This window comes from Paenibacillus mellifer (assembly GCF_023195895.1).
GTDB lineage: Bacteria > Bacillota > Bacilli > Paenibacillales > Paenibacillaceae > Fontibacillus > Fontibacillus mellifer.
On sequence record NZ_JALPRK010000014.1, the window covers coordinates 57,672 to 115,342 of the forward strand.

Here is a 57,671-nt window from a genome sequence, read left to right on the forward strand (position 1 = left end):
TGTCGTAAGCGTCGCCAAAGGCGGTGAAGGTGCCGTCCTTATAGTTGCCTTGTGTTTTCGAAGCGTTGCTCAACAAGTCTGCGAACGCGGCTCTGGCAGCAAGGGACAAGTCTTCTTGGCCTACGATCGGCGTCATGTTCGCGCCTTTTTGAGTCAAACCTTCATTCAATTGAGCGACAAGAGCTTTTTGCTCTTCCGTCAGCTTGTCGGCGGCGATCAGTTTACCATCGGCGCCAAATAAGAGTACATTTACGTTCGAAACTTTGTCTGCCTTGATGTCAGCCAGAACCAGTACTTTGGACAGGTTGTCGACACCAGCGAAGGTGCCTTCAAAATACTTCGCTTTGCCCGGAGCCTTCAGCGCCTTCTCGAAAGCTCTTTCTACCGCGAGGTTCCAGCTGTGGCTGCTTTCAGTTGCGCCAGCAATCGCGTCGACGTCATCACTGTAGTTCGCGATGTACGAGCCGTTAGCGAGCAGTTTAGCCGTCATCGGCGCGTTGGCTTTCACCACTTCGGCATAAGCCGTGTCGCCGCGGTCAATCAGGTTGGAGCCCAGTCTGTACAACTTCACGTCAACCAGCTTGCCGTTACGAATGTAGACATCGACTCTCTCTACGCCTTTATCACGGGCTGCGCCGTAAGCGGAGTAGAAACCGTCGATGTATTTCGAATCATTACTTACCTTCGCATTTTGCTCCGCATCCCAATAAGCGCTCACAGCCGCTTTGAATTCGGCTTCCAGCCCTTTAGGACTAACAGCGCCTGTGCCTTTGGCCAGCAGCTCGGCAGCAATGACTTTCACCGATGCAGCTTGCTCTTCGGTCAGGTTCGCTTCTTCGATGGCATTGCCATTGGCATCAAGCGGATAAACCTTGACCGCCGTACGTTTCGTGGCATCGAAGGTAACGAAGATCATGTATTTGCCTTCCGGATCAACCCCCATATGGTCACCGGCAAAATAGGTTACGCCTTTCGCCTTCTCTTTCAAGGCTCTTTGAAAAGCGCGGTCGACGGAAAGCTTCCAACCCTCGCTGGAACGAGTTGCGCCGGACACAACATCCACTTTGGCGGCTTGCTCCTGCGTTTTGCCCAGCAGGTTGGTTTTCATCGTTTCATAAGCATTCCAGAGACCGCTGTAATTGTTGCGCACATCTCTGTCAATCAGCTTAGGGCTCGTTCTAAGCAGTTCGATCGCAGCGACCTTGCCGCCTTTGATCGTTACCTTAGCTCCTTCAGTCCCTTTGGAATAAGCGTTGCCGTAAGTAACGTACACGCCGTCGGCATACGGATTCTCAACTTGCTTCACAACTGGAGTCGTTGTTTTAGCCGGAGTTGCCGGTTTTGGAGTCGTTTTGGCAGGCGTTGCCGGTTTCGTGGTCGTCTTTGCCGGCGTCGTTGTCTTGCTAGGCGTCTTCGTTGTTGTTTTACTTGGTGTTGTTGACTTGCTTGGCGTTGTTGTCTTGCTTGGCGTGGTCGTCTTGCTAGGCGTCGATTCTTTAACTGGCGTTTCCGACTCCGATGCGGCGGATACCACGTCAATGCCGGTCAATTGGTTACCGGACATACCAACGGTAAGCGACAAGGATGATAACACCAGCGTCGCGCTTACGGTAAGGCTAATCAGCTTTTTCAAATGCGATCCTCTCCCTTGTGAATTTCACCAAGCTATGTAAATTACATAACCTGCTACTTCCTAATGTGTGTTCTCTTTTGTTATTCGACTGCGCTCAGAAGCGGTGATCCGCTATCCAAGCAATCGCGCCCCTCCCTCTTGCACGATGTCCAACCCAGAAACCGCCCCCTGCAAACGTGAATCAATTCACATATCGGAGGAAAAAAATAGATAAAGCGGTTTCCATTAAATACTAGGTAATTTGGCGCAGAAATGCTGTACGCAAAATCACACAGCCTGAAAGATATGTCACTTTATCCGCTTTGCGGAACAAAGACAGCCGCCGGAATGATCCGGCGGCTTAATGTCATTGCGAACTTCCTACAGTGTGCTGCCGATCGCGATCCACGTCACAAATCCATAATTCACGTTGCTCTCCTTCAGCTTGGAGATCGTAATCACGGCCGATTGGTCCGACTGCTCTTTCAGCGAAGCGGAATAGGCGGCATGGTTGGTCATTGCCACGACAACGTAATTGGACGATGTAAACGGCGTATCGAAACGGATAGTTACCGTCGTCTCCACCTCATGATGTTTCAGCAGAAACGCGGCCATCCCAAATTGCAGTTCCGCCGGCTGGCCCGACAGCGTTTGAACGGGAGCAAAACTTAATTGACCCGTCCCTACCGAACCCGGTTGAAGGTGGCGAGTACCGACGGATTCGTCAGCCAGTTGGTCACTGCCGACCGCACCTGGCGCCAGGTGAATGTTCCCGACGGCCCCCTGCTGCAGATGATCCGCCCCGACCGAGTCCTTGGCCAATGTTCCAGTGTCCACCGCACCCGGCTGCAGATGCAATCGGCCGATGGCTGACGGCTGGATGTCTTCGCCGCCGAGGCCATCCTCAGGCAACAAACCCTTTTGCTGAATCTCAGCGGATAAATGCCAGACATTGACGGCTTCAAGCGAGATATGGTGGGCATTCACCGCCGCATCGCTAAGATGCCGGGATTCCACGCTTTCGGCGGCCAAATTTGCCCCTTGAACAACTTCTTCGCCCAAGTGCCGGTTTTGCACGGCCAAGTTTGCTAAATGGTCGCCTTGGACGGTTCCATTAGCCAAATGTACGCTTTGGACAGAACCAGCTTGCAGATGATTACTGCCGACCGCTTGCTCGCCCAGTGCCGCGTCAGTAACCGCCCCGCCTTGCAGATGCCGGCTTGTTATCGACGCCGGCTGCAGATCCTCCCCGCTGATACCGTCTGCAGGCAATAAGCCGTGTTGCTGGAGTTCGGCGGACAAGTGCGAGGCATTCACGGCTTCAGGAGCAAGATGGTAGGCATCGACTACGGCTTCCCCAAGGTGCCGGGACCCAACACTGCCTTCAGCCAAATGCCCGCTTTGCACAGCCCCCTCGCCCAGATTCCGGCCTTGGACGGAAGCATCCGCCAGATGGCGATTCTGCACAGAACCGGCCTTTAGGTGCCCGCTTCCGACGGCTTGCTCGCCCAGCGCTATAGCGTTTACCGCGCCGGCTTGCAGATGCCGGCTTGTGATGGACGCCGCCTGCAGATCCTCCCCGCTGATACCTTCTGCGGGCAACAGGCCGTGTAGCTGGAGTTCGGCCGATAAGTGCGAGGCATTCACGGCTTCAGGAGCAAGATGGTTCCCATCCACCACCGCCTCCCCAAGGTGCCGTGACCCAACACTGCCTTCGGCCAAATGTTCGCCTTCAACAGCGCCTTCGGACAAATTCCGGCTCTGAATAGACTCATCCGCCAGATGGCGATTATACACGGAGCCGCTCTGCAAATGGCCGCTGCTGACCGCCTGCTCACCGAGAGCTATGGCGTTAACCGCTCCGACTTGTAAATGCCGATTGGTAATGGATGCCGGCTGCAGGGCTTCCCCACTGATACCGTTTGCCGGCAGCAGACCGCGTTGTTGCAGCTCCGTAGACAGGTGTCGGACATTAACAGCTTCAGGAGCAAGATGATGAGCGTCCACCACCGCCTCCCCAAGGTGCCGGGCTTCAATGCTGCCTTCGGTTAAATGCCCGCCTTGCACTGCACCCTCGGCCAGGTGCTGACCGCGTACGGACGCATCCGCCAGATGGTCGCTTTGTACGGAACCAGCCTGTAAATGAGTACTGCCGACCACCTTCTCACCCAGCGCTTCAGCGCCAACCGCACCGGACTGCAGATGCCGGCTTGTGATGGAGGCGGGTTGCAGAGCCTCCCCATCGACACCGGCGGCAGGGAGCAAGCCGCTTTGCCGCAGCGCGGGGGTCATATGTGCGGCGCTGATCGTTTCAGCGGCGATATGATAGGAGCCAATCACCGCAACTCCAAGGTGGCGGTCAGTCACGCTGCCCTTGGCCAAATGCTCGCTTTGTACTGCATCTTCCGCCAGATGCCGGCTTTGAACCGCTTCATTCGCCAGATGGCTGCTCTGCACCGCATCGGCCCGGAGATGCGTGCCGTCGATCACCTGCTCGCCCAGCGCTTCAGCGCCGACTGCACCGGCCTGCAAATGCTGGTTCGTGATGGAAGCGAGCTGCAGGTCCTCCCCGCTGACACCGGCGGCAGGCAGCAGTCCGCTTTGCCGCAGCTCAGCAGACAAATGACCCGCATCGATCGACTCGGCGGCGATATGGCGAGAGTGGATGACGGCTTCTCCGAGGTGGTGTTCCGTCACGCCACCTTTAGCCAGATGCACACTCTGCACCGCATCCTTGACCAAATGCTGGCTTTGGATCGCCCCATTCGCCAGATGGCCGCCGTGCACCGCGCCGGCTTGCAGATGCGTGCTGCCGACCACCTGCTCGCCCAGCGCCTCAGCACCGACCGCACCGGGTTGAAGATGTTGGCTTGTGATGGAGGCGGGCTGCAGATTCTCGCCGCTGATGCCCTCCTCGGGCAATACCCCGTTTTGCCGTAGCGCAGCCGACAAATGCCCGGCATCAATCGACTCGGCGGCGATATGACGTGAACTTATCTCTGCCTGGCCAAGATGTCGTCCTGTCACACTGCCTTCGGCCAAATGTGCGTTCTGCACCGCCCCTTCAGCCAGATGGCCCGCAGTGACGGCGCCGGCAGCCAATGCCTCAGGCCCAACGGCGCCTGGGGCCAAGTGCCCGGCGTCCACCGCTTGCGCCGCCAGCTTCGGTCCGGTCACACTGCTCACCGCCAGCTTCGCGGCCGTCACCGCCAGATCGCCGAGCTTATCTGTCGTTACGCTTTCCGGCGAGAGCTTCAAGCTCGTGACCGCATGATCCTGGAGATGCGGCGAGAAGACAACGCCAACGCCCAGGTGCTCCTCCCGTACTGCGCCAGCCCCGATCTGGCTGCGGGTGACGGAGCCCGGCGCCAAATGCCGGCTCTGCACGATGCCCGTTCCCAAATGTTCGGCCGAAATTTGCTCAGCGCCAATAGCTGCCTCCGTCACCGCGCCTGGCGCGATGGCCCGGGATGTCACGCTGCCCTTAGCCAGTTTGTCGGCCGTGACACTCCCCGGCTGCAGATGATCCGCTGAAACCGCCTCCTCCGCCATGTGATCCGCGGTCACCTCGCCGAACGCCAGCTTCTCCCCGGTCACCGCCGCATTGGCCAGGTGCCATTCCTGCACCGCATCCGGCACAAGGTGTCCGCTTTGCACCGCCCCTTCGGTCAGATGCTGGCCCGTAACGGCCCCCCGGGCAAGCTGCGACGATTGAACGGCGCCTTTTGCCAAATGCCGGGTTTGTACGGCCTCATCGGCGATTTTCCCCGGCAGCACGCTTTGATCGGCGATTTTGGAAGAGGTCACCGCCTGTTCCACAATATGCGAAGTGCCCACGGACTGGTCGGCCAACTTCGTGGAGGGGATCGATTTGTCGGCGAGATGCCGTGCTTTAATTTCTCGATCGGCGATATGCTCCTGCCCGATGCTGCCCGGCTGGACATGCTCGCTGCCTACCGTCCCTGGTGCAAGATGGCGCGACTCGATCACGGCCCCGCTCAAATGAGCCGACGTGACGCTCCCCGTTTGCAGTTGTTCTGCACCGACGCTGGACCAGGCCAGCAGTTCCCGACCAATTAAGCCAGGAGCCAAGTGACGCGAGATAATGACCTGATCCGCTAAATGGCGGCTTTCCACCGTGGCTTCCGCCAATTTGTCCCCCGTCACGGAGCTATCGCGCAGCTTGGACGTTGTCACAGAGGCTTCCCCCAGCTTCGAGTTATCGACCGCTCCGTTGGCCAAATGCTGAGCATTAACGGCCCCGCTGCGGATTTTATCCCCCGTCACCGCTTGATCCTGCAGCAGGTCGGACGTCACGATCCATTCCGATAAATGGCGGCTTTCCACCGCTCCCTCAGCCAGCTTCTCTCCGGTGATGACCCGATCGGCCAGCTTCTCCGGTGTAATACTGCCGTCCACCAGCTTCTCCCCGCCGATAGAGTGGTCCCGGATCGTCCGTCCTTCGATCGAGCCGTCCACCAAATGCCCGCCGTTCACCGACGAAGGAGCGATTTTCGAGGAGGTCACCGCCCGGTCCGCCAGCTTGATGTTCTCCACAGCGTAGTCGGCGATCCAAGCCGTGTCTATCGTCCCCCGCAGGATCCGTGAAGCGTCGATCGTAAACGGGGCGATTTTCTCCCGGGTCACGGCTTCATCAATGATATCGTCCGTGTAAATAATGCCTTGTTCCTGGTTGGGTGCGGTTTTTTCGCTCAACAGGTCCTGCAGCGCCCGCGTCCCGTCCATATACTCGTGCTCGGGCTCCGCCTCAATGGTAGTGTTCAAAGTGATATCTTCGCCTTGTTCCGGCAGAACGGGCGCTGCGGTTTCATGAATCCGAAGCTCCTTCTCCTCGGATTGCGGCGAAATCTTTCGTTCCTCCAACAGCGTTAGTTCGTTGATTTCCGGGTTATCTACGAAATAATGCGATTTCCTCGGTCTACTAGGTTTCGCTGGTTTTTGTCTTTTCAAGAGCCGCCCTCTCCTTTGCCAAAAGATGATCATCTCCGGTATCATATGCGGGCGCTTAGGCTCTTGTCACAACGCTTTCGAGGGGGAAATGGCCTCCGGAGACTCGTAAAAAGATGAAATCGTTTCGCCAAATTTCTACCGTTTTTCGCGAACCGCTGACGCGTTACAATAACCTTGCGCGATAACACGACAGAATCGACCAAGCTGATGACCTGGAGGCAACCCGACCATGGAAACCGACCTTACTTTAACTACCACCAAATCTACGAGCGCGAACTCTGCTCCAAACCAACGCCATCGCCGCTCCTTCGCGATCATATTAACCAGTGTGGTGCTGCTCACCTTCGGCGGGAAGCTGTACGAAATCATTCTTCCGCTGATGATTTACGATATCACCCATTCCTCCGTGGCCATGTCCAGCATGAAAACCGCGGAGCTGCTGCCCAATTTCTTCTTTGCCGTCTTCATCGGCGTCTTCGTGGACCGCGTGAACAAGAAACGCTGGGTCCTTTGGATGATCGGGCTCCAGGCCCTTCTGCTCCTGGCTTTTGCCCTCTTGTTTAGGAGCGGGGTCCATATGCTGCCGGTCTATTATGCGATTGGCTTCCTGCTGATGACGTTGAGTTACGGGTATTTCAACGCTGAGGTTAGCCTCATCAAGCTCAGCGTCCCGAACCATGAGCTAACGGCCGCCAACGCCAAGCTGAGCTTCGCTGAGACCTTCGTTGGCATTATGGGCCCGGCCTTGTCCGGCCTGATCCTAATGTTGTCCGACGTCTCCGACGGATTGCTGATCACGGCGACTTGTTACCTGATCTGTATGGGGTTATTTACGAAGTTGAATTTGAACGTGGAAAAAGAAACCCCGCAGAAGACCAAATTCGCTGCGGAGTTTCTGGAGGGGTGGCGTGCCTTTCGCGCCAATAAATCGCTCATGCTCATGACCGTATTCGTTGTCTTACTGAACTGTACGTATACCGTGATCAATACCACGGCGATCTACTTCGCCAAGGACGACCTGCAGTTGTCTTCGTCCCTGCTGGCCGTTGTGCTCTCCGCTTCGGGAGCCGGCGGCCTCGCCGGAAGCCTGCTGTTGAGCCGGCTAAGACAGGCCTGGGGCCTCGGCAAAGTGTTCGGCGTTTCCATCCTGCTGAACGCACTTGCTTATTTTCTTCTCTTTTTAGCACATGGGCTTATGATGTTTGTTGCTGCTCTATTCTTATGTGGTTTTGCCGCAACCTTATACAGCGTTTCGGTTTACGCGTTCCGTCAAGAGCAGACGCCCGCTCATCTCATGGGCCGGATCACCGGGATTACCGGAACCTGCTTCCGCATCGGTATGCCGATCGCGGTATACGCCTCAGGTTGGGTCATCGCCTGGTGGGGAACAGGCGTCATATTTATGGCCAGCGCCTTATGGAATCTGGCAGCCTTGGCCGTTTACGTACGAACCCGATTGTGGAAGGTTCATTAACCTTCTGACTGAACTTCATAACGGGCCTGCGCCATATTTCATTAATAACGCTCGCGCACCCACACCGTCATTTCCCCTTCGCCGCGGTTGGCCCAGGCGTAATACGGGATGAACTTGACCGTCGCCGCCTGCTCCAACAGATGCGCCGACGAGCTGTACAACCCGCCGTCCCAGTCCGGCCCGGAGAGGCGGATCGCCTCCGCCTGCACGGTGACGAGGCTGCCAAGCAACCCGCCTTCACGTTCGGCGTGAAGCTCCGCCTCGCGCGGCAGTACCAGCTCATGCAGGTTTGCTCCATTGTCGGCCTGCTCCAGGCAATATACTAGCGGGCCGCGTTGCAATGCCACTTTACCGGCGTTCGCTCGCACAAGCGGATGGCTGTACATGCGTGTCACTGGCATGGCCAGGTTGAGCTCAACGACATCCCCCGCACACCATTGCCGCTGAAGCCGGATATAACCGTCCTGGAACAAACCTCCCTCTAGCGCCACGACCTCCCCATTCACTTTGAGGTTCGCTTCCGGGCACCAATCCGGCAATCGCAGCGCGAGCGTAAAGCGGCCTTCCGCTTCCGGCTCCACTTCGAAACACACCGTTCCGTCCCAAGGATAGTCCGTCGTTTGCGTCAGCTTCACCTTGCCGCTTGCGACTTGAAGTTCGGCTTCCCCGCCGATATAAAGATGAGCGTACACCGTGTCCTCCTGGACTGTATAAATGTATTCACCCAAGGAGGCCAGCAGCCGTGCGATGTTTGGCGGGCAGCAGGCGCAACCGAACCACTCCTGGCGGACCGGTTTGACATGGTCCACCTTATGATTCGCGCCTCCGCAAGCTTTCGGATCCACCTCCAGCGGATTCACATAGAAGAAATGCTTGCCGTCCCGGGCCATTCCGCCAACGACTGTATTGTACAAGGCCCGTTCCATGACGTCGGCATATCTCGATTCCGGCGTAATTCGCAGCATCCGCTGGGCGAAGAAGATCAGCCCAATAGAGGCGCAGGTCTCCGCATACACCGTGTCGTTCGGCAGATCGTAATCGAACGAGAACGCTTCGCCTTGCGGCATCGAGCCTACCCCGCCGGTAATGTACATCTGTTTGCCGACGATATTGTCCCACAGCTTGCGGCAGGCCGCCAGCAAGGTATCATCCCCCGTCAGCGCTGCCACGTCGGCCATCCCGGTTAACATGTAGAGCAGTCGAACGGCATGACCTATTGCCGTCTCTTGTTCCCGTACCGGTTGATGCGCCTGATGGTACGCGAGATCGACGTGCTCTCCGCTCCCAGCCCAGTGCGTTTTGCCACCCCGCCGCTTCAGCTCCTCCTCGAAAAAGAACGGCTGCTGCCCCCGCTGATCGAGGAAATATCGGCCTAACCGCAAATACCGCTCCTGTCCGGTCGCCTCGTACAGCTTCACGAGTGCCAGCTCGATTTCCTGATGGCCGTCGTAGCCGGCCAGCTTGCCGGGTTCGGTGCCAAACACGCTGTCGATGTAATCCGCAAACTTCGCGACCACGTCCAGCAGCTTTCTTTTTCCCGTGGCCTGGTAATAGGCGACCCCCGCTTCGATCAAATGTCCCGCGCAATACAGCTCATGGCATTCCGTCAGGTTCGTCCAGCGCTTGTCCGGCTCCTTCAGGATAAAATACGTATTCAAATACCCGTCTTCCCGCTGGGCCATGGCGATGGTATCGATCAACCCGTCGGCAATGGCTGCCAGCTCCGGGTTTGCATCCGCTTCCAATAAATAAGCCGCCGCTTCCAACCATTTGGCCAAGTCGCTGTCCTGGAATACCAGTCCGTAAAATTCACCTTGCTCCAAACCTGCAGCGATTTGAAAATTACGCACCGCGCCGCTGGGTTCCGCACCTTCCACCCGGTCGTTCAACGCCTCCCATTGATAGGGAACGACCACATCCTTAACCAATTCGATATAGTAACTCCAGAAATCGTCGCGGATCCGTACCTGATTCAGCGCAATCCGCTCGGAACGCGGCATTTGCCCGGCCATGTTCATCGCAAAGCGTCCTCCTCTTTTTTGAAAAATCATACTGACAAATCTCATTTTATCTCATATATTTAGATCAAAATACGAATGCCAGCAACCTCAAAGTTATAATATTTCACACTCAAAATGGAGGTGATGAGCTTGTCCAAACCAACGGAGCTGGTGCAGCTTACGGCCCCGCCTCTGCCCTATTTTCTTGAGTGCGGACATACCGTGTATCAGCCGGGAGACGAGCACCCCAATCGGCGGAATATCGGCATTTTCGATTGGATTGTGGTGGAATCCGGGACGTTATTCATCGGCGAAGCCGTTCAAGCTTGGAGCCTGGGGGCAGGTCAATCCCTGCTGTTGCTGCCCGATCGACATCATTATGCGGTGAAGCCGTGCGAGGAACCTACGTCTTTTTATTGGCTGCATTTCCACACGGTTTGCGCGTGGCAGCAGCTCCCGGCGGAGGAAGCGGACCACCGCTATCCCGATGCGGACGAGCATTACGGCCGCTTCCTGGCTTCGCCTTATTCCCTGCAGTTGCCGAAGGCGTGGGATCTCCCGTCTCCGGATCAAACGTTCCGTTTGTTCCGGCAATTACTGGACAGCCTGGGGGAACGCCAGTCCCGGGCGTTCTGGATACGACAGCAGCGGTTCGAGGAGCTGCTTCACGCGATGGACTTAAGGCAGCTGGAGTCACACGCCTCGCCGGTGGTTGTCGTTGCAGAAAAGGCCGAAGCCTACATTAAGAATAATTACCGCTCGGAGCTGAACAGCGGGCAAATGGCCGGCGCATTGCATTACCACTATAATTACATCACCCGCTGTATGAAGCAGGTATACGGCATGACCCCCAACGACTATTTGCTCCATTATCGGCTGGAACAGGCCAAGCTGCTGCTGCTTAAGACGGAATGGCCGATCGCCGACATCGCCGTCTACATCGGCTTCAACAGCACGCCGTATTTCTCGAACCGGTTTGCGCTCAAAAATGGCTGCTCGCCCCGCGCGTTCCGTAAGCAATATATAGTGACGGAGTGACTGGTGTGCGGTTGGTTTGCGGCCAGCCACTTCCAGCGTGGATCCCTTTTGCTGCTCCCCGCCTGTCGCTGCTGAAGTCCTTCCTGAAATGTTGCATTTCCTGCAATATTTAGTGACTACAGCGCCTCGCACCCGCAAATTGTTGCATTTCGTGCAGCATTTTCGGGCATTATCTCCTGCGGCGGGTGAAAATGTTGCACTTTATGCAATACTTTGGCCTAAGCGCCTAAACTCAAGAGGGAATGTTGCACAAAATGCAACATTTCTGCTCCTTTGCTGTTATTAGTTCTAGTGGTGTCAATCCGTTGCCACCACGGTGTTGATGGAGGCAAACGCCAGCGGACCAAAGCCTTCCGAGGCTTCACCTTGCGGCGAATTGAGCAGGAAAGCAAATCCTTGCCCATCTACGTTCTTGACGATGTATTCCTGGGTTACTCCGTCACCCTGGGCGAATAGAAACAGCTCGGCATCACGCATCGTTGCGTAAATTTGGTCGCCGGACAACTGCTCGACTTTGCCGATCTTGGACAAATCGCTTTTGGCCGCCTTCGCCAGCTCCTCAACATCGTAACCGGAAGGCAGCTTAGTGATCACGACATGATATGCCGAGTCATAGTTCATCATGAGTTTGTTGGTTTCAGCATCAAAAGAGAAGATGTCGAACATATAAAATGCGTAGCCCTCCCCCTTTGCCAAAGTGGCGGTTCGCGTCTCCTTCATCCCTTCCAGCTCGACCTCGAGCGTTTTCTCAGCCGGCAGCTCCAACGTCGATTTGGCGGGAGCCAGCTCCAGCTTCGTCAACACCAGCTGTTTCAGCGTAGCATCGCCTTCCACTGCCCGTTCCACGTATTCGATAGACACGGGCGTCCCTTGCTCCAGGTTTTGCGCCATCGCACCTAAGGTTTCATCCAATTGAAAAGCGGTTGGCGTCCCATCGAGCTCAATCTCCGCTGAATGGTTGTCAATCAACCCGACGAATGTGCCCTTCCCCTGCTTCGTTTCGCCTGCCGTGTTATCCGGCGTATCGTTCGAAGGATCCGTTTGGCCGCCATTGTTGCCTGGCGCCGGTTGATTCTCGTTCGTTTCACCCCCTGCATTTGGCCCCGCTTTAGAACCGTTCCCGGCGCAAGCTGTCAGCGACAGGGCCAGCAGAATGACACCTAACCAACCCGCAGTTTTCTTCCATCTATCCTTCTTTAAACTCATATTATGCAATATCAACACCCCCATACATACAGACGGCTATATCCTCTAAAAAGTTGCCATCGCAAGGTAATTTCTACAGATTCCACATCCCGGCAACGAGCGCACAAAAAAGGCGAGGCCTCCCCTAAGGTGCCCCGCCTCTTCCTACTCCTTATTCCAGCTTACTGTTCCCCAGCTTCTTCTCTCGTGCCCCGAGCCGCTAACAAGAACACAACGATTAACACGAAGGCGAGCAGCGCCATGAACGGGATCGTAATAAATCCGAACCAGCCTTGACCCAGGTAATCTACGTTGCACGGCACGCCTATTTTGCAGGGAAGAAGTTTGGCAAGTGCAGGGATCTTTTGCTCACTGTAGTGATAGATGGAGATTAATCCGCCGATGACGCTTAACGGAAGCACGTACGGGATGATCTGGCGGTCGTTCTTGTATGCCGCGATCCCCAGCAAAATGACCTGCGGGTACATAAATATCCGCTGAAACCAGCACAGCCGGCACGGCTCATAATGCAGCACTTCGCTTAAATACAGGCTGCCCGCCGTCGCGACCAGCGCGACCAACCAGGCGAGGTAGATGCCGTAGTCTCTCAGAAACCCCCGCACTCCCATCCCTCCCTTTATAAGGTAGTTGAAAAAGTCCTCTTTCGATCACGAAGCGGATTCGTAGAAGAACATTCGGCGGCGAATCTTGAATTCACCCGGGACAAGCGTATGCTTCCGATGTATGTTTCCTACGGAAACATTTCAGTTGCTCACGTACCCAATACGTACGCTCCGCTACTCAGCCCCTAGCTTCATTCAACCTTCGCTCATATTTACTCTGCGGACAATTCGTTGTCGAGTGTTTTCTTCAGCGCCTCGTAATCGCCAAGATTGCCGGCGTATTCCACGCCGTTGATGAAGAACGTCGGCGTGCTGCTTACGCCGAGCTTATCGCCGCGGGACAGGTGCGCTTCCACCTCGTCCTGGTACGTCGCCTCCGCAATATCCTTCTGCAGCAGGTCGTAATCGATCGGCAGCTCCAATTCCTTAGCCAGATTCACAAGGAATTCGGGCGAAGCCCAACCGCTGTTCTCCGCTCCCTGACGTTCAAAGATCGCATCAAAATAAGTCCAGAACGCTTCATTGCTTTGATGATATACCGATTGAGCAGCCAAAGCTGCCGTAAACGAATCAGAGCCGATAAACGGCAGATTCATGAAATAAAAGGCGACCTTGCCTTGATCTATATAATCCTTCACCAAATCCGGTTTAATTAGTTCATTCACATGTTTACATGACGGACATTGATAGTCCCCGAACTCCAGCACCTTCACCGGTGCGTCGGCTTGTCCCAGCACAGGAAGCGCGGCGTAATCAAATTCGGCCGCCTTGGGTTTCGGCTGAATGGTCAGCACAACGATAATCAGGGCGAGAAGCAGCCCCACCGTCGAGAACCAGATCAGGCGTCTTCTCTTCATTTGCTGTTGCTGCTTTTGTTGTTCGGCTTTGCGCTTGGCCAAAGCGTTTGTTGTCATTTTCGGCGGCATGCGACCCCTACTTTCCTAATAAAATGATAGATTCAAGATTGTTCTTATCCTGCAACCATTTTAGTTACATTAGCAGGATTCGTCAAGCCGGAGCGCCTGCATGAAAAAGGCCGCCCCAGACGCCCAAAGCGCCCGGAACAGCCTTCATCCCTGATCCATCCGGTGATCCTGTAAATTATTCCGCAGCCGCTCCGTCCGAGCCGACCGTGCCTGCTGGTTCCCCGTCTGCCGCAGCATCCTGGGCCAGATCTGTATCCGCCACCCTTGGAAGCACGATCGATGCCAGCAGCTCTTCCGGCTGAGCATGCATCGTCACCCCTGCCGGCATCTTGACGTCTCCGGCCATCAGCTTGTCCCCCGCATCCAGCGAAGTAATGTCTATGTCCAGGGATGCCGGCAGCACATCCGGTAAGCCCTCCACTTCCAGCTCCGTTGCCTGAATCTGCAGAACGCCGCCCACTTGAGTTCCGGCAGCCGTACCAGTATAGTGCAGCGGGATTTTTACACGGATCGGTTTATTTTTGGATACCTGCTGAAAATCGACGTGCAGGATCTTCCCTTGCTGCTGTTGAACTTCTTTAATTAGCGCCGGAATCGTTTGGCCCCCTTCCAGCTTCAGGTCAAAGAATTCCGATCTGCCCGTACGCACGACCTTCACAAGCTCCTTCACATCCACATGAACCGCGAGGTTCCCGGACTCCGCTCCATAAACAACCGCCGGAACGCGTCCATGTTGTCTCAGCTGGCGCAGCGTGGAACGGTGGAATTCCGTTCTTGGCGTGGCGTTCAGTTGAAACGTGTGATGGTTCGTACTCATCTTGCAACAACCTCCTTGAAATTGTGCCTGTTTTGGCGATTGGCGAAAGAACGCCATACCCGTATATTACCCATTTTTGCCGCCAACCTAATCAAAGAAACCTCATTTCGCGAAATGACTTTACATAGAGTTATAATTTTTACATAGATTTTACAAAACCATGCATTTCAAAACCTCGCAGCATAGTAAAATAGAAAGATACAGAGAAAGAAAAAATTAGCGGAGGTCTTACCTACATGGCGGATATGGTTGTGAAAAAACAAGGACCGCGATATTTGAACCGCGATCTCAGCTGGGTGGAATTTAACCGCCGCGTGCTGCAGGAAGCCAAGGATTCCGGCACGCCTTTGCTGGAGAGGGCCAAATTCCTGTCCATCGTCTCGAGTAATTTGGACGAGTTCATGAGCGTACGCGTCGCCGGCATCCAGGATCAAATCCGCGCCGGTTATACCAAGAAAGATTTCACCGGCTACACGCCGGCAGGATTATACCGAAGATTAATCCTCCGAATTTCGGCCATGATTGCCGAGCAATATCGGACTTACCGGGAGCTCTCAAGACAACTGTCCAAAGAGGGCATTCAGTTTCTCAAGTACGACGAACTGAACGGAGCGCAGCGCAAATCGATGGAGACCTATTATCACGACATTGTCTTCCCCGTACTGACGCCCATGGCGGTCGACCAGAGTCGTCCGTTTCCCCTCGTGCATACCGGGTTCGTCTACTTGGCTGTCGTGCTGGAACGGAACGTCGTATTGCAATCCGAAGAAGAAGAGAAGGAACCCTATTTCGCGATTGTGCAGATCCCATCAAACCTGTCCCGGATCATCCCGCTGCCGCATCATTCCAACAGCAAGAAACAGTCTTTTATCCTGATTGAGGAACTGATCCGTCATAATATACAAACATTGTTCAGCGGATATACGCCGCTTGCCGTCGATGAGTTCCGGCTGACGCGTAACGCCGACCTGGCTTTCGACGAAGAAGGCGCCGAGGATTTGCTGGAGGAGATAGAGAAAGAGCTGCGTAAGCGTCGCTGGGGAGCGCCGGTCCGCCTGGAGATTCAGAAGGGTATCCACCCTTACGCGCTTGAGGTGCTGAAGGATGAATTTGAAATTACCGATGCGGTCTTCGAGATCGAAGGCCCCCTTGATCTGGGTTTTCTCGGCCGTCTCCCGGGCGCGGTCAAGGGGTTTTCCCGGTTGCGATTCCCGCAAGTTGATCCGGTGTATCCGCGTGAATTCGATGAGAATGACGATTTTTTCGAGGTATTGAAGCAGAAGGATGTACTGGTGTATCACCCGTACGAGAGCTTCGACGCCGTGACCGATTTCATCGATCAGGCCGCGGAAGATCCGGCGGTCATGGCAATCAAGATGACGTTATACCGTGTCAGCGGCAACTCCCCGCTGATCCGAGCACTGGCGCAAGCTGCGGAATCCGGCAAACAGGTTACGGTCGTCGTTGAGCTGAAGGCCCGGTTTGACGAGGAGCGGAACATCGCTTGGGCACGAACACTGGAGAAAGCCGGATGCCACGTCGTTTACGGCCTGGTCGGACTAAAAACCCATGCCAAGATCCTCCTTGTCGTTCGCCAAGAAGGTCGTGACTTGAAGCGTTATGTCCATGTGGGCACCGGCAACTACAACGACATCACCGCCCGGCTCTACACCGATATCGGATTGTTTACGACCGATTCTGCAATCGGCGAGGATGCCTCCCAGTTGTTTAATCTCATTACGGGCTACTCCGAAGCCGAGCAATGGCAGGCGTTGACGGTTGCGCCAACCGTCATGAAGGACAAGCTGTTCGAGCTGATTCAGCGGGAAGCCGAGCATGCCGCCGCTGGCCGCCCAGCGCGGATTATCGCCAAGATGAACTCCTTATCCAACCAGGAGATGATCGACGAATTATACGATGCCTCCAATGCCGGGGTCCGCATCGATCTGATCGTGCGCGGCGTATGCTGCCTGCGCCCCGGCGTCGAGGGCTTAAGCGAACGGATCACGGTGCGCAGCATCGTCGACCGCTTCCTGGAGCATTCCCGTATCTATTATTTTGAAAATGACGGGAATCCCGAGGTCTGGTTGTCCAGTGCCGACTGGATGACGCGGAACCTCACGCGCCGCCTGGAGCTGATGTGTCCCGTCATCAAGCCGCAAACCCGGGAGACGCTGGTGCGGATCCTCTTGCTGTCGCTAGCCGATAATGTGAAAGCGAAACGGCTGGTGCCAAGCGGAAAATATGAGCCGATCCACAGTGGTTCCCAAGCGGATTCTTGCCGGAGCCAATTCGCCGCCCGAGAGATCAGCGCGTGGAAGATGCACGAATCTCCCACTCTAATCTAAGGTCCCACGCTTTCTTGAAGCTCTTGGCCGCAGCTTCGAGCTGCCTGATCTCCAGGTAAGCTTGGCTGCGGCACGTCAGCTTCAGCAACAGCGCTTCCTTTTCCCAAACCACCCCCACCGTTTCTACAATTTGCGTCTCACTGGCGTCGAGGGCGATCGCCACCTCCAACAAAGCTCCGAGTTTCTGAATCAACTCGTCATCCTTTTCCAGCAGCAGATCTCCGAACTCCTCCAGACCGGATTTCTTCCCGTGATTCGCTGGATAATCCGCAATAAGGCTGCACAGTACGGCTTCCCGATGTGTCAAGGCTCCGAGCGGAGCTTGCAATAGCCAATACAACGTATGCTTATCGTATTGGTGGTAACGGAGCGTTCCGCCAATTTTGTACAACATGGCCGCCGTTTGAATCAGCTTCTCCTGGTTCTTGTCGATAATCTCCTTCGCCAGTAATCGATACAGCTGCTCCGCGTTCCGACGCACCTGGCGGTAATGAGCAAGGGGGGACAGCGCATGGAACGTCAGCAGTGTTTCGGCTTGCCGTTCCAGCACATCTTGAGCAGTCGGCACATCTAGGCCCAGCGTATCCTGCAGCAGCCCTTCACGCAGCCCGGAGCCGCTGACCAGGCAATATGCCGCCCCAATGCGATCAAAAACCGCCTTGAGGAGAAGGGTCCCCGGGACAATGATGTCCGCCCGTGACTTGGACAACCCGTCGATTCGTTTGCGTTTATCCAGCGTTAACTCGGGCAGGGTCTCGGCATAATACCGGAGACCGTCCGGTTCCAATCGATAATGATGAGCCAAGCGGAGCGAGTACTTACGGCGCCGTTGATCCAGCTTGCCGAGCGTCCGAATAGTCCCTCCCAGCCCGATAAGCGGTAATCCAGGATGAGCCCCAATCCAGGGCGAACCGTCCAACAATCTTTCAACTTCCGCTTGAAGGCGAGCGATCCGATCGGAGGGCCAAGGCTCCTCCGTCACCCCAAATTTCAGTTGGGCGTTCACTGCGCCGATCGGCAAAGAGACGCTCTCCACCAGCCTCCGGCCGCGAAACAAAGTGATTTCCGTACTCCCGCCCCCGATATCAATAATGAATCCGTCCTCGGTCGCCATCCCTCCGGCCACAGCGATAAACCCGAAATAAGCTTCCTGTTCGCCGGATAGGATTTCGACGGGCAGACCGGTTTCTTGCTCCAGCAGCTTGCCGATTTCCTGCGCATTCGCTGCATTCCGGATGGCCGCTGTTGCCGCCACCCGAATGGCGTGGCAGCCATATGCGCTGCACACCTCATGAAATTGGCGCAGGATCGGAACAATCGAATGGATTTCCTTGGCTTCCATAACTCCAATGGCATTCATTTTTTCACTTAATCGAGCCGATTCCTTCAATTCGTTAATCAAACGGTAATACCCTTGCGGGGCCGTTTCATAAATGGCCAAACGAATGGAGTTTGAACCGATGTCGATGATCCCAACGTTCTCATGGTTATTTGGCATACGAACTCTAGCTCCTGTAATGTAGTTGTTTGTTTGTTCAAGTTGACCTTACAGTTTTACCTCACTTTATCCCAAAATCGACCAAAAATAAACCTTGCACGTAAAAAAAGCCGGCGCCTTGAGGGCGCCAGCCTATGAAGAAACCCATAATTATAGTTGGAAAAGATCTCGATCCTTACTCGCCGATGGCGCGAACCAGTTCGACGACCTGTGCGGCGGTTTGCATTTGCAGCGCCTTAGCAGCCAGTTGTTCCATTTCCACTTTAGACAACTTGGAAATTTGCGACCGAGCCGGCAGAATTGAAGTTGCGCTCATGCTAAATTCATCCAGTCCCAATCCCAGCAACAACGGAATCGCTGTCGCATCGCCGGCCATCTCGCCGCACATTCCGGCCCATTTGCCTTCTTTGTGGGCGGCATCAATCACCATTTTGACCAGCCGTAAAATAGCGGGATTATAAGGTTGGTACAAATAAGAAACGCGTTCGTTCATGCGATCGGCTGCCATCGTATATTGAATAAGATCATTGGTTCCAATACTGAAGAAGTCTACTTCTTTGGCGAACTGATCGGCCAGGACAGCTGTCGAAGGAATCTCGACCATGATGCCAAGCTGGATCTCGTCGGAGACCTGAACACCTTCGGCTTTCAGCTTCTCCTTCTCCTCCAGGAGCAGCGCCTTCGCTGAGCGGAACTCATCCAGCGTGGCAATCATGGGGAACATGATCCGAAGCGTGCCGTAGACGCTCGCCCTAAGTAGGGCGCGCAGTTGCGTACGGAACAGGTCCTTCTGCTCCAGACATAGACGGATGGCGCGGAAGCCCAGGAACGGGTTCATTTCCTTCGGCAGATTGAGATAAGGCAACTCCTTGTCTCCGCCGATATCCAGTGTCCGCACGACAACCGGCTTGCCTTCCATCTTTTCCAGCACCGTCTTGTAGGCGTTAAATTGAACATCCTCCGAAGGCAACTCGGTACGACCCATGTACAGGAACTCCGTCCGATACAAGCCGACCCCTTCTCCGCCATTCTCCATTACGCCAACTACATCGTTAGGTGTGCCGATGTTGGCTGCCAACTCAACGTGAACGCCGTCTTTCGAAGTCGTCTGCACCCCGCGCAGCTTCTTCCACTCTTCGATTTGTTCCAGATGTCGATCGCGTTTCGCCTTGTATTCGTTCAAGACATCCTCGGTTGGATTAATGATGACGTTGCCGTCCAATCCGTCGACGATCACAAGGTCGCCTCCGTTTACCTTATCCAGCACCTCTTTGGTGCCGACAACCGCAGGGATTTCCAGCGATCGGGCCATAATCGCCGAATGCGACGTACGACCGCCGATATTCGTCGTAAAGCCCTTAACGTAATTGCGATTAAGCTGCGCCGTATCCGACGGCGTCAAATCTTCCGCAATCACGATGACCTCCTCGCTGATGTCTGCCGGATTAACGTAAGTCAAGCCGAGCAAATGTGTGAGCACACGCTTGGTTACATCCCGCATATCCGCTGCGCGTTCCTTAAGGTAGGCGCTTTTCATATTTTCAAACATGGCAATAAATTCATTGGCTGTTTCATTTAACGCAAATGCTGCGGTGACTTTATCAGATGCAATCTTGTCGCGAACCGGGGTTAGCAGCTCGGGATCGTTTAGAATCAATAAATGGGATTCGAAAATCTCCGCTTTCTTCTCGCCAAGCTCTTGATGCGTGCGCTCTTTAATCGCCTCAAGCTCCTGCTGAGATTTGGCCAAAGCATCGTCCAGATGTGCCAGTTCTGCTGCGGAATCGGATGCATCCCGCTGATGGATCGTATAATCAGGATGCTCCAATCTGAAGGCTTTGGCGATGGCCACACCGGCCGAAGCGGCAATGCCAACAATCTTAAGCATTCACTTCCCCCAGCCCTTCATTAACCATGACTTCGGTGAGCGCTTGAAGTGCTTCTGCAGCCTCTTCCCCTTCAACGATCAGTTTCAGAGAATCGCCTTGTTCTAACCCCAGGGACAATACGCCAAGAATCGATTTCAACGTTACTTTCTTGCCGCCCGCTTCAGCGAAGGATTCAGCTCCTTTGAATTTGTTTGCAGTATTGACCAGAGCCGTTGCCGGGCGTGCATGAATTCCGTCTTCATCCGTAATTTTGAACATTTTTTCCATGATTGATCCTCTCGCTTTCCGATTTATAATTTTTTGAAAAAATTGATATAAGATACGCTCCCTATCACATTGTAAGGGATCGTGATAACCAAAGCCAAATGCCCCGCCGCCGACTCAGCGGCGGGGTACCCCTTGAATTACTTGATCGTAACGATATCGGCTTCGCCTTTCGGCAGCTTGCCGGTCTTATGCAACTTCACGGACGCGCCTTCTGGCAGGTTCGAGAAGACGATCGGTGAAATAATCGAAGGAGCATGCTCCTTCACATATTCGAGGTCCACTTCCAGAATCGGTTGTCCAGCAGCGACCAGATCGCCTTCTTTGACCAGAACATTAAAGCCTTGGCCTTTCAGCTTCACCGTATTGACGCCGATATGCACAAGAACTTCCTTGCCTCCATCCGACATAATACCGATGGCATGCTTACTCGGGAAGACGTTAAATACTTTACCGTACACCGGAGAGCAAATGACACCGTCATGAGGCAAAATCGCGAAGCCGTCGCCGGTCATTCTTTCCGAGAACACCGGATCGGGAACATTGGAGATATCCATCAATTCGCCGTTCACCGGCATCACGATATCTTCGTTGATGATCGCATCGCCGTCTTGGGCAGCTTGCTGCTCAACTTCGGCAGGTTTAACCTCCTCCGTCTTGACCGCCACCCGCGGCGTCTTGCCGCTCATAATGTCAGCGATTTGCGATTTGATCGTATCGGAACGGGTTCCGAAGATCGCCTGAACGTTGTTGCCGACCTCCAGAACGCCAGAGGCGCCCAGCTTCTTGAGCCGATCCTTGCTGACATTGCCTTTGTCCTTAACTTCAACCCGAAGGCGGGTGATGCAAGCATCCAGATGAACAATGTTCTCTTGTCCGCCCAAGGCTGACAAAATATTCTGCGGCAGTTCATCCTGCTTAACTGGGCCTCCCGCTTTCGCTTCATCCCCTTCAGTCTCTGGATCTTCGCGGCCTGGCGTCTTCAGGTTGAACTTACGGATAACGTAGCGGAAGCCGAAGTAGTAAATCACGGCCAGAATCAGACCGACGATGATGACGTTCCACCAAGGCGTCCGGTTTGGAATCACCCCGAAGATCAGATAGTCGATCAAACCGCCGGAGAAGGTCATCCCAATTTTCGTCCCAAGGATATGCATCGTCATGAAAGACAAACCGGCAAAAATCGTATGCACTGCAAACAATACCGGTGCGACGAACAAGAACGAGAATTCCAGAGGTTCCGTAATCCCCGTTAAGAAGGAGGTCAAGGCCGCCGAACCCATAATGCCCGCCACATATTTCTTGTGTTCAGGCCGAGCTTCGTGATAAATGGCCAGCGCTGCGGCAGGCAAACCAAACATCATGAATGGGAACTTACCGGTCATAAAGGTACCCGCCGTAAACGGCACGCCGTCACGCAGTTGAGCCATGAAGATCGATTGGTCCCCGCGAACGAGTTGACCTGCGTTATTGATGTATTCGCCAAATTCGAACCAGAACGGCGAGTAGAAGATATGGTGCAAACCAAACGGAATCAATGCCCGTTCGACCACCCCGAAAATAAACGCGGACAACGTCCGGTTCTGCTCCAACATGAAGTGGGAAGCAGAGTTGAGGCCTCCCTGGATCGGCGGCCAGATGACGACCATCAGCAAGCCGAGAAGAAGCGAAGTCGCAGCCGTCATAATCGGCACAAATCGCTTCCCGGCGAAAAAGCCGAGATACGACGGGAGCTCGATCCGGAAGAACCGGTTATACATGGCGGCGGCCAGGATCCCGACGATAATCCCGCCGAACACCCCGGTTGCGAGCGTCGGGATACCGAGTACGCTCGCATAGGCCGGATCGGTTCCGATCATCGCAGGCGTTACCCCGATGACCGTGCCCATAGTCACGTTCATGACGAGATAACCGATGATGGCGGCCAGACCCGCCACACCTTCCCCGCCGGCCAATCCAACTGCAACGCCTACGGCAAACAGCAAGGCCAGGTTCGAGAAGACGATTTGGCCTGCGTTCATCATGACGGTAGCTACGGCATGAACGCCGTGATTATCTAGGGCAGGCACCAGATCCAGAAACTCGGGGCTGACCAGCATATTGCCGATCCCAAGCAGCAAGCCTGCCGCCGGGAGAAGAGCCACCGGTAACATCAGCGCTTTACCTACCCGCTGCAAAACACCAAACAAACGTTTAAACATAAACACCCTCCTGTTATGACATCGTGTAACAAATTAAAACAGGCATGAGCCAATATAGGTTCTTTGTTCTGCGTCGGTATCGCTTACGGATATAATACCCCGTAATCGCCCAATACAATCCAAAATAACCTTATCAACTCATGCCTGATCGAATCAGTCACACATTGTGATTTATGAAGTTGTTGCCAATGCACTTAGGAATTATAGCAGGACTTTCTAGTTCGTGCAAGCAAGCTACTGAAGATTCGCCGGAGCTACCCGGTGCAAATGCATCGTCAAATAACTGACCTCTGCCTGGTATACTGGCATTTTGAGCCGTTGCTCCATCACTTTGGTCAATTTGTAAGCAAGCGAATACAAGGTTGGATACTCCTGCTTCAGCAGCATTTCCAGCTTGTCAACTTCGCTGACCTGCTCGCCGCGTCGAATCCGTTCGATCGCAAACCGCAAATGGGTCAGCAAACGGGAATAATCCAGCGAGTTGCGGTGGATCGTAAAGCGAAGCTCCGTCTCGATGATGCCCACCATGTCAGCGATTAACTGAGCATGTCCCCGGACCTCGCTGATATGTCGGTTGGTCATGGCGCTGTTAATGTGAAGCGCCACGAAGCCGATTTCATCCTCGCCGAGATCGACCCCAAGCCGCTCCTTGATGAGTCGGATTGCGTATTCCGCCAGTTCGAATTCCACCGGATAGATTTCCTTCGTCTCGAACAAAAACGGATTATGAAAAGCGATGTCCTGTTCCGCCCGCTTAATCGCGAATGCCAAGTGATCGGTCAACGCGATATGGATATGCTCGTTCAGCTCGGTTTGCGTCTTCTGGGAAATATACAGGATTATTTCGCCGATAATTTCGATCAACTGTTCATCCACCTGGGGTACGAGCTGCTTGTATTGCTCTTGCTCCTGCTGATTCGTGAGGATAAACATTTTCTCAACGGCTTCAAGCAGGATCGAGTCCCCCGTTTTCCGGTTAAATCCGATGCCTTTGCCGATCACTACGACCTCGCCACGCTCCGGGTGATTTGCGATGATGACATTGTTATTCAACACTTTAGAAACGCGCAGGCTGTTCACAACTAAGCACCTCTTTTTCCTATTCTCCGAAAACGGTTAAGCTCATTATAATTGATTTTCCGGGCCGCGTCAGCCAATTCCCAGGCATTTCAAAGGCGTCCTCGCCCAATGATCCGAGCGGGACGCCGATTCGCGATTGATCCTCTGACAAATTACACGGATTGCTGACGGTTGTCAAGCCGGACAAAAGGCTTACTTCCGGTCTTGCTCCGTTTCCTTCGAGGCGGCCGTCTCCAGTGCGACAGGCTCCGGTGCCTTCACTGAAGCTGTGGACTTCACAGCAGTCACCTCGGCCGCCGGTGAGGCGGCGACAATTTTACCTTTGGTCAAGCCTTGGATTAACCGATCGAGTTCGATCCCCGAGACGCTCTTCAGCATATCAGGCGCAGTAGCCATGAGCTCGGTGACATAATTGCTGACGCGGGCAGCCCCCTCGCCTTTGCCGGTATCCACGACGGTTAGCTTGTCGATCGAGGACAACGGAGCCGCGATTTTGCCAGCAAGCTCCGGCAGCATCTTCGTCACGATGTCGAGGATCGCGGCCTCGCCGAATTTCTGGAACGCTTCGGCCAGCTTCTCCTTCGCTTCGGCCTCGGCCAAACCGCGGAGACGGATGATTTCGGCATCCGCTGTCCCTTTGGCCCGTTCGGCATCCGCGATCGCCAAACCCTCTAAGCGCTTCTGTTCGGCGGAAGCTTTGGCTTGCGTCTCGATCGAATATTGCAGCGCGTCGGCTTCTCGCATTTTCCGCGCCTTTTCGGCTTCGGCAGCCTGTTCGACCGCATAACGGTCCGCATCGGCTTTCTTCTTCACCTCAGCGTCATATTGCTTCTGGCGAACGGTGATCTCCTTATCCTGCAAGTCGATTTCCCGTTCCTTGCGTACCAGCTCAACTTTCATTTGCTCTTCCACCATCGTCTGCTTGGCCCGAGCTTCCTGAATATGGTAAGCCTGGTCGGCTTCGGCCTTGGCGGTGTCTTGCTCTTTCTTAAATTCAGCCACCTTCAGCTCTTTGTCCTTCTCCGCACCGGCGATGTTCGTATCACGGACCAATTCGGCTTTCTGTCCAGCTTCTTCGGCTAACGCTTTTTGAATCCGGGCATCCCGCAGGGCTTCCGCCTCAGCGATATCGGCGTCCCGCTTGACCGCAGCGATCCGCGGTTTACCGAGTGCCTCCAGGTATCCGTGTTTATCCCTTACGTCCTTGATCGTGAACGAGACGATCTGCAGCCCCATTTTCTTCAGGTCGCGAGCCGCCACGCCTTGCACTTCCTGGGCGAACTTATCGCGGTTCCGGTACACTTCCTCGACGGTCATCGAGCCAAGAATCGAACGCAAATGGCCTTCGAGCACTTCCTGAGCCTCGCCTTTGAGCGATTCGATCGGTTTGCCCATAAACTGCTCGGCCGCCGTCGCAACGTCCTCAATCGAGCTGCCTACCTTGATGATAGCCACCCCGTCTGCAGAAACCGGTACGCCTTGCTCGGTATAGACCTCCGGGGTCATGACGTCCAGCTTATGGGAGAGCAGTGACATGAACTCGGCTTTCTGAAAAATCGGCCAGATAAACGCCCCGCCACCGCGCACAATTTTTATTTTACGGCCGGATTGGTCGTCGGATATGTTCTTGCCCCCTAGAAAAGAACCCGTAACGATCATCGCTTCGTCAGGACTTACCGTTTTGTACCTCGCCCAAAACGCCAGCCCAAGCACGATAATGACTGCGATCACGATGACGGGGATAAGCAGGAAATCCGGAATACTTTCGAACAATGACAACAGCTCCCTCTTCTTGTAATGGTGTTACATCGGGTGGGGATATAGCTCGGAAACTTGGACGGTCCCCTCCTTCGTCGTCTCAATGACAACAACGACGGTTCCGGCGGAAATCTCCTTCCGGTCCCAGCTAGACGCGATATGAAGGGTGTTGCCGCCAACCAGCTTCACCATCACTTCGCCATACCCTTGTGCCGGGATGGGTACGGTCACTTCGCCGACCTTGCCGGGTAGTTCTGATTCGGAAAATCCCGTGGAATTTTCGCTGTTTTCCATCGGCCGAACATAAGCGAAGTACACGACGGCAGATAACAAAACAGCGGCCACAATGGCCAGGATCACCACGCCGGCCGATCCGAGTCCGGTGTATCGGTCCAGCAAGATGCCGGCACCGCCGAACGACGTAATTGCCGAAGCCGTGATAATCGGCTTGAGAAAATCCACGGACAGGAAATCGAACACGCCGTCCAGCCAGCTTCCGAGCAAGTCGCCAAGCAATGCGCTGATAACGGCAAACAAGGCACCGCCGACGAAACAACCCCAAAACAGCGCTTCCATCCCGTTCCTCCCTCTACCCAAAATATTGCTGTACTCTACAAATACATACGTAAAATGGAGAAATATGTTTCGAAAAAGAAAAACCGGCTCGCAGCGGGATGCCGCGAAACCGGTGATGAGAGGCACTTACAGGGACATGCGATATATTTCAAGCACGTCTTGTTTATCCAGCACAGCAAAATTACCGAACGAGCCGAAGCGAACCGCCTTCTCGGCCATGACTTCTAGCTGGCTGTCGTCAATACCGTAATCGGCCAGACGGCTTGGAGCGCCGATTGAATTCCAGAACGACCGCAACGCTTCAATCCCCTCGAGCGCGACCGCCTCGTCGCTCTTACCCGCAGGATTCACGTTGAAGACGTTGATCGCCAGACGCTTGAAGCGAGCGATATCCTGCTTCATGTTGTATTTCATCCAGTTCGGGAACAGGATAGCCAGGCCCCCGCCATGTGGAATATCGTAAACCGCCGATACGGCATGCTCGATATTGTGGGTCGCCCAGTCTCCGGACAAGCCCATATTCAGCACGCCATTAAGCGCCATCGTACCGCAGAGCAGAATCGTTTCCCGAAGGTCGTAGTTCTCCAAATCCGCAGCCAGCTTCGGCGCAGTTTCGATCACTGTCCGAAGCAAAGCTTCGCAGAACTCGTCCTGCAGCGGGGTGTTCGGTGTCGGATGGAAATAATGCTCAAATACATGGGACATAATGTCGACCATTCCGTAAACGGTCTGCTCCTTCGGTAAGGATGCCGTGAACTGCGGATCAAGGATGGAGAACGCCGGGTAAGCCAGCTTGCTGCCCCAACCGAGCTTCTCCTTCGTCGCTTCGTTGGAAATGACGGAATTGCCGTTCATTTCCGAGCCGGTTGCGGCCATCGTCAGCACGGTTCCAAGCGGCAGGGCTGCTTTCGGCACGGCCTTCCGCTCCGCGAAATCCCACATATCTCCGTCGTATTTAGCGCCGACAGCAATCGCCTTCGAGCAGTCCAACACGCTGCCGCCGCCGACCGCGAGGACCAGCTCGATACCGTTCGACTTGCACAGCTCAACCCCGCGATGTACCGTAGACAGACGCGGGTTCGGCTCGACGCCCGCCAGCTCCGTTACCTCAGCGCCGATTTCCCGCAGAATAGCTGTCACTTGATCGTACAGTCCGCTGCGTTTGATGCTGCCACCGCCGTAAACTAACAGCACTTTTCTTCCATAGTCCGGAACCTCGGTACGCAGCGACTCCAGCTGACCTTTACCGAAGATCAGCTTCGTCGGGTTATGAAATACGAAATTGTCCATGCCAAAATCCTCCTATATTCAGTTATGTAAATGGGGTTCATGCTACCTTAGCCTCTTCGTACTCCCAAACTATTATACTTCTAACTGTAATGGAATAACAAACAGAAACGAGGCCGCTCCAAACCTCTTCGGTTTGGGCGACCCCGTACAATCCAACCTGTTCGTCTGCTCTACTGTCTGCGGTAACCGATCGAAACGACAAACCGTTCGAAAGCTTCGCGTCCTTCCGGCGTCGCTTTGAATACTCCGGCATGTCCGAGAATCTCCGCGAACTTGCTGCCGACCTCGTCACGCAGCAACACTTCGGCCTCTTCACGCGCCAGTGACATACCTACGCGTGCGACCAGTTCTTTCACCCAATCCGCGTGCACGGCCAGGCGAGACCCGGGATCGGATACGGTCTCCTCGTACAACGTTTTGTCCCCGCTCAGAATGGCCGCAACTCCCGCCAGCTCTTCCTTCAGCCGGCCTGGGAGAATCGCCACACCCATCACTTCGATCAGACCAATGTTTTCCTTCTTGATGTGGTGCATCTCGCGGTGCGGATGGAAGATCCCCTCGGGATGCTGTTCGTTCGTCCGGTTGTTCCGTAGGACGATGTCCGCCTCGTAACCGCCATCTGCACTGCGACGGACGATTGGGGTCACCGTATTATGCGGCACGGATTCCCCTTTCTCCTCGGAGAATACTAGGACGTCGGCCGACGGATCGCTGTATTGCTTCCATTTCTCGTATAGATCGTCCGCCGCTTCCAGCACAGCCTCGCGGTCCTGACCGTTCACCCGCAGCACGGACATCGGCCACTTCACCATCCCGACGGTCACGCCGGCGAAGTCCGGATGGGAGAAGACGGCTTCCACCGGGGCCTTCTCCAACGGAAACGTATGCCGTCCCCCCTGGAAATGGTCGTGAGTCAGGATCGAACCGCCAACGATCGGCAGATCCGCATTGGAGCCGATGAAATAATGCGGGAACAACGTTGTGAAATCAAGCAGACGCTTAAACGTATCGCGCGTCAACTTCATCGGCACGTGATCGTGGTGGAATACGATGCAATGTTCGTTGTAATACACATAAGGCGAGTATTGGAAAAACCATGGCTCTTCGTTTAGGGTCAGCGGAATGACGCGCAAGTTCTGACGGGCCGGATGATTGATCCGTCCCGCATAACCAACGTTCTCGCGACATAGCTGGCATTTCGGATACACCGGCGGCGGTAGCAGCTTAGCCATGGCGATTTCCTTCGGATTTTTCTCCGGTTTGGACAGATTAATCGTGATTTCCATGTCCCCGAACGGAGTAGGTTGTTCCCAATAGATGTTTTGGCGAACCCGGTCCATCCGGATATAATTGCTGTCCACGGACAGCTTATAGAACGCGTCAGTTGCCGCGATAATTCCCTGCTCGGTTTCCGTTTTGCGGAAGGCCGCGATCGTTTCCGATGGGCGCGGCATCAGCAGACCCATGATTTGAGCGTCCAGCAAATCGCGGTAAGTGGCGGTATCTTCCGGAATCAGGCCGATCGAGACTCCGTAATCAATCAAGATTTCGAGCGGCTCCTGCGGACCGGTCAGCACCTCCTCCGAAACTGCACCCGCGAACGGCTCATCGAACGAAAACAACTCCAGCAGGCGATTGCGCGAATAGTCTACGTCCCACCAATCGATAAGGCCCTGCTCCAGCGCATAATTCACCAGTCGTTCGATGGCATGAAGCGTTTCTTGACGATTTCTCTCTTCTACTCCCATCGCGTTACACTCCCTTAGTCGTTATAGCCGTTTGGATGGCTGTTATGCCACTGCCACGCGCTTTCGATGATGTTCGCCAATTGGTTGCGGGTTGGATTCCAGCCCAGCACATGGCGGGCTTTGTCCGAAGATGCGATGAGCACCGCCGGATCCCCGGCGCGGCGCGGGCTGATGACGACCGGGAAGTCGTGGCCAGTAACGTCTTTCACGGTTTCGATGACTTCCTTAACCGAGAAGCCTTGCCCGTTGCCGAGATTGAATACGTCGCTCTCCCCGCCGCCGAGCAAATGATTCACCGCGCGCAGATGGGCGTCGGCCAAATCGCTCACATGGATATAGTCACGGACGCAGGTACCGTCAGCCGTATTGTAATCGTCGCCGAACACTTGAATCGATGGACGTTGTCCCAATGCCGCTTGAATGATCAATGGGATCAGATGGCTTTCCGGACGATGGTCTTCGCCAATCTTACCGCTTTCATGGGCCCCCGCCGCATTAAAATAGCGCAGCGATACGTATTTGATCCCCAGCACCTGATCAAACCAGGCCATCATCCGTTCCATGGTCAGCTTGGTTTCCCCATACACGTTCGTAGGCCGAGTCGGATCGGTTTCCTCAATCGGTACCTTTTCCGGTTCGCCGTAGGTTGCCGCCGTAGAGGAGAACACGATTTTACGCACATTTGCCTGATCCATGGCGTCCAGCAAACATAGCGTTCCGTATACGTTATTGTCGAAATACTTCACTGGATCCTTCATGCTTTCCCCAACCAGGGAGTTCGCGGCAAAGTGAATCACCGCTTCGATCTCGTTCTCGGCAAATAACTTAGCCAGAAGGGCTTTATCCCGCAAATCCCCTTCGTAGAGCTTACCGCCGAGCAGCGCTCCGCGATGTCCGGTCTGCAGGTTGTCGATGACAACGACCTCTTTGCCTTGCTCCAGCAGCGCAGCTACCGTATGCGAACCGATATAACCGGCTCCCCCCGTCACCAATATCGCCATGGTTATTTCTCCCCTTTCATCTCATGCACGCCGTCGCCTACGCCGCACACGTAAAACTCGCCGTCTAACCCTGTCCGCTCTTTATAAGCCTGACCAACTTCAGCCACGAATCGCTCTACGGAATCCTCGTGCACCAGCGATACCGTACAACCGCCAAACCCAGCCCCGGTCATCCGAGCGCCCAGCGTGCCATCAATTTTCCGCGCTTCCTCAACCATCACGTCCAGCTCCAGGCAGCTCACTTCGTACAAATCGCGCAATGAATCATGCGAAGCATTCATCAGTTCGCCGAAGGTCTTCAGGTCGTTCGCGCTCAGCGCGTCCACCGATTTCAACACGCGCGCATTCTCTTCCACGACGTGTTTAGCCCGTTTCAACAGGACTTCGTTTGAAAAATCCCCCTGCCATTGCTCCAGTTGCTCCGGCTTTAGATGGGCCAAGAACTCCAGGCTCGGTTCACGTTTTTGCAAAATCGCCAACGCTTCATCACATTCCGAACGCCGTTCGTTGTACTTGGAATCCACTAGCCCCCGGCGTTTCTTCGTGTTGCTGATCACGAGCTTATACGCGCCTGTACGGAACGGCACGAGCTTGTATTCCAAGGTGTCGCACATCAGCAGAATCGCATGATCCTGCGCCCCATTCGCGACGGCAAACTGGTCCATGATGCCGCTGTTCACACCGACGTACTGATTCTCCGCCCGCTGGGATAGCCGGGCAATTTCAACTTTGTTCGTCTCTTTCCCTTCCATACTCAGGAAGGCAAAAGCCGTCACCACTTCGATCGATGCCGAGGAGGACAATCCCGAACCGTTCGGAATTTCACCGTGGAACAGGAGGTCGTATCCGCTTGTAAGCGAGATACCCAGCTTCTTCAGCTCTACGTATGTGCCGATCGGATAATCGATCCATTCGCCGGTTTTGCTAGTGCCGAGTTCTTCCAGTTTTAGTTCCGCGGTATAAGGCAGATTACTTGAAGCGAAGGAGACTTTACCGTCCGCCCGTTTACGGATCGCTAGCGTCGTCCCGAATTCCAGCGCGGCTGGGAATACATACCCCCCGTTATAGTCGATATGCTCGCCGATCAGATTGACGCGTCCCGGCGCGTTGAATACGTGCAGCGACTCGGAGCTTCCCCCGAATTTGGATATAAACAATTGTTCCATTTCATTCTTCTTCATTAACGTACACCCCATCGTCATGGAATCTTTATTTCTTGTACCCAGTATAATGAAATCGCTCTGATTTGATAATGCACCTTTGCGAGAACTATATAGATAAATGTGACTTTTCGGAGTAAAATGTGTACAAGATATCCTTCAGGGCGTATGTGTCCCTGCCAAAAAGGAGACAAGACCCATGAAGCAAGAAACCTATAGTGCGGCCGCCAACCCGGATTTATTCGAAGCGGAGGATCTGCATGTCCTGTTCGCCGGTGAAAGTCAGACTCTGCCCGATCACCGCTTGGGCCCGAAAGTATATGATTATTACCTCCTGCATTTCGTGGAGCAGGGCAAAGGTATGTTTCGGACCGAATCCGCCTCGTATGAGCTGAGCGAAGGAGACGGCTTCCTGATTCTCCCCGATCAGCTCGTTTACTATGCTTCCGACCTGGCCGAGCCATGGCGTTATCGCTGGATTGCATTCACTGGCGCAAAGGCGGCCGAGCTCGTAAATCGGGCGGGATTCACACCGGAACAGCCGGTGTTTCGGCATGGAGATGGAAGTTCGATTCCAACGATGCTGAGCAGCGTATTACAGACCTTTAAATCGAAAAAAAACAGCTCCCATCTGCTCTCGCTGGGGCTGTTGCATCAAATTATGGCCGAAGCCCAGGAGACGCTGGGCATAGCATCGGCGTTGCCGTCGGGTGAATCGGGCGTTCAGCGGATCGTGAAGCAAATGATTCATTATATGGCCAGCCAATATGCGCATCCGGTCTCCATTGAACAAATGTGCGCTTCGATGGGATACAACCGGGCTTATCTCTCGCGAATCTTTAAGAAAGAAACGGGCTTCACCCCGGTCACCTACCTGCTGAAGCTCAGAATCGATAAATCGCGGCAGCTCCTTCGCGAACGACCGGAGCTGTCGATCGAGCAGATCGCAGCTTCCGTCGGTCTCACCGATCCGCTCTACTTCTCACGGCAGTTTCGTCGGTTCCATCACGAATCCCCAAGCGAATATCGCAGAGCGGTGACCCGGACTCTCTCCGTGGAGTGAGCTTGGGATTACTCCTCCAGACCCAGCTTCTGAGAGACGGCCACCAACACCGCGCCGATGGGCTCGGTGATCAATAGACTAGCTCTATGGTCATAGGAGGTGGAAGAAGCATTGATCAGCACCGTCCGCTCACCGCGGAAATAGGTGACTAAATGCGCCGCCGGCTGCACCGTCAGCGAGGTGCCGCCAATCAGCAACAGGTCGGCGCCGGCAATCGCATCGACCGTATCCTGGATCACCTGTTCATCCAGGCTTTCTCCATACAACACCACGTCCGGCTTGATGATTCCGCCACAGGCGCAGCGCGGCACGACGTCCTCGCTTCCCATAACGTCTGCCAGCGTATAGGTGTGGCCGCAGTCCATGCAGGTGTTACGATGCACGGAACCATGCAGCTCCAGCACGCGCTGGCTTCCCGCCTGTTGATGGAGCCCATCGATGTTTTGCGTGACCACGGCGTTTAATTTCCCTGCCTGTTCCAGCACGGCCAAGAAGCGATGTGCGGCGTTCGGCTGTGCTTCCGTATGGATCATTTTCGTCTTATAGAAGTCGAAAAATACCTCGGGATGCCGTTCGAAAAACCGCCGGCTCAAAATCTCCTCCGGCGCGTAAGGCGACGCCTTCTCCATCTGGTAGATGCCCGCCGCCGATCGGAAATCGGGGATCCCGCTTTCGGTTGATACCCCGGCCCCGCCAAAAAAAACAATATGATGGCTTTCCTGAATCCAATCCGCTAAAGTGTCTATTTCCTTGGTCATGATCCGTTTCGAACCTCCTAAAGATGTATCGTTAACTCTCCGTAGCCGGCGATAATGACGTCCGCATCCTGCAAGTAGCTCGCTCCCTGCTGATCCTCACCGTGTTCTTCCGCTAATCCAATATTCAGGGCAACCCCTGCTCGCTTCCCCATCTGCATATCCGCGTTGCTATCGCCAATGACCACGGTTTCACTTGGTAAAATGCCAAGCTCATGGCAAGCTAACAGCGCCATGTCCGGTCCCGGTTTGCCCCGGGGAACACGGTCTCGCCCAACTACGCTGGCGAACGCATCCCGGATGCCCATCCATTCCAAATGCTCCTGTGCTCCCGATGTCGAGTCAGAGGTGACGACTGCCAGCTTGAGACCCGCTTCTCGGCATCCCTGCAGAAATTCGCGTAACCTTGGCAGGGGAATGGCTTCTCGCCTCTGTTTGAGATCAGTCATGGCCTTCGCATTTAATTCTCTGACGACCGTAATCGCTTCGTTCCAGGGAAGCCCCGCAGCATATAACGTTGAAGCCAACAACGATATGATCTCTTCTTCTGTCCCCATGGCGACCGGGCCGGTCTTGTCGTAACCGATCACCCGATTCTCCTCATCTGTATGAAGGCCAAGCAGTTCTGCTTTGTTCAAGCCTCCTGGGGATCCCAAATCGGTTAACTTCCGCTCCATCAGACCGGTGATGGCCGCCGCCCAGCTTCCCCACAAGCCCATGAAATTCAACAGCGTCCCGTCTTTGTCAAACAAAATCGCACGGCAAACCGCCTTGTGCCCTCGCGCTTCAATCATGGCCATGATCATCGTCCTCCCAGTACATCCATGTCCTTATTATACCATTTTTACAACTCCACCAAGGCAGCTCATGCTGTCATCAGTTCGACACACCCGAGGCTTTGAGGATGTTTTATTTGTGATTTTTATCACAAGACTAACCCTGCAAATGGAGTACGTTATTCATGAATTCATTTATTTAAATTTAAAATGATATCCGCTGCGGATGTTTCCGTGGAAAGAGGGGACCTGAACCGTCATGACGTCATCCAAAATCAACCCGCAAGGTGAGGTATTTTTCCTGAACCTACGTTTCTTGTTGATCCTCTGTGTATTCGTCGGCAACGCCATCGAACCGCTAACTACGCGGATTGACGGGCTGCATACCCTCTACCAGTGGATATTTACATTTCATATGCCCCTGTTCGTTTTCGTGACCGGTTATTTTGCCAAGTCTAATTTAACCGGCGGCAAGGGAAGGAAGATCATGCTGCAGATCGGCTTGCAGTATGTTATTTTCCAAAGCTTATACTCTGTACTGGACGCTTCGGTGTTTCAGGTAGACCACATTCACCATTCCTTCTTCGCACCGTATTTGCTGCTGTGGTTCCTGGTCAGTCATCTCGGCTGGCGAATGATGTTGCTCCTGATGCGCAAATATTCGCCTCTCCAACAGCTTGCGGCCTCTACCCTGCTTGCGGTGCTGGTCGGCTATCTACAAATTGAAGGTGTGTGGTTTAGTATATCGCGGACTTTTGTATTCCTGCCGTTTTTTGTGCTCGGCTATCATTTCTCCGAACGCTTGCTAGAGCGACTGCAGAACCCAACATTCAAAGCCTCCTTCGCTCTCATTTCACTTGGATGGCTGATCTCTTTGGGGTTCGGCGTGGCAAGCGTCAACTCAGGTTGGTTGTACGGTAGCATGACCTATATCCAGCTCGGCCATCCCGAATGGTACGCCGGCGTGTTCCGTCTGCTGCTCTACCCGGTACAGCTGCTGGCCGGACTTGCCTTTCTAGGCCTCGTTCCATCTCGGGCCAGCCATCTCACCGAGCTCGGTCGCCGCACGTTATACGTCTTCCTGCTGCACGGCTTTATCGTGCGCTTGGCGGCCGTATCTCCGCTCTACGGATACGTGCATGGCGAGGCGGGCGGGCTGCTGGTCATTGCCGGAGCCGTGGCGCTCACCCTGCTTCTCGCGCAAAGCTGGGTACGCAAATGGTGCGCCCCGTTGGTCGAGCCCCCGGTCGAATGGCTGTTAAAGCTGGAACACCGAGCTTTGCAGCAACTTGGCGCGGCCGGTAAACCGTGATCAGATCTAAACTCGTATGTTTTGAAAATTCGAAGATACCTTCCAGCCAAACGGAAAGTATCTTTTTTTTGGATATCTTGAATTTTTTGAACAAACTCGTTTCATCTTGGAAATCCGTGGTAAATAAAACATACGTACTCCAAAATAAGATCAAGGAGGGATTCGATGGCACGAAGCCGAAGCAAAATGACTCGAGAAGAAGCGGGACGTTTGGGAGGACTGGCCACGGCCAAGAACCACGGCAAAGCCTTTTACCAAGAAATTGGGCAAAAAGGCGGCGAAGCGACCTCGAAAACCCATAACCGCGAATTTTATCAGGAAATCGGTCAGAAGGGCGGCGAAGCGACATCCCAAAGACACGATACAGGTTTCTATCGGGACATCGGCCGCAAAGGCGGGGGTTCCCGCAGCAAACCAGGATTTAATGCATGAACCTTGTGAAATCTCCGGGACCCCGGAGATTTCTTTATTTTCATAGACCGTGAAACGCCCTGTCCTGACGTTATTTCCTGTGATCAACGGTAGAAAATCATAACCACTTGTGATAGACTTTAGAGAAAACCTTTAGCGGTGTAAAGCTCCAAAACTATAACTAATCATGGGGGGATCGGTGATCATGACAGCCAAGAAAATGCGTTCTGATATGATCAAAAAAGGCTTTGACCGTGCGCCGCACCGCAGTTTGCTGCGTGCCGCCGGCGTGAAGGAAGAAGATTTCGGCAAGCCGTTTATCGCGGTCTGTAACTCTTATATCGATATCGTGCCTGGGCATGTGCACTTGCAGGAGTTTGGCAAGATTGTAAAAGAAGCAATCCGCGAAGCGGGTGGCGTTCCGTTTGAATTTAATACCATCGGCGTGGACGACGGCATTGCGATGGGGCATATCGGGATGCGTTATTCCCTGCCAAGCCGTGAAATCATTGCCGACTCACTCGAAACCGTTGTTTCGGCTCACTGGTTCGACGGCATGGTTTGCATTCCGAACTGCGACAAAATCACACCGGGAATGATGATGGGCGCGTTGCGCGTCAACATCCCTACCGTCTTCGTCAGCGGTGGACCGATGAAAGCCGGCGTAGACAGCAAAGGTCGGAAATTATCCCTGACCTCCGTCTTTGAAGGCGTAGGCGCGCACCAAGCCGGACAAATCAGCGATAATGACCTGCTAGAACTGGAACAATACGGCTGTCCAACCTGCGGCTCCTGTTCCGGTATGTTCACCGCCAACTCGATGAACTGCCTCGCCGAAGCGCTGGGTCTGGCTATGCCGGGTAACGGCACGATTCTCGCTGTGGCTGAAGAACGCCGCGATTTCGTTCGAGAATCCGCACGTCAGCTAATGAAACTGATCGAACTCGATCTGAAACCTCGTGACATCGTCACGAAGGAATCCATCGACAACGCTTTTGCACTGGATATGGCGATGGGTGGCTCCACCAATACCGTACTTCATACGCTGGCATTGGCCCAGGAAGCAGGGATCGATTACCCGCTGGAACGAATCAATGAAGTAGCTAACCGCGTGCCGCATATCGCCAAGCTGGCGCCGGCATCCGATCTCTTTATCGAAGACGTACACCGGGCCGGCGGCGTCAGCGCCGTTATCAACGAACTCCTGAAGAAGCCGGGGGCGATCTACGGCGATCAGATGACCGTGACAGGGAAGACGCTAGCCGCGAACGTCGCAGGCTGCGAAATTCTCGACCCGAGCGTCATTCGTCCGCTCGACAAGGCGCATTCAGAGAAAGGCGGCCTCGCCATTCTGTACGGTAACCTGGCGCCGGAAGGCTCAGTTATCAAAGTTGGCGCCGTAGACCCTTCGGTTGGCGGCTATCATAAAGGTCCTGCCATCTGCTTCGACTCCCAGGAGGAGGCGCTTGAAGGAATCGCCGGCGGCAAAGTCAAAGAAGGCTGCGTCGTTGTTATCCGTTATGAAGGTCCTAAAGGCGGACCGGGGATGCCGGAAATGCTGGCACCGACTTCGCAAATCGTCGGCATGGGGCTGGGCGCCAAGGTCGGTTTGATCACCGACGGACGTTTCTCCGGCGCTTCCCGCGGCATCAGCATCGGTCATATCTCTCCGGAGGCAGCGGAAGGCGGGCCAATTGCTTTCGTCGAAGACGGCGATATCATCGAGCTTGACCTCAATAACCGCAAGATCGAGCTGCATGTCAGCGATGAAGAACTCACGCGCCGCAAAGCGAATTGGAAAGGCTTTGAACCGAAAGTCAAAACCGGTTACTTGGCTCGTTATTCCAAATTGGTCACCAACGCCAGCTCGGGTGGCGTTATGAAAATCTAAATAGCAGGCTTACAAAAAGGCCGTATCCGGATCATCATGATCCAGATACGGCCTTTCTTGTTCACAAGATAAAAGTGAAGTAATCCGTTACCGAGTTGGCAAGGAGACACTAAGTAAAGACTCCTCTTCTAGGGCCTCAGGTTTCTCTAGGGTCGAGTGGCTGCGATGCGAGCCAGTTTCGGTGAACCGTGCCAGGAGGTGATCCATCGGCATGACCATCATTTTGGGTACCAATTCTTGAGGTTGCTCTTTTAATCTCGACGTTCCTGCAGGATGTATAACGCTCATCAATAATTTCAGATAGATTTGGGTCGAGCTCGCAAACCAACCTTTCGGTAAATCCGTAATAATAAATCCGAATTGCTCGGGTCCCCGATTAATCATACTGACGCCGTACAATGCTTTGACCTCTTGGAGTTCGGGATGGTCGTAGATGTATTGGGCCAGTTTCGGCAGTGTTTTCTCAAAATTACGTATCATTTGGATCGCCAGCTGCACCGTAGTTCTCGAGCGAGTCCCGATTTCATAGAGCTTCTTATTATCAAAATGGAGCTCCATGACCTGATCGCCGGCTTGAAGAGTTTTCCCATCATTGAGGGCCACCGGCTCCCCATGGTAAGGACGGATACGGAAATGAAGGAATGGATTTTGGGTGTCCGGTGTTTTTAGCTGGAATATCACATGGAAGATCTTCTCCCACAACAGCCATAAGGCCACGATACCTCGTTTGAACCAGGATACCTTCACCGGTGTTCTCCCTTTGGATGAGGTAGCCTTGGCCGGGTTACCTTTACGTTTGGCCTCTTCCGTAACACGAATTAATTCGTCGATGCGAATGCTGCGCAAACCGCGGCGATCCGCTTCCGTCAGCACGCGCTCCAGTGCGGTCAGCATCTCAGCCGGCGCTCCGACATTGGCACCTAAGGTAGCACCGCAATCGTGAAGAAGAAATACCTCGCCACCCCGCAGTTTCTTCATCATGCGTTTCGTTAAACGATCAGCGCCAACCTTCACTCGCCAATCGGCAAACATCGCCGACCACAGGACAATTTGCGTGTTGCCTCGGTTCGTAAAATCAAACAAATTGACGATTCCCCACGGCGGACGATAATAATGGGAATCCACTCCGGTAACGTCGTAGATGATCTTATTCGTTTTCTGAATTTGTTTCTTGACAGCGGCCGGTCCCATTAGCCAGTTGGTTTTGTGCACATAGTTGTGCGATCCGATCAAATGGCCTTCCTCGTGAATCCGTTTAATCAAATCAGGATATTTCTCCGCATTCGAGCCGACGAGGAAAAATGTCGCTTTTGCTCCATGGCGCTTGAGCAATTCAAGCAGTTGCGGAGTATATTTCGGATCGGGGCCATCGTCGAAGGTAAGCGCAAACTCCTTATCGCTGGTCCCGTGCTTAAATACGCGAAAACCGAAGATCCGAGTGATCAATCCGGGTATAAAAGCGTACAGCGTAGAGATATAAAATAACCATAGCAGCAAAGTCTCCATATGCTTTCCCCACTTTTCTATGATCAATGACTTTGGCATGCTCCGTGAAAAGCATAGCATCTACACTATTTTATCACAGACGTCCCTAGTTTAGGCGCATTATTTTGGGGAAAGCACAGGAAATCGGTCAACCTTGTGAAGCTAATACATCCATAGTCCGCCAGAACAACTCGGCGGCGAGATGTTTGGATCCTTCGGGTCGGTTCTGGACTAGGACCGCCACGGCATATTGGGGTTCTTCCACCGGACCGTAACCGATAAACCATTGGTTATTGAGAGGTTGGTTGTTTCGAATAACTTCAGCCGTACCGGATTTTCCAGCCAATGGCCATTTCGCCTGCTGTAGCGCGCCTCCGGTGCCGTCCGTTACCACCAGCCTCATCCAGGACAGCAATCTATTAGCTGTCTGCGTGTGAATCTGTCCGGCCGCGGAAGGAGAAGCTTGGGTGGGTAACTCGGATAATAGCGATCCGTCTTTGTAACGAATCTCGCTGACTAAGCGCGGCGCCGTCACTTGGCCGCCATGGAGCAAACTAACGACCAAATTGGCCGCTTGGAGCGGGGATACGAGCACATCCCGCTGGCCAATGGCAGTTTGCGCCCGTACCCCGCCGTCCGCTGCCGCCAAACTGTTGAACACCACTCCAGGCTCCTCATGATCCAGCGGCCGTAATCCATCCCCTCCGAGGAAGGCAGGATCGCTCCAGCCGATGGGACGACCCAGCCCCAGCTTGGCGGCGGTCCTAACCATCGCGTCCGTACTTAACCGCTCTCCCAGTGTGGCGAATACAACGTTGCAGGATTTGGCAAACCCCTCCTCCAGCGTGATGTTTCCATGTCCCCCTTTCTTCCAGCAAGACAAACCGTATTTGCCATAATGGCCATTGCAGTGAAACACTTCACCGGGAACCGTGGCATGCTCCTCCAGGGCGGCAGCCGCAATCACCGTTTTGAATATCGAGCCCGGAACGGATGCCTTGACTGCTTTGTTACCCCAGTTCTCCGCCGCAGGATCAACATGGTGCGGATCATAAAAAGGGAATGACACCATCGATACGATATCGGCGGTCTTCGCATCTAACACGACAACCGCTCCTTCCGTCACGTTCATCTTTACGGCCAATTGCTCAATTTTCTGCTGAATTTCATCGTCCACCGTGGTTTGAATTTGCAACGGGTAATAACGGCTGGTGTCCGCATTCACCCGAGTGCCCATCCCGCCGAGCGGGTCCTTTCGCCCGTCAACCGCGTAGGCAGCCCTGACGCCGCCAAGTCCCCGCAGTAACCCGTCGAGCGTTTTCTCCAAACCAGAGGCACCGACCTGCAAGGTCAACGCGAAGTCTGGCTGATGTTTGTTCTCCCGAAGCTTCCGAATGACATCCGGCCGCTGCGTCACAAATCCAAGCCACTGGTTGCCCCGTTTGCCCGGCCCGTAACGCGTCATATAAGGCAGCACTTCCAGACCTTCAAGCTTCGGCAACATACGAGCCGCCTCTTCGTTTAACCGGAGCGGCTCGCCCGGTTCTCCCCCCGGCTTCGGCCAGGTGTAAGGGCGCTCCAGTTGTTCCCATGTGCTTCGAAGTTCGGTAACGGTCGTCCCCAGCGCGGCCGCCATGCTGGCAAGCTGAGGTTCTTCGGGCAATTTACGAACCGGAAACAGGATTGGCGTCCAAGCCAACTCCCCCGTCAACGGCTTCCCATTACGGTCGAAGATATGTCCTCTCCCCGGATCCAATTCGATGCTCTCTTCACGCTGCCGAACGGCTAATTCATTGATCGTCTTCCCGCTAACGGTCACAGCCTTAAACGCCGAAGCCGTCTGAATCCAGGCGATACGCAGCGCAAACAACCCGATTACTACCATAAAGGACAGCAGCAAATAAAATATCCGTTTTTTGCGCAATAACGACATCGTTCGCCCTCCGTTCTGTTCCCATTATTTCCTGGGAAAAGTCGGACTAAACCGCCGCCCCTACCCGCTACCCCCGATGCCCACTGCTCATGCTCGTCGGCGGACAAGAGCGGCCCGTGGTCGTTATAACAATAAAAAACCCGGCCAAACCTGCATTCGCAGATTGACCGGGCTTCTCTCCGACCCCCGGAACCCTCGGGAAACCGGGTCATACTCATATTCAGGCGCTAAGCCTGCCTTCTATACGGTGAACTTGGACAACGACTCTTTCAAGCCGGTCGACACGTTCTCCAATTTGTTCGACAGCTGCACCAGCTGATCGCCGACGGTTTGCTGCTCGCTGGAGAGCGAGGCAACCTCTTCGGACGTAGCGGACGATTGTTGCGCAACCGCACTGACGTTGCTCATCGCTTCGGACAATACCGATTGCGATTCGTTCAGTTGGTCGATGGAAGCCGTCACGGAATCGAGATGATGGACGAAACCTTCCATTTGCTGCTGCACGGATACGAAAATTTGGCTGGTTTCCTGTACCGACGCGATTTGCTCCTGGAAGATCGGACTCGCTTCGGATAGGGTTTTGACCGTTTCGTTCATCTCTTTCTGAATCGTATCCGTAATTTCACCAACCATGGTGATCGATTGACGGGATTGATCCGCCAATTGACGAATCTCATCGGCAACGACCATGAACCCTCGGCCGGCAGCACCTGCGCGAGCCGCTTCAATCGTAGCGTTCAGCGACAGGATATTCGTTTGTTGCGTAATGTTCTGCATCACATCAAGCACTTTCAAGACGGACCCTGTGCTCGCTTTGAGCGAGTCGACTTTGGCGGTCAACGCATTGATCATTTCGACGGTCATGTTGGTTTTCTCCATCAATCCGCCCAAAAACTCGGTCCCTTGCTGACTGGATTTCTCCACCTGACGTGCCGAGTTTTCCATCTCTTTGTTCGTTTGGATGACTCGTTCCATCTGACGGGAAATATTCTCTGTCAGCTCATTGCCGCGTTCAGCTTCGTTCGCCAAGCTGGTCGCCCCGTTAGCGATTTCTTCAGTCGCAACCGCGATTTCTTTAGCGGACAACGCCGTTTTGTTCGAGGCTTGTGTCAATTCAGTAGCTGTATCCAAAACATCCTGCGCGGAATGATTGGTCTGTTTGACGAGGGTAGTGATATTCTCCATCATCACGTTAAAGCTCACCGTCAGTTGACCGATCTCATCCTTCGCTTTCGTATTCATCCGAACGTTCAGATTCCCTCGGGAGCCTTCCTCCATCAGGTTTCTCAACTTGCCGAGCGGATGCGCGATCATGCGAACCATCCAAATGCCAATCAGAATGGCGATAATCGCAACAACAACCAGGGAGAACATCGTAAACATCAGGATACGGTCTGCGCTTTTTGTCAGTTCCGCCGCATCCACGGTGCCGATCAACTTCCAACCAGACGCCTGAGTGTTGAACGAGGCGAGAACAGAGTTGCCGCTTGCATCCTTGGTCCGAAGGCTGCCAAAAGGCTCGCTGCTTTGTCCCAGATTAAATTCGCTAGGTTTTCCCTCATCACCATCGACGGAGGAACCAACCACAATATTATCCTGTGTTAGCATTTGAAGTTTGGAGTTTTCCCCCAATTTAACTTCTTTCAAATAACCGTTCAATACGTCCAAATTAACATCGGTGATCAGAACGAAACGTTTCATACTGTTGACACTTTGTACCGAGCGAGCTAGGCGGAAGACTTGTGTGTTCTTCCCTTCGGATGGAACATTCAACCAAACCGTCTTGGTTGCGCCGGCTAGATCCTTGAACCAAGCCTCTTCACGCACGGTGGCCAAGAAATTGATATCCGCGCTGCCCGAAGTTACATCATCCACGATTTTGTCCGCCGACAACATGTAAACCGCTGAAACTCCCTTAGTTGAGAATGTTAGCGTATTCAAGCGAGTTCTCATCTTGTTGGTTGCGGTAAACTTGTCATAGTCCGTAAGGTTCGACAAGGAAGCATCCATGATGGCATTTTGCATTTCGTCGTCCAGGAACATTTGCTGCAGATTCTCTTCATACTTTTGCATGACGATATCCAGCTTTTGCGAGGTCTGAACAATCGTCTGAAGGTTGGCTTGTTCCGCATTGTCCTGAATCGTCCCCTTCGCCATTTGGGAAGACATAATCCCGATGGTCAGCACGAAAAACATGATTGCAATAAAGAAAATCAGGAACAACCGAATGCCTACCGACTTCGAAGGATTGATTTGTTTAGGTAATTTGTCCTGCAGTGAAGCCAACAAAGCTTTGAAATTAAACGGAGTTTTGCCTGATGGATTGCTTGCTTTTGACTTGGTCCGTTCTCCCTTTTGCTTCTTTTGCTTCTTTTCCTTCATCTTGTTGTTAGTTGCTTGGTCCTCGTTCTTCGGAACCAGACTCATGTTGATCACCCGCCACTCTTAATAGTTGCAGACCCCAGTTTTTGGGCTTGAGGTCATGCATAAAACAGTTAGTTGTTCACATCTCTCGTCAGCTACTCAAAATATTCGACAATACCTGACGTTCTCCTCTATAATATCGGTTTCATATGTATCGGATTTTAAATAATCTTGACAAAAAACACAAAAAAGGGCCTTTCGTCCTATAAACGAACAGGCCCCAAAGCATATTGATTTTTACATTACTTCTTTTTCCGCATCATATCGAAATAGGATACTGGCTGCTCGACCTTTAATTTGATTCGTTGCAGCGGGTGACGGGCGGCATCCAGTTCATTTCCGGCCTCGTCGTAAATGGTTCCGACCGTTTGCTTAAAGAAGGTGCCTCCCGGGCCAAAAAACTCCACCTCTTGCCCAGGTTTAAAATGATTCCGCTGTTGAATCGTCGCCATTCCGGTCGTTTCGTCATATTCCATGACCAATCCGGCGAAATCATAAGGCGCCGCTTTTTCTTCCGGCTCGTAAATATGATCTTCATGATCCGGAGTATCGTAGAAAAATCCCGTGTTCAGCGGGCGATTCGCCGCCTTATTGATTTCTTCAATCCACTCCGGCTTCAGGACATAATTGTCCGGATCCGCCATGTAGGCATCAATTGCTTGCCGATAAACGTTAACAACCGTCGCCACATAATGGATCGACTTCATCCGGCCTTCAATTTTGAAGCTGTCCACGCCAACATCGATCAAATCGGGAACATGCCCAATCATACACAAATCCTTTGAACCCATCGTAAACGCGTTGTCCTCTTCCTCGAACAAAGGAAGCTGAGTTACGCCCAGGCGGAACTTCTCCAACACCTTGTTATCGCGGGCCTCTTCCTGAGAGATCCATTCCCCCTCCGAACGCGCATCCGTAAACAGATCGTATTTCCAGCGGCAGGATTGGCAGCAGCCTCCCCGATTGGAGTCGCGGTCGGTGAAATGGTTCGACAACACGCATCTCCCTGAAAAAGAAGAGCACATCGCGCCATGAATAAACGCCTCAATCTCAATGTCGACATGACGTTTAATCTCCTCGATTTCTTCCAGGCTGGTCTCACGTCCCAGCACGACTCGCGGTAAACCCTGGTCCTTCCAAAATTGAACCGCCTGCCAATTGACGGTCGACTGTTGGGTGCTGAGGTGAACCTCCAATTCTGGTACAACCCGCTGGGCCGTTTCAATGATCACCGGATCAGCAACAATAATCGCTGCGATTCCCGCCTCGTACAGATTCCGCAGATATTCCTCGATGCCCTCCAAATCCTCGTTATGGGCGTAGATATTTGTGGCGACAAACACTTTCGCGCCGTATTTCTTGGCAAAATCCACGCCTTCCCGCATTTCTTCGAAACTGAAGTTATCCGCATTGGAACGAAGGCCGTATTGTTGTCCCCCGATATACACGGCGTCGGCACCGTAATGGACGGCGAATTTCAGTTTTTCCAGATTACCCGCCGGGGCGAGCAGTTCGGGTTTCGTCAACCGGTTACGTTTCCCCGCATATTTCGGCATATGTTTCTCCGCTGTTTGCATCTTCGTTCACCTCTCATTTTTTAAGATTTTTGAATGTTAAAGCTTTAAATCAGGTCAAAAAGTCGGCTTTTCAGCACCGAGAAGGTTGGATGAAGCTAGGGACTGAGTAGCGCAGCGTAGGTGAGCCTACGTGAGCAACGGAAGGCCCGGCTGAATTCAAGATTCGATGTCGATTAAGCCTCCACGATTCAACATCGTGATCAAAAGCCGACTTTTTGACTTCCTCTCAATAGACTTGTTCTTTGTAGAAGAAGCCGAAGGTAAGCTCCCGCTCCGGATCTTGCACATCCCGGATGGCCTCGATCCAGCTCTCATCAAGCTCGTACCCTTTCGGATCGCGGAAATAGGCCTCAATCGCCATGCGATACGAGGTAATCACAATTTCGTTATAAGCCTCCGGCTTCAGCAGCGTCTCGATTTTGAAGCTGTCGACACCTGAAGCCATCAGCAGGTGCAAATCTTCCAAAATACAGATATCGTCGGAACTCATAATATGCGTTCCGTTAGCATCCTCGAAAATCGGGAATTTCTCATCTGGCCGCTCCGCCTCGACGAGGAATAATCCGCGTTTCAAGCCCAGATCACTACCCGGTACGACCGGACGTCCTTGATGCGTCATATAGCTTTGCACCAAGCTGCGTTTCGAGTGATATATATTAGTCATTCCATGAACCTGAACCTCCGACTCGATGTTTAGCGAGGAGGGCATCGCAGTGATCTCGTCCATGTTCAACTCGCGTGCCAACATGACTCGGGAGGCTCCCTTCGCACCCCAATAGTTGGCGGTGGCATAGTTGGTGGAAGTCATCTCGGCGTTCCAATGCAGCTTCAATTGTGGAGCCAACTTGTGCACTGTCTGGAGCACAGAGGGATCACCAAATTCGATTGCGTCCACACCGCATTCCGCCAATTGCTTTACATAATCGGACAACCCCTCCAACATTGAATTGGTCATCAGGTTGTTGAGGCTGACGTAAATTTTGGCTCTGTATTCACGCGCCACTTGTACGGCCTCGGCGATGTCCCGGGTCGTCATGTCACCAGGGAGGCGCATTCCGTATTTGGATTCACCGATCAGGGCTGCATCAGCCCCTGCTTCAAAGTAACGCTTTAGTTCTTCCAGCGAACCGGCAGGGACCAACAGTTCCGGTTTTTTGCTCATCTGTTACTACCACCTTTATTTATTGGCCATAGCCTTGCTAGTCTCGATGTTCTTCAAATGCTCTTTATAGGTCTTGGCAAACAGATGCTCCCCGCTGCCATCCTTCTTCGTTACGTAGAACAGGTACTCCGAATCCTTTGGCGTCAGCGCCGCTTCAATCGATTTGAGACTTGGGGCGGCGATAGGTCCCGGCGGTAGTCCTTCGTATAAATAAGTATTGTAGGGGCTGTCCACGCTTCTTAAATCCGAATTCAGCAGACGCTCCTTCGGTTTATCCAGCACATACTGCACCGTGGCGTCGATTTCCAGCTTCATTCCGTCCTTCAGTCGGTTGTAGATAACCCCGGCCACCATGGGGCGCTCGGTATCAACAACAACCTCGCGCTCCACCAGCGAAGCGACCGTCATCAGCTCGCCGAGGGTAAGCCCGCGAGCCTGCAGTTTTTGAGCGAAATCGGGAATTCCGCCAAGCCGTACTCCCGTTTCCTGCAGCATGCGAGTAATAATATCCCGTTCATTACTGCCTTTTTTCAGCTCATAGGTTTCTGGGAACAAATACCCTTCCAGTCGATACGTCAATTGCTCATCCGCCGGAATTTGAGATAACAACTCATCGTTAAGCTCGGCTGCATTCTTCGCTAACTGCAAGAACACCTCTTTGTCGGCCAAGCCTTCCTCAGCTAGCTTGTCGGCCATTTGCTTAACGGTAAAGCCTTCGGGAATCGTAAACCGGATCATTTCCGCTTTGATCACGTCGCCGCTGTTCAGCTTGGCGATGATCTCGTCATACGTGACCCCCGGTTTCATCTCGTAGACTCCAGCCTGAAACCTGCTGCCTTCCGACTTCCATTTTAAATACGAAACGAACAAAAAGGAATTTTTAATTAGTCCCTGGTTTTCCAGCAACTCCGCAATCCCCGATGTCCCCGTTCCCGGTTCAATCGTGAGCTTGACCGTCTGCTCCTTCGCTTCGACAGGTTGCATGCCTGTGTATACATAGATTCCGGCAGCTCCTACGCCGATGATTACAAGTAACAGCAGGACAGTCAGCCATTTCAGCGCCTTTCTCAAACCGCTTCCCCCTTAACAGCCAAAAAGAGCGGCAAAAAACCCGCTCTTTCCGGACTGATCTATCGTGCTCCTGCAACGCCTTCCCAGCTACTCCGGAAAGGTCAATTCGTCATAAAGCTCGGATACGTTCTCCCATTCCTCGTCGTCATCGATCGTTACCAGCTCCAGCTCGTCGCCGGTCATCACAATCTTGAAAATCTCCGGTTCTTCGTCTTTGGATGCATTCTCTAGCATTAATACCGCATAAGACGCTCCAGCCACGTCAAACTCCTGAACGACTTGATAATAGGAGGCATTGCCTGATTCGTCCTCCAGCTCCACGATTGGGCCGAAAGCGTCGCGAACCCGCGACGTCAGGACCGCTTGGTCTGCCGTAAAATCAGTCATTTCCATCTTCTCCGTCAAACTCGTCGATGAGCGTATTAAACGTCTCCTCAACAATTTCCCATTCTTCATCGCTTTCGATCGTGTACAGCTTCAGGTCATCGCCGTCTTCCTCGTAACGGAACGCGTATACCTCTTCGCTCTCTTCATCTTCATTCCCATCAGAATCCAGAGGAACGACCATCATATACTTGGCGTCCGAACCGTCGACTTCGAATTTCATAATCACTTCGAACTCTTCTTCATTGCCCTCTTCATCGGGGATATAAATAATTTCCGGTTCTTCTTCATTTCCGATACGATCTTTAGACATACGCGATCACCCTCACTTTATACTCTTAGAGTCCAAATAGTTTTGCAAAATCAAGCTGGCGGCCATCTTGTCGACGACACCTTTGCGTTTCTTCCGGCTGACATCCGCTTCCAGCAGCGTTCGCTGCGCTGAAACGGTGGTCAGCCGTTCGTCCCAGAGATGCACGGGCAGGCCCAGCCTGCTCCGAAGCTCCTCGGCAAACGCCATGCATATTTCTCCCCGGGGACCAATCGTGCCGTTCATATTCTTCGGCAGACCAACGACAATCTCCTCCACCTCGTGCTGTTTCACCAGCTCGGCGATGCGTTCGAACTCGCTGCCTTCCCTCCGGCGCTCGATCGTTTCGAGACCTTGGGCGGTCCAGCCTAGACTATCGCTCACGGCTACTCCGATCCGACGGTCCCCGTAATCCAGACCCATGATTTTCATGTGTTGCTCCTATCGGTGGCCCGCCATGTAGAAACGTACCAGTTCTTCAATCAGTTCGTCCCTTTCCTTCTTGCGGACCAAACTTCGCGCATTGTTATGACGCGGTATATAGGCCGGATCTCCCGACAACAGATATCCGACGATCTGGTTAACCGGATTGTATTCCTTCTCCTGCAACGCCTGGTAAACCGTAAGAAGAATTTCCTGCGCCGACGCCTCTAGTTCATCGCCTTTGACGTTAAATTTGACGGTTTTATCCATGGAGTCCATGATGACACCTCGCTTCTTCGACATACGCCTTTATGATCGCAGCTCATTTCCTCTTAGCCTAATCATACTATACCATATCATGGGTTCCATAAGGAAATTTTCACGGGTTGACCCCGTCAAATTTACCGTTCCTTTAGGCTTGGGAAGCAATCCATTCCGCAGCTCTCTTCAATGCTTCGTCCAGCTTGCTGGCATCCTTGCCACCCGCCTGGGCCATGTCCGGACGGCCGCCGCCGCCCCCGCCGCACACCGCCGCCACTTCCTTGACGAGCTTGCCGGCATGCAATCCGCGAGCCACTTCCTCTTTTGGCACGACTACAACAAAATTCACCTTGTCTTCACTAGGCGCACCCAGCACCAGCACCGCATCCGGCAGCTTGGCTTTCAGTTCGTCGGCCAACGTGCGCAGCGCGTCCATACTTCCGGCTTGAACGTGTGCAGCCAGGAGTTGGGTTTGACCAACGCTGACCACCTGGCTCGTCAATTCACCGGCTTCGATTACACTCAACTTACTTTGCAGCGACTCATTCTCGCGACCGAGCTCCTTCAACTGCTGGAACAATCCTTCGACCCGTTTTGGCACGTCGTTCACATTCGATTTCAACAGGCCGGCTGCTTGCTTCAGCAAGTCAAGCTGACCATCCATGAATTGGTACGCGCCTCGTCCGGTCACCGCTTCGATCCGTCGCACACCGGAGCCAATGCCGCTTTCGCTGACGATTTTGAACAGGCCGATCTCCGCCGAATTGTTCACGTGGCAACCGCCGCACAACTCCAGGCTGTACTCGCCGACCTGGACAACGCGAACGATGTCCCCGTATTTCTCGCCGAACAACGCCATTGCCCCCATCGCTTTGGCTTCATCAATCGCCTTCAGCGAGGTTATCACCGGCAGCGCGTTCCAAATCTGCTCATTCACGCGGCGTTCGATTTCCACCAATTCCTCCGGCGAAATGCTGCCAAGGTGGGAGAAGTCGAAGCGCAGGCGCTGCGGTTCAACAAGGGAACCGGCTTGATTCACATGTTCGCCGAGCGTTTCTTTTAGCGCCTTATGCAACAGATGGGTTGCCGTATGATTCTTCACCGTATGGCCGCGTTGTTCCTTGTTAACGGAAGCCGTAACTTCTGAACCGACTCGCAGTTCGCCGGCCTCTACCGTCACCTGATGGACATGCTGCCCGTGTGGTGCTTTAAACAAACCTTCTACAGTCGCACTGCCGGAGCCGCTGCGAAGGGTCCCCTGGTCGCTGACCTGGCCGCCGCTTTCCGCATAGAAAGGCGTCGAAGCCAAAATAATTTGACCCGATTGGCCTGCACCAAGCGTATCCACGAAAGCGTCGTCAGCCACGATAGCGACGATGCTGGTAGTAACTTCAAGCTCATTATATCCAACGAATTCCGTTTTAGTCGTAAAATCAGCCAGAACTCCGCCTTGCACCTTCATGCTGCCGCTCTCATGACGAGCGGCCCGGGCGCGTTCACGTTGCTCCTCCATGGCAGCTTCAAAGCCTTCACGGTCGACACCCAGCCCGTGTTCCGCTGCAAAATCCTCAGTTAGATCCAGCGGGAATCCGTAAGTGTCGTACAGCTTAAAGGCATCCGCCCCGCTGATCAGCGTACGGCCGGCGGCCTTCGCTTCTCCGCTAATGTCCGCCAAAATCGCCAAGCCGTCGCTGAGCGTTTCGTGGAAACGTTCCTCCTCGACACGGATGACCTTTTCGATAAATTCTCGTTTAGTTACAACGTCCGTATAATAGGTGCCCATGATGTCACCGACGGTCCCCACCAAGCCGAACATAAACGGCTTGTCCATTCCGATCAGCTTGCCATAACGCACCGCGCGGCGCAGCAGGCGACGAATGACGTAACCCCGGCCTTCGTTGGAAGGCAGCACGCCATCGGCTACAGCAAAGGTCACCGTGCGAATATGGTCGGCGATGACCTTGAGCGCCACATCACTTTCCTCCGCAGTACCGTATGTGACTCCGGCCATTTTTGCCGTTTGTTTAATAATCGGTTGGAACAAGTCGGTATCGAAGTTGGAGTTCACATCCTGCAAAATAGAAGCGAACCGCTCCAGCCCCGCCCCGGTATCGATGTTCTTGTTCGGAAGCGGCGTATAGCTGCCGTCCTTATTATGGTTAAATTGCGAGAATACGAGGTTCCAGACCTCGAGGAACCGTTCGTTCTCCCCGCCCGGATAACATTCGGGATCAGACAGGTCGCCGTAAGCGTCGCCGCGATCGTAGAAAATTTCCGTACAAGGTCCGCAAGGCCCCTCGCCGATGTCCCAGAAGTTATCCTCCAGCTTAACGATACGCTCGGCCGGAAGGCCCACTTTCTCATTCCACAGCTTAAATGCTTCTTCATCCTCGGGATACACGGTGACCGATAGACGCTCCGGATCAAAGCCAATCCATTTCTTGTCGGTCAGGAATTCCCAAGCCCAAGTGATTGCTTCCTCTTTAAAATAGTCCCCGATCGAGAAGTTGCCCAGCATTTCAAAAAACGTATGGTGCCGGCGCGTCTTCCCGACGTTCTCGATATCATTGGTGCGAATGCACTTTTGCGAGTTTGTCAAACGTGGATTCTCCGGTTTGACACGCCCGTCAAAATACGGCTTGAGCGGAGCCATCCCCGCGTTGATCCACAACAAAGATGGATCGTTATGCGGGACGAGCGAGGCGCTCGGTTCGATTTTATGGCCTTTACCGGCAAAGAACTCCAGCCATTTGGAACGAATTTCACTTGCTTTCATCGTATTGACCTCCTAATTTATCCTCTAAAAAACACAAAAACGCCCCTGAAAATCAGGGACGATTGAATCGCGGTACCACCCTGGTTATCGCTTTCGATGCGGCTGGACGTTAGTCCGCCGGCGTCTACAGCGATCGCCTCGTCGGTCCGGTAACGGGGACCTGCCGGTGAATTTAGAGCTCACACTCCGAAATTAGCTTTCCGTCCGCGCGAGATTTCAGGTTCTCTCAGCCGCTGCCATGGCTTCCCTTACGGGATGCCGCCTGCAGCGGAACCTTTCTCTGGTAAATCCGCATGCCGAACGTACTTGATTTCATCAACGTTTTTTAGATTTTGCACATAACATTTTAAGTATATAAGGCGCTTAACGCTGTGTCAATGCGGCTTATTCACAAGGCTTTGCGACGAACGTAATACGCGTAGAAATGTTGAATAACCACCTTCACCACAGCAAAAAACGGCACGGCCAAAATCAATCCGGGCACCCCCGCCAATTCCCCGCCGATGAGAAGCGCCAGAATAATCAACATCGGGTGCATATGCAGGCTCCGCCCCACGACCTGCGGGGAGATGATGTTGCTTTCGATCGTTTGGCAGAGCATATTGACGAGCAGGACGAGCAGGACCATTTTCCATGAGATCGTTGTGGCCATGACTAAGGCCGGGGCCGCCCCCAGAAACGGGCCCAGGTAAGGAATGATGTTGCAGAGAGCAACCACCCCCGCCAGCAGCAGGGCAAACGGCATTCCGATGACCATGTAGCCGATGTAAGCTAACACTCCGATAATGACGCAGACCAACAGTTGCCCCCGAACATAGTTCCCCAACGCCATGTCGATTTCCTTCAACAACGTGATGATCGACTTGCGCCGCGAACGCGGCAAATACTGCAGCATTAGCCGTTCAATCAATTCGATGTCCTTCAGCATGTAGAAGATCAGAAATGGAATAATGAACGCATTAAACACCACGCCGATCGTCGTCCCGATATTGTCGAGAAAACCAGAAATGGCGCTCACCAGCCGATTTTCAAATTGATAAAACCAGTTGTTCATCCCCATGCGAATGCTCCCCGGCAAAAGCCCGTTATCCCAGCGGTTCATCATTTGCTGAGTATGAATGGTCAGCTCCGGCAAATGCTCCCCTAGCTCCTCCAGCTGTTCGACAAACATCGGAATCACGTTCATGAGCACCACCGATAAGCCGGTCAGGAACACCGCATAAATCAGCAATACGGCCATCGTCCGCGGCACCTTGCGCCCGCCGAGCATCCGGACGATCGGATTCAAGACATAAGAGATGATGATGGCGATCACGAACGGTGCGAACACCGCTTTGAGAAATCCATAGACGAGCGCAAACATTGGACGCAACTGCCACACGAAAAACAGGATGACCAGCCCGAGCAGCAGCCAGATGCCATACCGGAACAGTTTGCTTCTGGTGATCGGTTCCATTGGCTCCATGCCTCCTTCCTCCTCCGCACCGAATAATCGTATAGATCAGTATTTGCCTGGGGAGAGAGATTTATGAGAAGAGGGGGTTGCGAAGGAGCCGGAGATGTAGGGGAAAAGATTAGAGGAAACGTAGACGTAGGGAAAAAGATTAGAAGAGCGCTGGGGGCCGGCGGGTGAAATGTTCTTACGATCGCTGTTGCTCATGGATTTCTCTGGTTGGACTAGATTCTAACGGTGTAGAAATCCACTCGCAAAGGCGACCACTAACGTTTCTCCAGAATCATTTCTCCCTCTGGCCTTTTGCGCTCTTCGAGTGCTTTCTCGGTGGGCCTCTTACTCCTAACGGACCTGAGAGACGTTATTGAGTCATTTCCCGACTATTTCCCGATGTAACGGACTCAGCGGTCGTTATTTAGCCATAAATGCAGCGAACCGGGACAATTTTGCTGGAATAAGGTCATCTCAGTCCGTTAGGTTTCAAGGATGCCCGGCTCACAGATAATAACGCCTCCTGAGTCCGTTAGCCGCGCGAGCAAACCGAAACAGCCCGGACGCATCTATATATTACAGATGCGTCCGGGCTGCTATCTTATCCACCAGCTAGCGGTGATGTTACGAGCGAGTATATTTGCTTCAAGCAGGGAAATAAAGAACCAGAAGGAGTTTACGTCCGCATTTGGGAGCCGCTTGTCCTCCTTCCATCTCATCTGTGACAAGCGGCGGACAAGAGCGGCCCGAGGTCATTATTTACATGCGTTGACTCCATATAAAGGTGTCGCCGCTTAGCGTCTCTTCAATTCCTCGTAATGCGCCAACGCCGCTTGATGGATCGGGTGCTCGGCGTCGAGGCCGGTGTATTTGGCCAAGGTCTGCGAAGCGCCGACTTCTGTCAGCGACGCTTGCAGTTCCGCGGCTTCCGGATCATCCGGAGACTCGAAACGGAGCGCCATCGCCATCGTCAGCGCCAGGTAGCCGTATCCAAACTCCCGTTCATACGCCTGCGTCGCCGGGGAGACCAGCCGGTCGCCGGCGGACAGCTTGCGGATCGGTGAACGGCCGACCCGCGAAACCTCATCCGTCAGCGCCGGATTGGCGAAGCGCTCCAGAGTCGTATCGATATATGCCTGATGCTCGGCTGACGAAAACCCATGTTTCGCCACAAGCAACGCCCCGGTCTCCGAGAGGACGGCGCGCACATGCTGAACGACCTTCTCATCGTTCATGGCTTCCTGAATCGTGGCATGGCCTTGCAGGTATCCCATGTAAGCGGCCGAGCAATGGCCGGTATTTACGGTAAACAATTTACGTTCGATATAAGCCTCCAATCGGTCAACATAATGCACTCCCTCGACCCGGTGAAAACCTTCGAACATTTGAGATTGGTCCACAGCCCACTCATAGAAAGGCTCTACCACGACCTGCAGCGGATCCTCATGCTGCTGCAGCGGAACGATCCGATCGACGGCCGCATCGGGGAACGCTACATTCGCCTCCGCCCACTGCCGTGTCGCCTCGTCCAGTTGGGCATAGACATGCTCCTTGAGCTGGGAGCTGCCGCCGATGGCGTTCTCGCAGGCGATGACATGAAGCGGGGACGCCGTCTCATCGGTTTTACGCAGCATCAGCCCTTGAGCGATCGTACCGGCGATATGCTTCAACACCGAAACCCCAACCGCCGTCGTCACCAGATCCGCTTCGGCTATCGCCCGAGCGGAGGCAACGGGATCGTTCATGCTGTTGATCGCCGTCACGCCGCTTACAGTGAAGGTTTCCCGCTGATCGCTGGCCAGCGTGACGGGATATTCCTTACGCCGGGCCAACTCCGAGACGAGCTTCTCGTTGACATCCACGAAGCAAACCTTGTAACCAGAGCGAGACAGCAATAAGCCGATGAATCCTCTTCCGATGTTACCTGCGCCGAAATGGACCGCCTTCATGCTTCCATGCCCCCTTCCAGAATTTCCGCAATCTCCTCTTCTGTCCGGGCGTTCATAATTCGCTCCAAATTGGATTCCTCGGTGAACACCATGGCGACGTTGGTGAGGACCTCCATATGATCCCCTCCGGCAGCAGCAATGCCGATCACGATAAAGGCCGGCTCATCGCCGCCGAAGTCAACGCCTTCCGGGAAGCGAACAACCGATAGTCCTGTCGAGGATATCAGGCTTTTGGCTTCCTTCGTGCCGTGTGGAATCGCCAGGCCGCCGCCCATATAGGTGGAGACAATTTCTTCGCGCTCGACCATTTTGTCGACGTACTCCTCAGTGACATGGCCGGCGTCAACCAGCAGCTTTCCAGCCATACGAATGGCTTCGTATTTATCATTAGCTTTCCCATTTAATATAATTTTCTCTTTAGACAGTAGTTTCATTATTGTTCTCTCCCTTTCCACTGATTTTCCTATCTTCCCTTATTTACAGATTCTCAAAATAAACCAACAACTCGGTCGCCAAAAAGTTTCGAATCTCCGGACGCTCCCCCGTCTCCAGCAGTTCCACAAGCTCCGGTTTCAACAGCAAAGCGCTAATCTCACTAAGTACCTCTAAGCTCTCCCGCGACAGCTCGCGCGGCGCAAGCATGAATAGCAACGCGCCTACTTTCGTCCCGCCGTCGAGCAGTACAGGCTCCTCCAGTCGGAACAAAGCTAGTGAACGGTAATTCACGAACCGGGTCCGCGTGTGGAACAACGCAAGCGATGTACCCGGAATGACCTGACTGGCCATCTTCTCCCGTTCCAGTAAACGATCCGTTACGGCTGCAACATCGGATACGGAAGGCGGAACGAACGATTGATTCATTTCCTCCAGTGCCGCTGTGACCGTCCCCCGGAGCGAATCCCCCCGGTTGTTCAGAACACGCACGTCGAACTGATCTAGCAGACTGACAACTTCGTTCAGAGCCATCGATAACGATCTTACCTTATCAAAGGCTCGGGTTTTGGCGGATTCCGGTTCGGGTGCTGGCTTACGCGATCTCAGCGTCGTATGCTGCACGTACGCCAGCAGCTGCTCGCTGTCCTCTTCCGTGAGCAGCGGGCTTAATCTGACGTAACGGTCCTCCGGCAGAGGCAAGTCGATCGTCGAGATAATCAGATCGTAATCGGACTCCGGTAATCGCTTGGCTTCATACCACGAGACGTTGCCCAGCACTTCGATTTGCGGCATTTCCTTGGCGAGCCGCGTGGCCAGCAGCTTGGAGGAGCTGAGACCGCTTGAGCAGACCAGTATGGCCCGCACGTTGCGGCCAAGCTGATTCAGCCGTTCGATGGAAGCACCGAAATGCATCACCAGGAAGCCGATCTCCTCATCCGGTACTTCCAGACCGGCCGCGCTGTCGTTCATGGCCTCCCGTACGATCCCAAACAGCTCCTCGTAATCCTTGCGGATGGCGCTTAACAACGGATTGCGGATGCGCGAGCCTTCTCGGATTCGCTTAAACGCCGGGCCCATATGCTCGAGCAAGCCGCTGCGCAGCAGGCGGTCCTCCTGAAACGGGATGCCGGTTCGCTTGACGACGTTCTCCGTCAGCCGGTATACGGTATCAACCAACTCTAAATCCGCTTGAACGAGCTCGGGAGAGGCTTCTTTCGCCCGATTGAACAAGCCGTTCATATAGGCGATTTCCTCCGGCGGAAACGTGAGCGTAAGCTGATCGGCCAAACGCAGGGCAAAGCGGGAGGTTTCGCCTTCATCCCGCTCCCCGCCAGCCCCAGTGGAAATCGGCTTGCCTTGCACCGCTCCCACGAATCTCCCTACGTGAATCCGATTTACCGAGACGGAGAGATGGATCAATAGCTGTGTGTAGGCATTTTCAGACAAGTGCTCGGTCCAGTTCCAGTTCATCGCCCAAAGCGTGTTCTCCACCGTCATCAGGTTGTGAGTGCCGACGACCTCCAACAGCTTCGCGGTCGCCGAGGATACTTGACTTACCGGCGATCCTCCGATGAGATCCGAGTAATCCAGGTGATCGGCAGCCAATTGGCATAATGCCGCGCGTTTCCCCTGCTCATCCCCGATAAGCTCGACGCCGTAGCCCCGGCGGCGGACCAACTCCAGCCCGAATCGGCGGGCCCAAGGCTCAACCTCGTCCAGATCGCTGCTGATGGTCGCAACCGTAACTTTCAAGCCATTAGCCAATGTAAATAACTTGCAGGGCTCCTGCTCCTCCAGCAAGCGGCAGATCAACAAGAGCTGCCGCTCTTCTCCGGAGTAGTCACTGGGTTTATCCACCAGCAGCAAACGCCTGGCTTCTTGCAGTTTCTTGCCCTCCTCGCTACCTGCGGCATTGCTCCAAACGGAGATGCCGGTTCCGGATTTACGGTGCAGGAGCAATCCGAAATTGGCCAAGATTTTCTCGATCTCGTCCAGTTCCCGGTGAACCGTCCTGACGCTGACGTTGATCTCCGCTGCGATTTCCGCAGCGGTCATCCCGTTCTTGCGCCCGAGGAGGAGGATGAGGATCTGCTTTTGTCGTGCGGTCATTTTCCTCATATTAAGTCTCTCCCTAATATAGACGCAAAACACCGGCGAAAGATCGCCAGTGTTCTGCCCCCGCATCGTAACCGGCGCGAGCTTAGCCTTTCAGCCGTTCGACCAGTTCATCGTATTTGGGACTCTTCAGGAAATTATCAATGGAGATATGCTCGGCATCCGGTTTGTTTGCGATTGCGCGGTCCGTCAGCGTTTTTTGCGTAATGACGATATCTGCGTCGCTCGGAATTTCACTGACAGCCGAATTGACGA

43 protein-coding genes (2 of these 43 cut by a window edge) are annotated in these 57,671 nt (G+C 53.8%); 7 read left to right on the forward strand and 36 right to left on the reverse strand.

Annotation, left to right across the window (positions count from 1 at the left end):
• Positions 1–1,633, reverse strand: the 5' portion of a protein-coding gene (locus tag M0651_RS15245) for an FMN-binding protein (RefSeq protein WP_248552605.1). 590 nt of this gene lie to the left of the window's left edge; 1,633 of the gene's 2,223 nt are visible here — the first part of the coding sequence; its start codon is at positions 1,631–1,633; the stop codon falls past the left edge of the window.
• 360 nt (positions 1,634–1,993) lie between these two features.
• Positions 1,994–6,583: a WIAG-tail domain gene (locus M0651_RS15250; protein ID WP_248552606.1), complete on the reverse strand. Its 4,590-nt coding sequence runs from the start codon at positions 6,581–6,583 to the stop codon at positions 1,994–1,996.
• Between the two features lie 229 nt (positions 6,584–6,812).
• Here M0651_RS15250 and M0651_RS15255 point away from each other — a divergent pair, with 229 nt between their 5' ends.
• A complete protein-coding gene (locus M0651_RS15255) occupies positions 6,813–8,057 on the forward strand; it encodes an MFS transporter (protein ID WP_248552607.1) in 1,245 nt (414 codons plus the stop codon).
• Positions 8,058–8,098: 41 nt separating this feature from the next.
• Here the strand turns inward: M0651_RS15255 and M0651_RS15260 are convergent, their stop codons facing one another.
• Positions 8,099–10,075 carry a glycoside hydrolase family 127 protein gene (locus tag M0651_RS15260; RefSeq protein WP_248552608.1) on the reverse strand — a complete coding sequence of 659 codons (1,977 nt, stop codon included), beginning with the start codon at positions 10,073–10,075 and terminating at the stop codon, positions 8,099–8,101.
• A 132-nt stretch (positions 10,076–10,207) separates the two neighbouring features.
• Here M0651_RS15260 and M0651_RS15265 point away from each other — a divergent pair, with 132 nt between their 5' ends.
• Complete coding sequence (locus M0651_RS15265) at positions 10,208–11,095, forward strand: AraC family transcriptional regulator (protein ID WP_248552609.1); 888 nt, start codon at positions 10,208–10,210, stop codon at positions 11,093–11,095.
• A gap of 297 nt (positions 11,096–11,392) precedes the next feature.
• On the opposite strand, the gene M0651_RS15270 is transcribed toward M0651_RS15265, so the two are convergent.
• The 4 genes from M0651_RS15270 to M0651_RS15285 all read right to left on the reverse strand — a co-directional run bounded on the left by M0651_RS15270 (position 11,393) and on the right by M0651_RS15285 (position 14,646).
• Positions 11,393–12,301: a DUF8580 domain-containing lipoprotein gene (locus M0651_RS15270; protein ID WP_504928349.1), complete on the reverse strand. Its 909-nt coding sequence runs from the start codon at positions 12,299–12,301 to the stop codon at positions 11,393–11,395.
• A 161-nt stretch (positions 12,302–12,462) separates the two neighbouring features.
• Positions 12,463–12,909, reverse strand: coding sequence for a disulfide oxidoreductase (locus tag M0651_RS15275; RefSeq protein ID WP_248552611.1), 447 nt, complete (start codon positions 12,907–12,909; stop codon positions 12,463–12,465).
• Between the two features lie 206 nt (positions 12,910–13,115).
• A complete protein-coding gene (locus M0651_RS15280; RefSeq protein ID WP_248552612.1) occupies positions 13,116–13,829 on the reverse strand; it encodes a DsbA family protein in 714 nt (237 codons plus the stop codon).
• 175 nt (positions 13,830–14,004) lie between these two features.
• The gene (locus tag M0651_RS15285) at positions 14,005–14,646 is read right to left on the reverse strand and encodes a 50S ribosomal protein L25 (protein ID WP_248552613.1); all 642 of its coding nucleotides are present in this window, start codon (positions 14,644–14,646) and stop codon (positions 14,005–14,007) included.
• Positions 14,647–14,882: 236 nt separating this feature from the next.
• On the opposite strand from M0651_RS15285, the gene ppk1 reads away from it, so the two are divergent.
• A complete protein-coding gene (ppk1, locus tag M0651_RS15290; RefSeq protein ID WP_248552614.1) occupies positions 14,883–16,994 on the forward strand; it encodes a polyphosphate kinase 1 in 2,112 nt (703 codons plus the stop codon).
• Here the strand turns inward: ppk1 and M0651_RS15295 are convergent.
• From M0651_RS15295 to M0651_RS15345, 11 genes are all read right to left on the reverse strand, one after another.
• On the reverse strand, positions 16,954–18,492 hold the full coding sequence (locus M0651_RS15295) for a Ppx/GppA phosphatase family protein (RefSeq protein ID WP_248552615.1): 1,539 nt from the start codon (positions 18,490–18,492) through the stop codon (positions 16,954–16,956). The genes ppk1 and M0651_RS15295 overlap by 41 nt on opposite strands.
• A gap of 175 nt (positions 18,493–18,667) precedes the next feature.
• Positions 18,668–20,380: a phosphoenolpyruvate--protein phosphotransferase gene (gene ptsP / locus M0651_RS15300; RefSeq protein WP_248552616.1), complete on the reverse strand. Its 1,713-nt coding sequence runs from the start codon at positions 20,378–20,380 to the stop codon at positions 18,668–18,670.
• Positions 20,373–20,648 carry an HPr family phosphocarrier protein gene (locus tag M0651_RS15305; protein ID WP_155605791.1) on the reverse strand — a complete coding sequence of 92 codons (276 nt, stop codon included), beginning with the start codon at positions 20,646–20,648 and terminating at the stop codon, positions 20,373–20,375. The genes ptsP and M0651_RS15305 overlap by 8 nt, the downstream gene beginning before the upstream one ends.
• Before the next feature lie 137 nt (positions 20,649–20,785).
• A complete protein-coding gene (ptsG, locus tag M0651_RS15310) occupies positions 20,786–22,846 on the reverse strand; it encodes a glucose-specific PTS transporter subunit IIBC (protein ID WP_248552617.1) in 2,061 nt (686 codons plus the stop codon).
• Between the two features lie 234 nt (positions 22,847–23,080).
• Positions 23,081–23,926, reverse strand: coding sequence for a glucose PTS transporter transcription antiterminator GlcT (glcT, locus tag M0651_RS15315; protein WP_248552618.1), 846 nt, complete (start codon positions 23,924–23,926; stop codon positions 23,081–23,083).
• A gap of 192 nt (positions 23,927–24,118) precedes the next feature.
• The gene (gene floT, locus M0651_RS15320; protein ID WP_248552653.1) at positions 24,119–25,699 is read right to left on the reverse strand and encodes a flotillin lipid rafts scaffold protein FloT; all 1,581 of its coding nucleotides are present in this window, start codon (positions 25,697–25,699) and stop codon (positions 24,119–24,121) included.
• Between the two features lie 30 nt (positions 25,700–25,729).
• Positions 25,730–26,260, reverse strand: a complete 531-nt coding sequence (locus tag M0651_RS15325; RefSeq protein ID WP_248552619.1) for an NfeD family membrane protein — start codon at positions 26,258–26,260, stop codon at positions 25,730–25,732.
• 126 nt (positions 26,261–26,386) lie between these two features.
• Positions 26,387–27,550: an iron-containing alcohol dehydrogenase gene (locus M0651_RS15330; RefSeq protein WP_248552620.1), complete on the reverse strand. Its 1,164-nt coding sequence runs from the start codon at positions 27,548–27,550 to the stop codon at positions 26,387–26,389.
• Positions 27,551–27,720: 170 nt separating this feature from the next.
• On the reverse strand, positions 27,721–29,298 hold the full coding sequence (locus tag M0651_RS15335; RefSeq protein ID WP_248552621.1) for a UDP-glucose--hexose-1-phosphate uridylyltransferase: 1,578 nt from the start codon (positions 29,296–29,298) through the stop codon (positions 27,721–27,723).
• Positions 29,299–29,312: 14 nt separating this feature from the next.
• The gene (galE, locus tag M0651_RS15340; RefSeq protein WP_248552622.1) at positions 29,313–30,299 is read right to left on the reverse strand and encodes a UDP-glucose 4-epimerase GalE; all 987 of its coding nucleotides are present in this window, start codon (positions 30,297–30,299) and stop codon (positions 29,313–29,315) included.
• Positions 30,300–30,301: 2 nt separating this feature from the next.
• The gene (locus M0651_RS15345; protein ID WP_248552623.1) at positions 30,302–31,480 is read right to left on the reverse strand and encodes a galactokinase; all 1,179 of its coding nucleotides are present in this window, start codon (positions 31,478–31,480) and stop codon (positions 30,302–30,304) included.
• Positions 31,481–31,658: 178 nt separating this feature from the next.
• Between M0651_RS15345 and M0651_RS15350 the strand changes: the two genes are divergently transcribed.
• Positions 31,659–32,522: an AraC family transcriptional regulator gene (locus M0651_RS15350; RefSeq protein ID WP_248552624.1), complete on the forward strand. Its 864-nt coding sequence runs from the start codon at positions 31,659–31,661 to the stop codon at positions 32,520–32,522.
• 8 nt (positions 32,523–32,530) lie between these two features.
• Here the strand turns inward: M0651_RS15350 and M0651_RS15355 are convergent, their stop codons facing one another.
• Together M0651_RS15355 and M0651_RS15360 are read right to left on the reverse strand one after the other, a co-directional pair.
• Positions 32,531–33,280 (reverse strand): NAD-dependent protein deacylase, encoded by a 750-nt coding sequence (locus M0651_RS15355; protein WP_248552625.1) that lies wholly within the window; start codon positions 33,278–33,280, stop codon positions 32,531–32,533.
• 17 nt (positions 33,281–33,297) lie between these two features.
• The gene (locus tag M0651_RS15360; protein WP_248552626.1) at positions 33,298–34,077 is read right to left on the reverse strand and encodes an HAD family hydrolase; all 780 of its coding nucleotides are present in this window, start codon (positions 34,075–34,077) and stop codon (positions 33,298–33,300) included.
• Positions 34,078–34,312: 235 nt separating this feature from the next.
• On the opposite strand from M0651_RS15360, the gene M0651_RS15365 reads away from it, so the two are divergent.
• The 3 genes from M0651_RS15365 (at position 34,313) to ilvD (ending at position 37,667) form a co-directional block, all read left to right on the forward strand.
• Entirely contained in the window at positions 34,313–35,365 is a 1,053-nt protein-coding gene (locus tag M0651_RS15365) for an acyltransferase family protein (RefSeq protein ID WP_248552627.1), read from the forward strand.
• A 165-nt stretch (positions 35,366–35,530) separates the two neighbouring features.
• Entirely contained in the window at positions 35,531–35,797 is a 267-nt protein-coding gene (locus tag M0651_RS15370) for a KGG domain-containing protein (protein ID WP_248552628.1), read from the forward strand.
• Between the two features lie 184 nt (positions 35,798–35,981).
• Entirely contained in the window at positions 35,982–37,667 is a 1,686-nt protein-coding gene (gene ilvD, locus M0651_RS15375) for a dihydroxy-acid dehydratase (protein ID WP_248552629.1), read from the forward strand.
• An 87-nt stretch (positions 37,668–37,754) separates the two neighbouring features.
• Here the strand turns inward: ilvD and M0651_RS15380 are convergent, their stop codons facing one another.
• The 16 genes from M0651_RS15380 to M0651_RS15455 all read right to left on the reverse strand — a co-directional run.
• On the reverse strand, positions 37,755–39,173 hold the full coding sequence (locus M0651_RS15380; protein WP_248552630.1) for a polysaccharide deacetylase family protein: 1,419 nt from the start codon (positions 39,171–39,173) through the stop codon (positions 37,755–37,757).
• Between the two features lie 127 nt (positions 39,174–39,300).
• Positions 39,301–41,085 carry a peptidoglycan D,D-transpeptidase FtsI family protein gene (locus tag M0651_RS15385; RefSeq protein WP_248552631.1) on the reverse strand — a complete coding sequence of 595 codons (1,785 nt, stop codon included), beginning with the start codon at positions 41,083–41,085 and terminating at the stop codon, positions 39,301–39,303.
• Between the two features lie 240 nt (positions 41,086–41,325).
• A complete protein-coding gene (locus M0651_RS15390) occupies positions 41,326–43,512 on the reverse strand; it encodes a methyl-accepting chemotaxis protein (protein WP_248552632.1) in 2,187 nt (728 codons plus the stop codon).
• A gap of 239 nt (positions 43,513–43,751) precedes the next feature.
• The gene (locus M0651_RS15395) at positions 43,752–45,086 is read right to left on the reverse strand and encodes a peptidase U32 family protein (protein WP_248552633.1); all 1,335 of its coding nucleotides are present in this window, start codon (positions 45,084–45,086) and stop codon (positions 43,752–43,754) included.
• Positions 45,087–45,312: 226 nt separating this feature from the next.
• Complete coding sequence (locus M0651_RS15400) at positions 45,313–46,248, reverse strand: peptidase U32 family protein (RefSeq protein ID WP_248552634.1); 936 nt, start codon at positions 46,246–46,248, stop codon at positions 45,313–45,315.
• Between the two features lie 15 nt (positions 46,249–46,263).
• Entirely contained in the window at positions 46,264–47,319 is a 1,056-nt protein-coding gene (gene mltG / locus M0651_RS15405; RefSeq protein WP_248552635.1) for an endolytic transglycosylase MltG, read from the reverse strand.
• Positions 47,320–47,406: 87 nt separating this feature from the next.
• Entirely contained in the window at positions 47,407–47,706 is a 300-nt protein-coding gene (locus M0651_RS15410) for a DUF1292 domain-containing protein (RefSeq protein ID WP_155605810.1), read from the reverse strand.
• A complete protein-coding gene (locus M0651_RS15415; protein WP_009224380.1) occupies positions 47,699–48,016 on the reverse strand; it encodes a DUF1292 domain-containing protein in 318 nt (105 codons plus the stop codon). The genes M0651_RS15410 and M0651_RS15415 overlap by 8 nt, the downstream gene beginning before the upstream one ends.
• A gap of 12 nt (positions 48,017–48,028) precedes the next feature.
• Positions 48,029–48,445 carry a Holliday junction resolvase RuvX gene (gene ruvX / locus M0651_RS15420; protein ID WP_248552636.1) on the reverse strand — a complete coding sequence of 139 codons (417 nt, stop codon included), beginning with the start codon at positions 48,443–48,445 and terminating at the stop codon, positions 48,029–48,031.
• 9 nt (positions 48,446–48,454) lie between these two features.
• Positions 48,455–48,715 carry an IreB family regulatory phosphoprotein gene (locus M0651_RS15425; protein ID WP_155605813.1) on the reverse strand — a complete coding sequence of 87 codons (261 nt, stop codon included), beginning with the start codon at positions 48,713–48,715 and terminating at the stop codon, positions 48,455–48,457.
• Between the two features lie 133 nt (positions 48,716–48,848).
• A complete protein-coding gene (gene alaS, locus M0651_RS15430) occupies positions 48,849–51,473 on the reverse strand; it encodes an alanine--tRNA ligase (RefSeq protein WP_248552637.1) in 2,625 nt (874 codons plus the stop codon).
• Positions 51,474–51,861: 388 nt separating this feature from the next.
• Complete coding sequence (locus tag M0651_RS15435; protein ID WP_248552654.1) at positions 51,862–52,929, reverse strand: AI-2E family transporter; 1,068 nt, start codon at positions 52,927–52,929, stop codon at positions 51,862–51,864.
• Between the two features lie 782 nt (positions 52,930–53,711).
• A complete protein-coding gene (locus M0651_RS15440; RefSeq protein WP_248552638.1) occupies positions 53,712–54,866 on the reverse strand; it encodes a mannitol-1-phosphate 5-dehydrogenase in 1,155 nt (384 codons plus the stop codon).
• Entirely contained in the window at positions 54,863–55,300 is a 438-nt protein-coding gene (locus M0651_RS15445) for a PTS mannitol transporter subunit IIA (RefSeq protein WP_248552639.1), read from the reverse strand. The genes M0651_RS15440 and M0651_RS15445 overlap by 4 nt, the downstream gene beginning before the upstream one ends.
• A gap of 43 nt (positions 55,301–55,343) precedes the next feature.
• Positions 55,344–57,419 carry a BglG family transcription antiterminator gene (locus tag M0651_RS15450; RefSeq protein ID WP_248552640.1) on the reverse strand — a complete coding sequence of 692 codons (2,076 nt, stop codon included), beginning with the start codon at positions 57,417–57,419 and terminating at the stop codon, positions 55,344–55,346.
• Between the two features lie 82 nt (positions 57,420–57,501).
• Positions 57,502–57,671 carry the 3' end of a PTS mannitol transporter subunit IIBC gene (locus M0651_RS15455; RefSeq protein ID WP_248552641.1) on the reverse strand. Its footprint extends 1,270 nt past the window's final position, so 170 of the gene's 1,440 nt are visible here — the last part of the coding sequence; its start codon lies beyond the right edge, outside the window; its stop codon occupies positions 57,502–57,504.

Bases quoted from the DNA above. Each gene is read 5' to 3' on its own strand.
- M0651_RS15410 (WP_155605810.1), bottom strand. From the start codon at position 47,706: ATGACTGATTTTACGGCAGACCAAGCGGTCCTGACGTCGCGGGTTCGC.
- galE (WP_248552622.1), bottom strand. From the start codon at position 30,299: ATGGCGATATTGGTGACGGGGGGAGCCGGTTATATCGGTTCGCATACG.
- M0651_RS15345 (WP_248552623.1), bottom strand. From the start codon at position 31,480: ATGAAGAAGAATGAAATGGAACAATTGTTTATATCCAAATTCGGGGGA.
- M0651_RS15295 (WP_248552615.1), bottom strand. From the start codon at position 18,492: ATGCCAAATAACCATGAGAACGTTGGGATCATCGACATCGGTTCAAAC.
- ptsG (WP_248552617.1), bottom strand. From the start codon at position 22,846: ATGTTTAAACGTTTGTTTGGTGTTTTGCAGCGGGTAGGTAAAGCGCTG.
- M0651_RS15450 (WP_248552640.1), bottom strand. From the start codon at position 57,419: ATGAGGAAAATGACCGCACGACAAAAGCAGATCCTCATCCTCCTCCTC.
- M0651_RS15355 (WP_248552625.1), bottom strand. From the start codon at position 33,280: ATGACCAAGGAAATAGACACTTTAGCGGATTGGATTCAGGAAAGCCAT.
- M0651_RS15275 (WP_248552611.1), bottom strand. From the start codon at position 12,909: ATGGGAGTGCGGGGGTTTCTGAGAGACTACGGCATCTACCTCGCCTGG.
- M0651_RS15445 (WP_248552639.1), bottom strand. From the start codon at position 55,300: ATGAAACTACTGTCTAAAGAGAAAATTATATTAAATGGGAAAGCTAAT.
- M0651_RS15285 (WP_248552613.1), bottom strand. From the start codon at position 14,646: ATGAGTACGAACCATCACACGTTTCAACTGAACGCCACGCCAAGAACG.
- M0651_RS15380 (WP_248552630.1), bottom strand. From the start codon at position 39,173: ATGGAGACTTTGCTGCTATGGTTATTTTATATCTCTACGCTGTACGCT.
- M0651_RS15270 (WP_504928349.1), bottom strand. From the start codon at position 12,301: ATGAGTTTAAAGAAGGATAGATGGAAGAAAACTGCGGGTTGGTTAGGT.
- M0651_RS15305 (WP_155605791.1), bottom strand. From the start codon at position 20,648: ATGGAAAAAATGTTCAAAATTACGGATGAAGACGGAATTCATGCACGC.
- M0651_RS15435 (WP_248552654.1), bottom strand. From the start codon at position 52,929: ATGGAACCGATCACCAGAAGCAAACTGTTCCGGTATGGCATCTGGCTG.
- ppk1 (WP_248552614.1), top strand. From the start codon at position 14,883: ATGGCGGATATGGTTGTGAAAAAACAAGGACCGCGATATTTGAACCGC.
- M0651_RS15370 (WP_248552628.1), top strand. From the start codon at position 35,531: ATGGCACGAAGCCGAAGCAAAATGACTCGAGAAGAAGCGGGACGTTTG.
- M0651_RS15325 (WP_248552619.1), bottom strand. From the start codon at position 26,260: ATGGAAGCGCTGTTTTGGGGTTGTTTCGTCGGCGGTGCCTTGTTTGCC.
- M0651_RS15425 (WP_155605813.1), bottom strand. From the start codon at position 48,715: ATGGACTCCATGGATAAAACCGTCAAATTTAACGTCAAAGGCGATGAA.
- M0651_RS15360 (WP_248552626.1), bottom strand. From the start codon at position 34,077: ATGGCCATGATTGAAGCGCGAGGGCACAAGGCGGTTTGCCGTGCGATT.
- M0651_RS15260 (WP_248552608.1), bottom strand. From the start codon at position 10,075: ATGAACATGGCCGGGCAAATGCCGCGTTCCGAGCGGATTGCGCTGAAT.
- M0651_RS15335 (WP_248552621.1), bottom strand. From the start codon at position 29,298: ATGGGAGTAGAAGAGAGAAATCGTCAAGAAACGCTTCATGCCATCGAA.
- ruvX (WP_248552636.1), bottom strand. From the start codon at position 48,445: ATGAAAATCATGGGTCTGGATTACGGGGACCGTCGGATCGGAGTAGCC.
- M0651_RS15255 (WP_248552607.1), top strand. From the start codon at position 6,813: ATGGAAACCGACCTTACTTTAACTACCACCAAATCTACGAGCGCGAAC.
- M0651_RS15390 (WP_248552632.1), bottom strand. From the start codon at position 43,512: ATGAGTCTGGTTCCGAAGAACGAGGACCAAGCAACTAACAACAAGATG.
- M0651_RS15415 (WP_009224380.1), bottom strand. From the start codon at position 48,016: ATGTCTAAAGATCGTATCGGAAATGAAGAAGAACCGGAAATTATTTAT.
- ilvD (WP_248552629.1), top strand. From the start codon at position 35,982: ATGACAGCCAAGAAAATGCGTTCTGATATGATCAAAAAAGGCTTTGAC.
- M0651_RS15395 (WP_248552633.1), bottom strand. From the start codon at position 45,086: ATGCAAACAGCGGAGAAACATATGCCGAAATATGCGGGGAAACGTAAC.
- M0651_RS15440 (WP_248552638.1), bottom strand. From the start codon at position 54,866: ATGAAGGCGGTCCATTTCGGCGCAGGTAACATCGGAAGAGGATTCATC.
- M0651_RS15385 (WP_248552631.1), bottom strand. From the start codon at position 41,085: ATGTCGTTATTGCGCAAAAAACGGATATTTTATTTGCTGCTGTCCTTT.
- M0651_RS15350 (WP_248552624.1), top strand. From the start codon at position 31,659: ATGAAGCAAGAAACCTATAGTGCGGCCGCCAACCCGGATTTATTCGAA.
- M0651_RS15365 (WP_248552627.1), top strand. From the start codon at position 34,313: ATGACGTCATCCAAAATCAACCCGCAAGGTGAGGTATTTTTCCTGAAC.
- M0651_RS15280 (WP_248552612.1), bottom strand. From the start codon at position 13,829: ATGCCGCCGAAAATGACAACAAACGCTTTGGCCAAGCGCAAAGCCGAA.
- M0651_RS15330 (WP_248552620.1), bottom strand. From the start codon at position 27,550: ATGGACAATTTCGTATTTCATAACCCGACGAAGCTGATCTTCGGTAAA.
- M0651_RS15400 (WP_248552634.1), bottom strand. From the start codon at position 46,248: ATGAGCAAAAAACCGGAACTGTTGGTCCCTGCCGGTTCGCTGGAAGAA.
- ptsP (WP_248552616.1), bottom strand. From the start codon at position 20,380: ATGCTTAAGATTGTTGGCATTGCCGCTTCGGCCGGTGTGGCCATCGCC.
- alaS (WP_248552637.1), bottom strand. From the start codon at position 51,473: ATGAAAGCAAGTGAAATTCGTTCCAAATGGCTGGAGTTCTTTGCCGGT.